This is a genomic window from Bacillus sp. 166amftsu (assembly GCF_900107445.1).
In the GTDB taxonomy this organism is placed as follows: domain Bacteria; phylum Bacillota; class Bacilli; order Bacillales; family Bacillaceae_G; genus Bacillus_A; species Bacillus_A arachidis.
The window spans coordinates 1-56,962 of sequence record NZ_FNQA01000020.1; the positions used below are offsets into that span (position 1 = coordinate 1).

Sequence of the window (56,962 nt, forward strand, 5' to 3'; positions counted from 1 at the left end):
GCTCATAACCCGAAGGTCGCAGGTTCAAATCCTGTCCCCGCAACCAAATGGTCCCGTGGTGTAGTGGTTAACATGCCTGCCTGTCACGCAGGAGATCGCCGGTTCGACCCCGGTCGGGACCGCCATTTACATAAAGGCTCGGTAGCTCAGTCGGTAGAGCAGAGGACTGAAAATCCTCGTGTCGGCGGTTCGATTCCGTCCCGAGCCATCTTTTTTTTTTTTGGAAAGCCGGCTTAGCTCAATTGGTAGAGCAACTGACTTGTAATCAGTAGGTTGGGGGTTCAAGTCCTCTAGCCGGCACCACTTAGGGGCATAGTTTAAAGGTAGAACAGAGGTCTCCAAAACCTCCGGTGTGGGTTCAATTCCTACTGCCCCTGTAGAAAATATGGGCCTATAGCTCAGCTGGTTAGAGCGCACGCCTGATAAGCGTGAGGTCGATGGTTCGAGTCCATTTAGGCCCACCATATTCCGCAGTAGCTCAGTGGTAGAGCTATCGGCTGTTAACCGATCGGTCGTAGGTTCGAGTCCTACCTGCGGAGCCATGGCCCGTTGGTCAAGTGGTTAAGACACCGCCCTTTCACGGCGGTAACACGGGTTCGAATCCCGTACGGGTCATAAAAAAGAGTCAGCAATTAGCTGGCTCTTTTTTCTTGTGAAAAACATCATGTGAGAATTCTGTTCTTTTCTAATATACGATATCATCAATCTAAAATTCCTCTATTTATTATGAAATAAATAAAGGAAATTTGGAAAAGCTATAGTATGTATAAAAAGGAGGGAATAGAGCTACATGACAACAGTTAGAGAATTTATGAGTACTGATATTGTACAATGTACACCACTAGATAATGTATATGAAGCTGCTGTGAAAATGAAAGAAGAAGACATTGGAATGATTCCAGTTGTAGAGAACAATCAAGTGGTTGGTCTTGTCACTGATCGTGATTTAGTTGTTCGTGGAATTGCTGAGAAACATCCTGGTTCTAATAAAATTACAAATATCATGACTACAGGAATCGTGTCCGTTTCTCCTGATGACTCTATTGAAAAGGCTACGGAGTTGATGGCGCAGCATCAAATTAGAAGGCTACCTGTAGTTGAGAATGGCGAGCTTGTTGGGATGTTAGCACTAGGTGATTTAGCAATAGCAGAAAAAGCTGATGATCAGGCAGGGGTAGCTTTAAGTGAGATTTCTGAGCATACAGAATAAAGTGTAGGTGTGGGTTAAAATACAGTGTATTTAGATGCTAGGGAATAGGTAAAATCGGATACGTTTTATTAATAATACGAATAAGACTATATTGTTATTAAAACGTATCCAACATGTTATTCATAGATATATACATTTAACGGAGTATATTTAAATAATGACAAATGTTACGTCCATTTAAAATTTGGTTAATGATGTTCGTTACTAATTTTTGTTATGTTAAAAAATGATATAATAATAAATATAAGTTTCATAAGGGTTTTTGAATATATTAATATATATAGCATTATGATTATCTAGTAAGTCATCGAAGATTTCATATATAAATAGAAATGGAGGGGAAATGATATGAGGGATGTACAGAGCAACCCCAATTGGAATTTGGTTACAGATGTCTATGTGGAACCAAATAATTTTGCGGATTTATTTTCTTTACTTGTACCAAATCATCCAAAAGGCGAAGGAAAAGAGCGGACAATTTTAGCCTGGAAAGAAAAAGAATTTTATAAACAAGAAAATCTGGTTCCGTTTATCTTATATGGAATGGATAAAGTGAAGGACTTACCACAGTTTCATAAGGATGAAATACCAACTTTAGTTCGTATTGTTCATTTATGTCAGAAAATTGGTTGGTATAAGGAAGCTTATACATTTATGATGAATCATAAATTAGATGAATTCGTACATACATCTATGGAATACGAAGTGTGGGACATTTTAACACAGGTTGTGGCTTGGAACTACTTAATTGTAAAGTATCGAATCGGTGAATTAGAAAATGAAGATGTAATGATATGGGAAAGAATTAAATTTAATGAAGAATGTACTGAAAAATGTGAAAAGCTATTGTCTCATAAGGAAGTAATGGAACTTACATTTTTTTGTGTTTGCAAACAGGCAAAATTATTGTCCAAAGAAGAATTAGATCAAGAAATGATGAATTTAGCAATATACTGTAATACATATGTTTATGACTTATACATATATGATTTATTAAAAAAGTATCGTAAGTGTACGGATTTCTTAACATATTATGGACCAAGTCGTGCTGTTGTTGCATGCCAAAGGGCAGTAATTGCCCAAATTTCTGATCGTCTTAATCCGCTAAAGACCACACATGTGGATGACTATCTTTATGTAATGAAGGAAATGATGGAGTACATGTCATTTGAGTTTATGAATCAATACGAGCATTTCATTGGAAAACTATTATCATACGTACCATTTTTTGAAATGATTCAAGTTCCGCAACATGCATATTATTGTGAAGAGTTGATGTATGTTTGTAAGGGAATTGAATATAAAGAAGAAATCTTGCGAAATTATATATTTATACAATTACATGATTGTTTACCGTCATTTATTAAACAATTTCTAAAAAATAAGCGTTATGCAACGATTCACGATATTTTATTTTACTGGTGTGATGATGAACAACGAATGGGTTTAGAGAAGAAGTATAATTTAAGTTTTATTTATGAACGATATGCGTGTGGATAAAGAAACGTTTTTCAAGATAATGAATATATGAAAAAGGGATCTCACTTCAAAGTGAGATCCCTTTTTCAGTCGTAAATGTAGAAGGATGTTCTAAACTTCTTGTTGTTTTTTACGGTGATCAGGAGTGTAAATATATTGGGAAATAATAAGTAGCACTGCGATAAAAAATACAGGGAGTATCGCAGCAATATGAAAACCACTATAAATAATATTTGTTATTAAACCGCCGATAATAATAAATGCAGTATATATATGAGAAATTTGTTTCTTTAGTCGGATTTTGAAGGCTTCCATCAAAGATTCGATAGCAACAAACAAGATAACAATACTCAAAAAAACAATGTTAGTATTGTAAATTACTAAACAACAGATTAAACCCAGAAAAGCCAAATACTCAATTACTAAAGGGATATTACGTGGCATATAATATTACCGAACTAAATAATGCAGTGGATTTACTGCGTTTGTTTTTTCAAAATTCCATTCATCATTATGTAATTCAAAATGGAGATGCTGTTCAAATGAGTGGCCTGTATTTCCCATATGTCTTAATAATTGTTTGGTTTGAAGTTGATCACCAATTTGTACGGAACGGTTTTTCATATGAGCGTAAACGGTTGTATATAGCTTAGTAGATTTAGTAAATGAAATATTTGTTGCTTTTATGGAGTTAGAATTATTTCTTGTATTCATTTTATTATTAGAATAGGGTATTTTTGAATTGAGTTTTATATATTGAGTGTTTTTTGTAGGCAATTGCTGAGATGCTACAGTGCGTGTCTCTACTTGATTTATGGATGGAAGTAGAGATGTGACTGCGACAGTAGTTGCCGTTAAAGCTGTAGCTTTCTGTTTCATCTAATATTAGCCCCCCATAGATGTATTAATATATTTTTTATTATAGTATAAAGATATAATACTTTGTGCATTATTCACATAACTGTAATATGAAACAAGAAAAAATAACCGTTTTTTAATGGAATCGAAATATACTACAAGAATAACAGATAAATAACTATTAGAATATGGATAAAGAGATAGTTGCTATTTTCTGAATCAATATATAAATGTGAATTAAAAAACGAAAGGGAAGTTTTTTAGGTATGGGAGAAAATCTGCTCATATATAGAGGCAGTCAGCGCTTTTTTTTGCCTTATGCCAAGTTAAAATAGAAAGAGAAAATGAGAGTGGGTCTTCTTTTGTTTTCATAGCAGCAACGTATATGTTGAAAAATCGTTTTGTAATTATTATAGGCCGATGGGAATTCATACCTATATAAATATTTATGTTTCATATTTTACATAAATGGAACGTAGAGCCTTGATGTAAAGATTAGACCGCTAATTATGAATGAGATTGTAATAAATGAAAACAGTTGCTGATGACCCATGACAGTGTTATACTGACTATGGTAATTTCATATTGTGCTAGGAGAGCTGGTGTTGCCAGCTGAGAGTAAGACCGTAAGTCTTTGATCCTTTAATCACCTGATCTAGATTATGCTAGCGTAGGGAAGCAACTTGGACATTGACAACAAGTCCCCGTTTCTTTGCGTAAAGAAACGGGGCTTTTTTATTTAACAATTTAATAGTAGAAACCACTAGGGGTGCTTTATGTGCTGAGAGAGGAATAATCCTTAACCCTTACGGACCTGATCTAGGTAATACTAGCGAAGGGAAGTGGAACGACGGATAAATGTATCTTTATTTGCTGTAACCACTTCTTATATAGGAGTGGTTTTTTATTTGGATAAATAGATGTAAAGGAAGGGGAAATATAAATGAAGTTTTGTGAGAGGTTATTTGAGAATGTGCAGCCTGTTTGGGAGAAAAGTCATAATCACCCGTTTGTAACGGGAATGGGGGACGGTACCTTAGAAAAAGATAAATTCCAATATTACATCATACAAGATTATTTATATTTGCTAGATTATGCAAAACTATATGCGATTGGCGTTGTGAAAGCAAATAATCCACAAGTTATGGCAAAGTTTGCAGAACAAATAGATGGCATATTAAATGGGGAAATGACGATTCATAAACAGTATGCAAAACGTCTTGGTATTTCCATTCAAGAGATGGAAGAAGCAAAGCCGTCTGCTAAAAATTTAGCGTATACAAACTATATGATGTCAGTATCTCAAAATGGTACGCTTGCGGAGTTAATTGCGGCGCTTCTTCCATGTATGTGGAGCTATTGGGAAATTGGAAAACGTTTAAATGATATTCAGGGAGCAAGAGATCACGAATTTTTCGGTGAATGGATTCAAGGATATAGCTCAAAAGAGTATGGAAGTCTTTGCACGTGGCTAATAGATTTGTTAAATGAACTAGCTGAAGGAAAGTCTGAACAAGAGTTAGCTCGATTAGAAGAAATTTTCTTATATTCCAGCCGATTTGAGTATTTATTCTGGGATATGGCGTACCGTAAGGAGATGTGGGGTTTTGAGGAGCAAGAGCATACTACGGTTTCATAATGTCTCTTTTCATTATGATGAAAAGCCAATTATAAAGGGCCTAGATGCATCTGTACAAGAAAAAGAGTTTGTTAGCATCATTGGACCGAGTGGCTGTGGCAAAAGTACATTATTTCGTTTAATTACAGGTTTAGAAGATGCGGGGGCTGGAACCATTCAACTGACAGAAACAACGAGTCATCCTGTAGGATATATGCCACAAAAAGATATGCTTCTGCCGTGGAGGACGATTATTGAAAATGCGGCATTGCCATTAGAGTGTCAAGGGATAAAGAAAAAAGAAGCGTATCTTAAGGCAAGCGAACTGTTAGAACAATTTGGTTTACAAGGATACGAGAACAAATATCCGAAAGATTTATCAGGTGGTATGCGGCAGCGAGTATCCTTTATTCGAACTTTATTAACAGGCGGGGACATTTTATTGTTAGATGAACCTTTTAGCGCATTAGATGCATTAACGAAAGCAACGTTGCAAGAATGGTTGTTTGAACAATGGAAACAGTGGCAAAAAACCATTTTATTTATTACACACGATGTAGAGGAAGCGCTGTTTCTTTCCAATCGGATTTTTGTTGTGACAGAGCAGCCTATTACAACTTTAACAGAGCGTATCGTTCCGCTTGAAATTGATCGCTCAAGAAAAGATTTGCATAAACCTGAAATATTAGCTTTAAAAGATGAATTGCTTAGTATGCTACAAAGGCAGGTGCTCGTATGAAACGTGTGATGGAGTTATTACCTGCACTGATTTTGAGTAGCATACTGCTCGTAGCCTGGGAAGTGGGGGCTAGAATTGTAGATGAGGTGTATATTCTACCATCGCCAACTGCAATTCTAGCTAAACTGTGGGCGCTGCGTGACATATTATTCACTGTTCATTTGCCAGCGACTTTATATGTAGTTTTAATCGGAGTTGTTATTTCCGTCGTACTGGGTGTTGGCTTAGCGATGTTAATGAATGCTAGTATATGGGTGGAAAGAGCGTTTTATCCGTTGCTAGTTGCCTCACAAACAATTCCAATTACAGCACTAGCACCGTTATTTGTTTTATGGTTTGGATATTCAATTTGGAGCAAGGTAGTTGTTACGGTTTTGATTACATTTTTCCCGATTGCGGTAAATACGTATGATGGATTGCGCAGCACGAAAAAGGAGTGGGAGGAGCTTTTAGTAACATATGGTGCAACGAAAAAAGACATTTTTCTAAAGTTAAAGTTGCCATCTGCACTTCCGTACTTTTTCTCTGCTTTAAAAATTGCTGTTCCGCTTAGTGTAATTGGAGCGGCAATTGGTGAATGGCTTGGGGCACAAGCTGGTTTAGGATACTTTAGTAAACGAATGATGACGCAGTTAGATGGAGCTGGTGTGTTTGCACCGATTGTACTTTTATCATTACTAGCCATTTTATTTGTATTACTTGTTTCTATATTAGAAAAGAAATTCATTAGTTGGAGGAAACATTCATGAAATTATTTAAACGCATCTTTGTGTTTACATTATTAGTTGCAATGATTGCAGGATGTTCTAGTAATTCAGCATCAGGGAAGAAAAAGACTGAGAAAGAAGTAACGGTTATGCTCGATTGGTATCCAAATGCAGTGCATAGTTTTATTTATGCGGCGATTGAAAAGGGATACTTTAAAGAAGAAGGAGTAAAGGTGAATATTAAATTTCCTTCTAACCCAACAGATCCATTAACATTAGCAGCAGCAGGAAAAGTAACAGTCGGTTTATATTATCAACCAGATGTTGTTATGGCAAAAGCAAATGAACAAATTCCAGTGAAATCAATTGGAGCTGTGGTTCGCTCACCATTAAATCATGTTGTATCGCTAAAATCGGCGGGAATCAATTCACCAAAAGATTTAGAAGGTAAAACAGTTGGTTATTCTGGAACACCTTTAAGTGAAGCATATTTAAAAACGATGATAAAAGAAGCTGGTGGTAATCCTGATACTGTAAAAGTAGTAGACGTCGGATTTGATTTAGTACCAGCGCTAATTACGAAAAAAGTAGATGCTGTTACTGGAGCTTATATTAACCATGAAGTTCCTGTTATGCGTCATCAAGGCCATGAACCAGCGTACTTCAACCCAGCTGAATATGGCGTGCCAAATTATCATGAGCTTGTTTTTGTAACAGGTGATAAAACATTGAAAAAAGATAAAGAAGCATTGCAAGCATTTTCACGTGGTGCGAAAAAAGGATATGACTTCATGAAGAAAAATCCAGATGAAGCACTGGGTATTTTATTAGATCATCAAGAAAAAGAAAATTTCCCACTTGTACCAGAAGTTGAAAAAGAAAGCATGAAAATTTTATTAGAGAAAATGGAAACGAAAGATGAGCCATTTTTATCAGATACGAAAGAATCATGGGAAAAGCAAAATAAATGGCTGAAAGAAAAAGGAATGACAAAAGAAATCGTTCCTGCCAATGAATTATTTGAAAATATTTTAAAGTAGGCGAGTGAATATGACAGACGAACTCCATGTTATCTCAAATGGTAAGATGACATTCGAAGAGTTAGCGAATGCAGCGATGCAAATTGAGAGTGAGATTGATTATTTGCATATTCGTGAGCGGGAAAAAAATACGAAAGAGTTATATGAAGGTGTGGAAAGTCTTTTAAAAAGAGGCTTTCCCGCATCTAAACTTGTGATGAATGATCGAATTGATATTGCGATTCTATTACATATCCCTCGCATACAATTGGGATATCGAAGTGCTGATGTTAGGTTAGTTAAGGAGAGATTTTCTTATTTGCATGTTGGTTATTCTGTGCATTCTTTAGAAGAAGCGATAACAGCTTTCAAAAACGGTGCAGATTCCCTTGTGTATGGTCATGTATTTCCAACAGATTGTAAGAAGGGTGTTCCGGCAAGGGGGCTAGAAGAAATTTCAGATATGGCAAGGCGATTAACGATACCGATTACAGCTATCGGAGGGATCACACCAAAAAATACAGTAGAAGTACTTAGAACTGGTGTGAGTGGTATTGCTGTTATGTCTGGGATTGTAAGCGATCGTAATCCATATGAGAAAGCAAGATTGTATAAGGAAACAATAAGAAAGTGGGCGGAAAATCATGAGTAAGAAGTATGATGTAGCCATTATTGGCGGTGGTGTAATGGGTAGTTCAGTTGCACATTTTCTAGCAGAAAGAGGATACCAAGTTGCAATTATTGAGAAACAAAGGATTGCGTCTGAAGCTTCTAAGGCAGCGGCAGGTTTACTTGGTGTACAGGCGGAATGGGATGCGTACGATCCGCTATTTGAGCTTGCTAGAAAAAGCCGTGCAATATTTCCGCAACTTGCTAAAGCTTTACGTGAAAAAACGGGTATTGATATTGGATATGAAGAGAAAGGGATATACCGTATTGCCCAAAATGAAGATGAGAAGACAAGAATACTAGATATTATGAACTGGCAACAGAAAACAGGTGAAGAATCATATTTTCTGACAGGAGATGAACTGCATGAAAAAGAGCCCTTTCTCTCTTCATCGATCACCTGCGCTGTATATTATCCAAAAGACGGTCATGTTATTGCACAGGAACTTACAAAGGCGTTTGCACACTCTGCAGCCATTTCTAGTGCTGATATATATGAAGAAACAGAAGTATTTGATATCAAAATAGAAAACAACCGAGTAGAAGGAATCATTACGAATGAAGGTATGATTGCATGTGAAAAGGTAGTAATTGCCGGTGGTTCATGGAGTACAAAACTTCTTCATCACTTTGATAAAGAGTGGGGGACATATCCTGTAAAAGGAGAAGTTGTTGCTGTAAAGAGCCGTAAACCATTGTTGCAATCTCCTATTTTCCAAGAGCGGTTTTATATTGCGCCAAAACGTGGTGGACGCTATGTAATTGGAGCAACGATGAAGCCCCATACGTTTAATAAGTCTGTGCGACCAGAAAGTATTACTTCGATATTAGAACGTGCTTATACCATCTTGCCGGCTTTGAAAGAAGCCGAATGGGAAAGTGCATGGGCGGGATTACGCCCGCAATCTAATCATAAGGTTCCTTATATGGGGGCGCATGAAGAAATAAAGGGATTATATGCTTGTACTGGTCATTACCGAAATGGAATTTTATTAAGTCCTGTTTCTGGTCAATATATGGCAGATTTAATAGAAGGAAAGCAAGGGAATCACTTGCTAGACTCATTGCTTTCTAAAACGGTTTAGAAAGGGGATGGAAGTTTGAATTTAAAAATTAATGGTAAGCAAGTAGAGGTGCCAGAAAGTATTAAGACGGTAGCAGAATTGCTTACGCATTTAGGATTAGATACAAAGATTGTTGTAGTAGAACGCAATACAGATATTTTAACAAAAGAAGATCATCAAAGTGCATCTGTTTTTGATGGAGACCAAATTGAGATTGTAACTTTCGTAGGAGGCGGTTGATTATGTTAAACATTGGACCATATACATTCAATTCTAGACTTTTATTAGGAACAGGGAAATTTTCTGATTATGATGTGCAAAGAAAAGCAATTGAAGTATCAGAGGCAGAGATTTTAACGTTTGCGGTACGTCGTATGGATATATTTGATGCACAGCAACCCAATTTATTAGAAAAAATTGATGTGAAAAAGTATACATTACTTCCAAATACAGCAGGGGCAAAAAATGCTGAGGAAGCAGTTCGGATTGCGAAATTAGCAAAAGCTTCAGGGGTCTGTGACATGGTAAAAGTAGAGGTGATTGGTGATGATAGAACGTTATTACCAGATCCAGTGGAGACTTTAAAAGCATCTGAAATGTTGTTAGAAGAAGGATTTATTGTTCTTCCTTATACATCTGATGATGTTGTATTAGCACGTAAATTACAAGAACTTGGCGTTCATGCGATTATGCCTGGTGCATCACCAATTGGTTCAGGACTTGGAATTGTAAATCCATTAAACTTAAGTTTTATTATTGAACAAGCAAAAGTACCGGTTATTGTGGATGCTGGTGTAGGGAGCCCAGCTGATGCAGCATTTGCGATGGAATTAGGAGCGGATGGCGTGCTATTAAATACAGCTGTATCTGGCGCGAAAGATCCTATTAAAATGGCAGAAGCAATGAAGCTAGGTATTCATGCAGGACGTTTAGGGTTTGAAGCAGGACGTATTGCACGTAAACGTTGCGCAACAGCAAGTAGCCCGCTAGAAGGAATGAGCGTAGTTGAATAATCGATATTCTCGCCAAGAGTTATTTTCTCCAATTGGAGAAAAAGGGCAACAGAAGATAGGAGAAAAACATGTATTAATTATCGGCGCGGGAGCACTTGGTAGTACGAACGCAGAGATGCTTGTAAGGGCTGGTGTTGGCCATGTGACAATTGTGGATCGCGATTATATTGATTGGAGCAATTTACAACGTCAGCAGCTGTATTGTGAGGAGGATGTGAAAAATAATCTTCCGAAGGCTATAGCAGCACAAAGGCGCTTGCAAGAGATTAATAGCAATGTAACTGTAGAAGCTTTTGTTCAAGATGTAACAGCAGCAGAATTAGAAGAACTTGTTGCAAATGTCGATGTAATGATTGATGCGACTGATAATTTTGAAACACGTTTTATTGTTAATGATATATCGCAAAAATATTCTATTCCATGGATTTATGGAGCGTGTGTAGGAAGTTATGGCCTTTCTTATACGATTTTACCAGGAAAGACGCCATGTCTATCTTGTTTACTACAATCTATTCCGCTTGGCGGAGCAACATGTGATACAGCAGGTATCATTTCACCTGCTGTATCTCTCGTTGTTTCTCATCAAGTTACAGAGACTCTGAAAATTTTAGTAGAGGATTATGAATCGCTTCGGGATGGGCTTGTATCGTTTGATGTATGGAAAAACGAATATTCATGTATGAAGGTGCAAAAACTTCGAAAACATAATTGTCCATCATGTAGTAAGGAAGCGCTCTATCCATATTTAAATAAAGAGAATACATCGAAAACTGCAGTTTTATGTGGGAGAAATACGGTTCAAATTAGACCGCCTTATAAAGAACAACTAGATTTTGAGCGATATAAAGAGCTATTACGTGATCGCGTAGCAGATTTAATGGTGAATCCATATTTATTGTCATTTTCAGTTGAAGGGAAGAGACTGGTTGCGTTTCAAGACGGCCGTGTTCTCGTACATGGAACGAAAGATATGGTAGAAGCAAAAACAATTTATCATCGTTATTTTGGATAGAAAAAGGGTGAGTGAGATGAAAGTGAATAAAGCATTAACAATTGCTGGATCTGATAGTGGCGGCAGTGCTGGGATTCAAGCAGATTTAAAAACATTTCAGGAGCTTGGTGTATATGGAATGACAGTGATTACTGCTATTACAGCTCAAAACACGCTCGGCGTGCAAGGGGTATATCCTGTTGCAACCGAAGGGATCCGAGAGCAATTAAATTCAATTGGTGCAGATTTAACACCAGATGCTGTTAAGCTTGGTATGCTATTTAGTAGTGAAATTATCAAAGTTGTTGCAGAAAATATTAAAAAGTTTGGCTGGAATAATATTGTACTAGATCCTGTGATGATTGCAAAAGGTGGAGCATCATTGTTACAACAGGAAGCTGTGCAAGCATTAAAGGAATATTTATTGCCCATTGCTACAGTTGTCACTCCGAATGTGCCGGAAGCAGAGGTATTAACAGAGATGGAAATTCACAACATTCAAGATAGTAAAGAAGCTGCAAAAGAATTGCATAGACTAGGAGCGAAATATGTTCTTATGAAAGGCGGGCATGCGGATTATCAAGGTAGCGAAGTGATTGATTTATTATTTGATGGTGAGCGGTTTATTGAATTTAAAAGCGAACGAATTGATTCTAAACAAACACATGGTAGCGGTTGTACATTTGCATCTGCTGTGACGGCAGGGCTTGCAAAAGGATATACAATGGAAGAAGCAGTATGGGAAGCGAAACAGTTTATTAGTATAGCAATTGAAGAGCAATTAAATATTGGAAGCGGTCATGGACCAACGAATCACTTTGCATATAAACGTCAAGAAACTCATGCATAAGCATTCGAAATTTGATGAGGAAGCCAGTTGTATAACTGGCTTTTTTTATTGTTTACTTTTTCCATATTTAGGAGTATTATATCAGCCAGAATCTATTTTTTGTAACGCTGAGTCCGGATAATGGAGCGGAGGAACCAAACCGTGCATAAGCACTAGGGGTGAATCTTTCATGGTGAAAGTAGGGCTACTCTCAAAGTCCGAATCCGACAGCTAACTTCGTAAGCGTGTTGAGAGGGGATGGTGCACGGATGGACACATCGCTTCACCGATCTGATTAGTGTAAAAGAATATTAAATTACTATATTGGAATTCTTTTATATTAAGGGGGATGAAATGCATGGATGAGGAAAAAGAATTAACACTCATTTGTGTAGGAGAAGAGGAAAAGGTAAATAGTTTGCGAGAATTAGTACCTTTTCAAAGTGATATGATTATTTTTACAGTAGATGAACATGTAGCAGATGAAGTACGAGCATGTGGATTTGAATCAACGTATTGCTGTGATAAGGAACTAAATATAACGAGCATTTGTAGCGGAATCAAAAAAGTAATCTTGCTAGGAGATGAACTTCCAACAGTTAGCTTTTTCACTGAACGGATTCGCTTTTTTTTTCAAGCGCCTATTACAGTTGTCACAAGAAATAAAAACTATCCAGTCAGGCTCTATCAAACAATTGGAGCTAAATTTGTAGTGTTTACGAACTGTGATAATATTTCTTTTTTATTTTTTGAATAGGGCGGAGGAAGCGAAGATGAAGGTGTTATTACTTGGAGATATAGCACATCGTTGGGCGGTATCAGTAGAGCGAGTTCAAGAATTGGCTGCGCTAGATCCTAGTTTTCCAAACCCATATATGATATTGCCATCAGAAGAGAGTTTGTATTTGGAAACGGATATTATCGAATATGAGCAGGTACGTGTAGAACTGTCACAAGTTTATATTCGAGGAAGAAGTTTACGTGCATTTTTGCGAAGAGGATAAATTTTGAAAGAAAAAGAGCGAATGATTAAGTGCAATAAGCTAAGCACTTATATGAATTCGCTCTTTTTCTTTCATATTTAAAAGATTATTTTCATGAAAAAGAAAGAAAAGACAAGGAAACAGGTGATAAAATATTAATATTAACCAATGTAAGCGTTTAAACAATTGAATTTTTTCTTATTTTAGGAAATACTCCTCTTTACAAGTTAAATATAGAGGAGTATATTTACATTCATAAATTGTTTATAAAAATTTCCAAAAACAACCTGATATCGCTGAGTCCAAGTATTTGGAGCGGGGGAACCAATTTTGTGCATTGTCACTTGGGGTGAATCTTTCATTAAGAAAGTAGGGCTACTCTTTAGGCCCGAATCCGACAGCTAACCTCGTAAGCGTTTGGAGAGGAGGTTTACTTTTGTGTTGTTCATTTTTGAACACTGAGTAGAGCCTCAGTGTTCTTTTTTTGATGGGTAAATGGTAAAATTTAACATTTTGAAATGGGGGATTGGAATGCTAGATGTAGTGATGATCGGAATCTTTGTTGTATTAGTAGCATCTATGATAGGGCTTGCAAGCTGGTCAGATAAAGTTGTGAAAGAAGGGAAGCAATCATGATGATTGCCTTATCAGTTATTGTCGCAGCGATTACTGTGTATTTAGTTTATGCGCTATTAAATCCGGAAAAGTTTTAATTAGGGGGAATCATTCATTATGATTTGGATTGCAGTTGTCATCACAATGCTATTATTTATTCTTGTAGCAAAGCCAACGGGGATTTATCTAGAAAAAGCTTTTCAAGGTAGTAGAAAACTAGATAAAGTATTTGGACCTTTTGAAAAGCTTATTTTCAAAGTTACGGGTGTTAAGCATTACAACCAAACTTGGAAACAGTATGCATTATCATTAGTTGCACTTAACGGTTTTATGATTGTTGTCGTATATTTCATTTTCAGGTTACAAGGTGTATTGCCGTTAAACCCAGCACATATTGAAGGCATGGAGCCAACGCTTGCTTTTAATACAGCAATCAGCTTTATGGCAGATACAAACTTGCAGCATTATAGCGGTGAAAATGGATTATCTTATTTATCACAATTAATCGGAATTACATTTTTAATGTTTGCTGCACCAGCAACAACATTAGCGCTTGTAATGGCTTTTATAAGAGGATTAGCAGGTAAGGAACTTGGCAATTTTTTCGTAGATTTTACAAGAGCTCTAACAAGGGTCTTTCTTCCAATTGCATTTGTGGCAGCGCTGATTTTTGTTGCGCTTGGTGTACCGCAAACTTTAGACGGAGCGGTTACAGCACACACGATTGAAGGCGTGAAACAAAATATTTTACGCGGGCCTGTAGCTTCATTTGTTTCCATTAAGGAACTTGGTAATAATGGTGGTGGATTCTTCGGGGCAAACTCCACACATCCATTTGAAAACCCAGGACAAATCAGTAACATTTTACAAATGATGCTCATGATGTTATTGCCAACAGCTTTACCATTTACGTATGGAAGAATGGTTGGAAATAAAAAACAAGGACGTATCCTTTTCGTTTCTTTATTTATGGTGTTTTTAATTGGATTTGGAACCATTGTTTCATCAGAATTACACGGAAATCCAGCATTAAATCAAATAGGTATAGAACATGTACAAGGAAGTACAGAAGGCAAAGAAGTACGATTTGGAACAGTTTTTTCTTCACTGTATGCGACTGTAACAACAGCAGCGGAAACAGGTGCAGTTAATACGATGCATGACACGTTAACACCAATTGGTGGATTGGTACCACTTGTAAATATGATGTTAAATACAGTATTTGGCGGCGTTGGGGCAGGTTTCGTTAATATCATTATGTACGCAATTATTGCTGTTTTTATATCTGGATTGATGGTTGGACGGACGCCAGAATTTCTAGGTAAGAAAATTGAAGGTAAGGAAATGAAATTAATTGCAGTAACGATATTATTTCATCCATTGCTTATTTTAGGATTTTCGGCTTTAGCACTTTCAACAAATCTAGGAACAGATGCAATTTCTCATTCAGGTTTCCACGGTTTAACGCAAGTTGTATATGAGTACACATCTTCTGCTGCGAATAACGGATCTGGTTTTGAAGGTTTAGCAGATAATACACCGTTTTGGAATATTACGACTGGTTTAGTTATGTTTTTAGGACGCTATTTCAGCTTAATTACAATGTTAGCTGTTGCAGCTTCATTGAAAGAGAAAACGATAGTACCGGAAACAGTCGGAACATTCCGAACAGATAATAGTTTATTTGGTGGAATTTTCATTGGGACAATTGTAATTGTCGGTGCATTAACATTCTTCCCAATGTTAGTATTAGGTCCAATTGCAGAATTTCTTACATTGAAGTAATGGAGGGTAAATGATGAGACCTGTAGTGGTAAAAGAAAAACAAGTGAATCAATCACGGGTACATGTTGTAGAAGATGAGGTTAGACAAGCGAAAACAATGGATCGTGATATTGTGAAACATGCGATGAAGCAATCTATTGCGAAATTGAATCCGAAAGTAATGGTAAAGAACCCTATTATGTTCGTTGTGGAAATTGGATTTATAATCACTTTGATTTTATCCTTTCTTCCGAATGGTTCTAGTAGTATACCAGGATGGTTTAATATAACAGTTTCTTTCATTCTATTATTTACAGTTTTATTTGCTAACTTTGCAGAAGCATTAGCAGAAGGACGTGGGAAAGCACAGGCTGATTCTCTAAAGCAATCGAAGAAAGATGTATTTGCAAACGTCGTAAAAGAAAATGGGAAAATCGTTCAAGTATCAGCGACTGAACTGAGAAAAGGTGACGTTGTAATTGTAAAACAAGGGGAAATGATCCCGAGTGATGGCGAGGTTATTAAAGGGTTAGCGTCAGTTGATGAATCTGCTATTACGGGGGAATCCGCTCCTGTTATTAAAGAAGCAGGTGGAGACTTTTGTTCAGTAACAGGCGGTACAATGGTTGTTAGTGATGAAATTACGATTTCAATTACAAGTAATCCAGGTGAGTCGTTTATAGATAAAATGATTTCGTTAGTAGAGGGGGCTGCTCGCCAAAAAACACCGAATGAGATAGCTCTGAATACAGTACTGACAAGTTTAACTCTTATTTTCTTAATTGTAGTTGTAACACTACCGATTTTTACAAATTATTTAGGGTTTAAGATTGATACAGCCGTACTTGTTGCACTACTTGTTTGTTTAATTCCAACAACAATTGGTGGTTTATTATCAGCTATTGGGATTGCCGGTATGGACCGAGTAACGAAATTTAACGTGTTAGCAATGTCAGGGAAAGCGGTAGAAGCTGCAGGAGATATTAACACAATTATTCTAGATAAGACAGGTACGATCACGTTTGGGAATCGGATGGCACATACATTACTCCCAGTAGGAAATGAAACGATCGAACAATTGGGAAAATGGGCTGCACTCGGATCGGTGTTAGATGAAACACCAGAAGGTCGCTCTGTAATTGAATATGTAAAATCAAAAGCTCTATCATACAACAGTGAGCTTGCAGAACAAGGTGAATTTGTTCCATTTAAAGCAGAAACAAGAATGAGTGGTGTGGACTTACCTGACGGGACAAAAGTAAGAAAAGGAGCAGTTAATGCAGTTATTGAGTGGGTGCAGGCACAAGGTGGTACGATTCCAAAAGATTTGAATCAAAAAGCAGATTTCATTTCAAAAGAAGGTGGAACGCCACTTGTAGTTGCAGTGGATAGTCGCATTTATGGATTGATCTATTTAAAAGATACTGTAAAACCCGGTATGCGTGAACGCTTTGAACAGCTTCGCCAAATGGGGATCAAAACAGTGATGTGTACAGGTGATAATCCATTAACAGCAGCAACAATTGCGAAAGAAGCAGGAGTAGATGAATTTGTTGCGGAATGTAAGCCAGAAGATAAAATTGCAGTTATTAAAGCAGAACAAGATAAAGGAAAACTTGTGGCAATGACAGGTGATGGTACGAATGACGCGCCAGCGCTAGCACAAGCTGATGTTGGATTAGCGATGAATAGTGGAACGACAGCTGCGAAAGAAGCGGCGAATATGATTGACCTAGATTCCAACCCAACAAAAATTATTGAGGTTGTAGGGATTGGGAAACAGCTATTAATGACGCGTGGTGCATTAACAACATTTAGTATCGCGAACGATATAGCAAAATATTTTGCGATTATCCCAGCGATGTTTACATTAGCAATTCCACAAATGGAAGCACTGAACATAATGAAATTAACTTCACCGCTTTCAGCCATTTTATCAGCATTAATCTTTAACGCAATTATCATTCCACTGCTCATTCCTTTGGCAATGAAGGGGATTGCGTATAAACCGATGAGTTCTAATGCATTACTTGGTCGCAATTTATTGATTTATGGGCTTGGGGGAGTAATTGTTCCTTTCATTGGGATTAAAGTAATTGATCTAATTGTAGGGCTGTTTATATAAGGAAGAGGGGAAAAGAAGATGGCTAAAAAACAAAGTATACTTTCACCAGTCATTCGTGTTACCTTTACATTTCTTGTTCTATGTGGGCTTTTATATCCGCTACTGGTAACTGGAATTGCACAAGCAGTGATGAAGGATAATGCAGATGGAAGTCTTATATATAATGAGAAAAATGAAGTGATTGGTTCAAAATTAATTGGTCAAAACTTTACAGACCCGCGTTATTTTCATGGGCGTGTCTCTAGTATAGAATATAAAGCAGAAGCATCAGGATCAAATAACTATGCACCATCTAATCCTGATTTAGTAAAACGTGTAGAAAAAAGTGTAGCGGATTGGAAAGAGAAAAATGGGGCTGTTCCAGTTACAGAAGTACCGATGGATTTAGTGACAAATTCAGGTTCTGGATTAGACCCTGATATTAGCCCAGAGGCAGCCTACGTACAGGTTGATCGTATTTCAAAATTAACGAATATTCCGAAAGAAAAGCTGAATCAATTAATTAAAGATCAAACAGAAGGTGCTGCACTAGGTTTATTTGGAGAGGATCGTGTAAACGTCTTGAAACTAAATTTGGAGTTACAGAAAATAATGAAATAGTACCGTTGCTACCTCAATCTAATCGATTGGGGTATTGCTGTTTACTAGGAAAGGTTGTGCGCGTAATGTATGCAGATGATTATAAACCAACATTTCAAAGACGAACGCCAGAGGAGTATTTAGCGTATATTCGAGAGCAAAATCGCGGGAAATTAAAGCTGTATGTAGGTGCTGCTCCAGGAGTAGGAAAAAGCTATAAAATGTTGTTTGATGCACAAGAGATGAAAAAAGAGGGGATTGATATTGTAATAGGTTTAATTGAAACACATGGAAGAAAAGAGACAGAAGAAGCAATTTCAGATTTAGAGAAAATCCCTTTAAAAGAAATGAGTTATAAAGGGAGGATATTTTATGAGCTTGATGTAGATAAGATTATAAAACGAGCACCCCAAGTTGTTGTTGTAGATGAATTGGCACATAGTAATATACCTGGATCAAAACATAAAAAGCGTTATATGGATGTAGAAGAGCTATTGGAGGCAGGAATATCAGTATTATCAGCCTTTAATATTCAACATTTAGAGAGTGTTCATGATATTGTGGAGCAGATAACGAATGTAAAAGTACGAGAGCGTATTCCTGATTTTATTTTACAAAAAGCAAATGAGATTCAACTTGTTGATGTGACCCCTGAAGTTTTGAGAAAACGATTGATAGATGGAAAGATATATAAAGAAGAAAAAATTCAGCAAAGCTTGCAAAATTTTTTTACAGTTAATAATTTAGGAGCTTTACGAGAGTTATCTCTTCGTGAAGTTGCAGACGATATGGACGATAAAATGAGTCAGTCGGTGACAGAGCCAATAGGTGTAAAAGAAAAAATCCTCGTTTGTGTGCAATATAGCTCAACAGCAGAGAAATTAATACGGCGTGGTTGGCGTATGGCAGATCGATTAAACGCTGAATTATATGTATTCAACGTTGAAAGAGAAAATATAGAATCCTTATCGGCAAGTAAAAAGCAAACAATTGATGAGTGGAAGTCGTTGACGAATCAATTTCATGCTACTTTCTTGTTAGAAGAAGCGAAAGGAAGAAAGCCTGCAGATGTCATTATTGAAGTAGCGAAACGATTGCAAGTCACACAAATTTTACTTGGCCAATCAGCAAGAACAAGATGGGAAGAAATTCGAAAAGGATCAATTGTCAATGAAATTATGAGGGAAACGAAGCATATTGATATTCATATTGTGGCTGATCAGAGAGGATAAAGTGTTTCTTTGAAATAAAGTTTGATAATGTATTACGCCCATTTACCCCCATTTTGCATCCCCATAATTAGGGAACTGAATAGGATAAAAGGTAAATGAAATCATGAAAGGAGCATGAATATGTACCATAAATCATGGTATCACTATCAATGGCAAAATCCAATGTATAGAAACTGGAGTAACAACAATTGGATTTATAATTGGAATCCTTATTACAGAAGCAACAGATTAACAGATTATGGACCAAAACCATTTGTAGTGAATATTGACCAAGCTACTAAGCAAAACAATACCTACCGCACCGCTTTATGGACAGGGAAAAATTTGCAAGTGACGCTGATGAGTATTAATGTTGGAGATGACATAGGTTTAGAGGTTCACCCGACAACTGATCAATTCATACGTATTGAAGAAGGACAGGGACTTGTTCAAATGGGTGATAGCAAAGATAAATTAGATTTTCAAGAAATGGCCTATGATGGTTATGCGATTATGATACCTGCTGGAACATGGCACAATGTAACCAATATGGGTAATATACCACTTAAAATTTACGCTATTTATGCGCCGCCAGAGCATCCATATGGTACAGTTCATGAAACAAAAGCAATTGCCATGTCTACTGAAGGACACCGCTATTACTAATTAATAATTCATCGATTGCAAATTACGAAAAGGAAAGTCTAGGTATGTATATATCTGAATTCAAAACCGATTTAGCCGAAATATTAAACGAAACGAATGTATTGTTTTTGAATAAAAAATATAGGATTAGATTAACGAGTGGGTATTCAACTCACAGGTGTTAATGCTCGATCAAACGTATCCTAAAACGGCCAAACTTTTCATAAAAAAACTTAAATTTACGGAAGAAGGATCCGTTTCGATCAATCTTTTTTCAAAACGGATTCTTCTTATATGCTTGAAAACATAAGTTTTTGGGGTGTTTTTTTATCAAGCTTTATTCCAAAACTACATAAAGCGAGATTCAAAGGTTAGTAAAGAATGTAGGAACACATTTAGAAAAGGTAGAGGAATAATTTTTTTCTTCCATTGAGCCTTCTGAATATGGATTTTGTAAAGACTCATATATAATAGAAAGAGATACTTAACGATGTGAATAGTTAAAGAGTATATGTATCAAGAGGAGAGGAAACAATGCTTGAAAATACGGGTTTAGTATTAGAAGGCGGCGGTATGCGCGGCGTATATACGGGTGGAATACTGGAATACTTTATGGAGCAGGATTTATATTTTCCATATGTTATTGGTGTTTCAGCAGGAGCGTGCCATGCGGCGTCGTATCTTTCAAGACAAAGAAATCGAAATAAAACAGTGAATATTGATTATGCAACACATCCGAGATATTTATCATACAAGAATCTATGGAAAAAACGTCAATTATTTGATATGGATTTCATTTTTCGTGAAATTCCAGAAAAGCATGTTCCATTTGATTTTGACACATATTTTAATAGTCCAGGACGTTTTCTTGTAGGAACGACAGATTGTGAAACTGGAGAGCCCGTTTACTTTGAAAAGGAAGGTACGAATGAAGAGGCATTGACGTTATTACAGGCTTCTAGCTCATTGCCATTTATCGCACCAGTTGTAAATTACCGTGGTAAACAATTATTGGATGGCGGAATTTCTGATCCAATTCCAGTTCGTAAAGCACAAAAAGATGGCTGTGAAAAATCAGTTGTTATTTTAACGAGAAATCATGGATATTCTAAGAAAAAATCAAAATTTGGATGGATTGCAGCAAAGGCTTATAAGAAATATCCTAATCTTGTCAATACGATGCTATTTCGTTATGAAGTATACAATGAGACACTTCATTATATTGAGAAAGAAGAGCTAGCTGGCAATCTATTTGTCATTCGTCCAGAAGTACCACTTCAAGTGGATCGAATGGAAAAAGACCAAAAAAAACTGCAAAATTTATATGAACAAGGATATAAAGATGCAGAGAGACAATTTGCTGATTTACAGGCGTTTTTACAAAGTTAATAGATGTGAAACCTCTTCAAGAGGTTTTTGTTTTTTGAAATAGATTGAATATAAAATCTATTACGGTTCAATATGTGGTATAATATTGATATATTATTTAAAGGAATGATCCATATGGACAATGTATATAAAGGACTTCGGTATACTGGATATTTGGCAATGATTATTTTTGGTGGAGTATTTCTATTACGCTTTATGATTCATGATGAAGTTTTATTAGATCAACTAATTGGTTTTAGCGCGGGACTGGTGATGTTTATTTCTTCGTTTTTGATTCAGAAGTATAGTAAAGAATTACAAATGAATAAGGAATATTAGAAAAAGCCTTGTTTCACAACTTTTGTGAAACAAGGCTTTTTTATTAATGTGGTATGAAAACCAACTGATAAGCAAACAAAATACCAAATACGTATACAAGCGGATGAACAGCACGGAATTGTCCTTTTGCCATTTTCATAAGTGGATATGAGATGAATCCAAGCGCGATACCTGTTGCGATACTTGATGTAAGTGGCATGCTTAAAATGACTAAAAATGCTGGGAAAGCTTCATCAAATGCATCCCAATCAATGTGACGAACTGCGCCCATCATTAAGCTACCAACAATAATTAATGATGGAGCTGTAATAGCGGAAACACCAGATACCGCACCAACAAGTGGTCCGAAGAATGCAGTTACTGCAAATAATACCGCAACAGTTAATGTTGTTAAGCCTGTACGACCACCAGCCGCAACACCAGCAGAAGATTCAATATAAGCGGTTGTTGGTGTTGTCCCGAACATAGAACCAATCGTTGCTGAAATAGAGTCGGAAAGAAGAGCACGTCCGGAATTTGGAAGCTTGCCATCTTTCATAAGGCCGCCTTGCTGTGCAACTCCAAGTAGTGTACCTGTTGTATCGAATAATGTTACAAGGAAGAGCGAGAAGACAACGCCGTATAATCCGTAGTGAATGACATCAGACACTGCTGTAATTGGATTAGAAACAATTACGCCTTCTGGTAAACCAGGCAGGGAGGTAACGCCGTTTGAAAACGTTAATTGTCCAGTAAAGTAAGCGATAATTCCTGTTAATAACATCCCGATAAATAATGCACCGTTCACGTTTAAAGACATCAGTACTAACGTAATCGCAAGTCCAGCTAATGCAAGTAAAACAGGCGGAGAATGAAGATCTCCAAGCCCAACTAGATTTGAAGGGTGTTTCGTAACAATCCCAGTTAGACGTAAGCCGATAAATGCGATAAATAAACCGACACCAGCTGTAATGGCATGCTTTAAGTTTTCAGGAATAGCTTCCATTAATTTTGTACGGAAAGAAGTTAATGATAGCAAAATTAAAATCATACCTGCTACGAATACAGCAGAGAAAGCAATTGCAAATGTCATACCTTCATGAGTTTTTACAACTGAGTAAGCAAAGTAAGCATTTAATCCCATCCCTGGTGCAACTGCAATTGGTAAATTTGCAAAGAATGCCATACATAATGTTCCGACAACAGCAGCAATAATTGTCGCTGTAAATGCTTGTTCAAATGGAACACCTGCATCACCAAGGATGACTGGGTTTACGACGATAATATATGCCATTGTTAAGAAGGTAATAATACCAGCCATAATTTCTGTTTTAATAGAAGTTTTATGTTTTGAAAGGTTAAACATATAAACATCCTTTCTGTTTACGAATGATTGTCACAACAGTTATATATAATATTCGTTTTTTAAGTGTAATGCAAGAGTTTCGTAAAAAAAGTTTATAACAATCCATATTTTATGTCTTAATTTCGAATGTTAATCAAACCAACACTTTTATGTTTCGGCTTTTCATGTATAAGTACTTTTCAGCATTGTGTACATCATAAGAAAGAGAAATGAAAAGGAGCTGAAATACGTATGTCTGAGCAGAAAAAGTTTTTAACGTTACCACCACAACATCAAAATAGGCAACCAGGAATTGAATCGATGATGAATCCTCTCCCAAAGTACGAAGACCCTAATTATCGTGGAAGTGCAAAGTTAAAAGGGAAAAATGTGCTTATTACAGGGGGAGACAGTGGAATTGGAAGGGCGGTATCGATTGCGTTTGCAAAAGAAGGGGCAAATATCGCTATTGCTTATTTAGATGAAACGGAAGATGCAAATGAGACAGAAAGAATTATTGAGGAGCAAGGAGTGAAATGCATATTGCTTCCAGGAGATTTAAGCGATGAACAACATTGTCAGCAAGTTGTAAAGGAAGCAGCCTCGAAACTGGATGGTCTGAATATTGTTGTGAATAATGTTGCGCAGCAATATCCACAGCAAAGTTTAGAATACATTACGGCGCAGCAACTTGAAAAAACATTTCGTATTAACATTTTTTCTTATTTTCACGTTACTAAAGCAGCACTTGCATATTTAAAGCAGGGAGATGTGATTATAAATACAGCTTCAATCGTTGCGTATGAAGGGAATGAACAGCTCATTGATTATTCGGCAACAAAAGGAGCGATTGTGGCTTTTACACGTTCACTTGCAAAATCTTTAGTTCAAAAAGGAATTCGTGTAAATGGTGTTGCCCCAGGCCCGATTTGGACACCGCTTATTCCAGCGAGTTTCGATAAGAAGAAGGTATCGGAATTTGGAAGTAATGTACCGATGAAAAGGCCAGGACAACCATATGAATTAGCCCCTGCTTATGTATACTTAGCTTCAGAGGACTCCACATATGTTACTGGGCAAATGATTCACATAAATGGTGGGGTGATTGTGAATGGATAAAAATAAGGGGGGAGAGCTTTATATTTTCATTCATAAGAATAGAACTCATAGTAAAAGCTAATTGTACCATCATATATTATGGGCAATTTTAAAGGGGATGCTTGGGGGGATATGAATGAAAAAAGTATGTTTTGTTGTAATACTCTTTTTCTGTCTACCAATCAGTACTTTTGCCAGTAGCGACCATTTAATACTTATTAATCTTACGACAAATCAATTATCTTTTTTTGAAAATGGAAACTATGTAAGAACGTTTCCTGTTACAACTGGAAGGCGTAATACACCAACTCCTGAAGGTACATTTTGTATCATTAATAAATATAAAAATAAAGAATATCATCGTAAAAATATTCCAGGTGGTGCGCCGAATAATCCGCTTGGAACAAGATGGCTCGGTTTAAACGAAAAAGAGTATGCAATTCATGGTACAAATCGAGAAGGGACGATTGGAGGAAGGGAATCAAATGGTTGCATTCGTATGCACGATCGAGATATACAATGGTTATACGATCGGGTATCGTTACAGACAAAAGTAATTATTTCTCGGTTTTACACATCTCCAGAATATGCAGCGCATAAGCTAGGATATCGTGTTATAAGTTGGAATGGACGTATAATAGAAGAAGAACAAATTGGAACATTAACACTTGTGGATCGTATGCATATATATTGGCAAGAACCAAACGGTCAATTTACGAAAGTAAAAACGGTATTGCCGAATGAACGATACGCCGTTTATTCTCGAGGGAAGAATGGAAACTATTATATAGGTAATAATTTGTATATTTTGGATGAAACAGGTGAAAAAGTTCGTTATGATCAAGTGCCTTATTCCATTTTAAGTAATATATATAAGCGAAAGTATAATGTACCGTAAAAGCTATCGTAAATAGACGATAGCTTATTTGTTATATCAATATAAAACCGGTTCGCTTTGGAGGATAGAGGGGGGAGAAGCGGTCAGTGCTTTTTTCGCCCCACCCCCTGCTGTGTTTAAAACAAATCGAGAAAATGAGTGGAATCTCTATTCGTTTTCATAGCCGCGATGTATGCGTTGGAAAATTAAAGAGGCTCTATTAGTTGATACAATCGCAACTATTATGTTCTTGTGAATATAATACAGTACAGATTGGGGGCGGGCGTGTTATGGGGAAAGGGAATAGCCAGTTTGCATTTAAAATCTTTTTATTGACGAATTGTTTATTTATTATTTATTTGTATGTATCATTTATGTTTGATTTTTACATTACTTTTATTGATTTAGTGCTTTTAATTGGTTTTATTTGGTCCTTTGTTGAAGCGAGAGAAGGGGAACCTGGAATATACCGCAGGATAACCATGTTTGGAAGCGTTTTTATATTAATTGTGTATATGATCTTGATGCATGATACTTGGAAATATGGATTTGCTATGATGTAGGGGCATATGATTCATCGTATGCTCCTACACCTAGAGATACATATTATGAAAGAAAAATCCCCACCTCAAAGGAGATGGAGATTTGCGTGTTAATATTTCGGTCTAAATGTTTGGCAGCATGTTTCAACGCTTGTTGACGCAGAGCTTTCAAGTGTTTCACCTGTTAAGGCCGAGTTTGTATAAGACTCATTTGATTGATTCGTGTTTTGATCATCAGGCTGGACAAAGATTGAATTCGCTTGACAAAAGTTCCCTTGTCCCCAAAATGAACAATTGGACACAGAACAGCGTACCTCTGGCATAAAATCCCCTCCTTATACATTAGTGTGGGATTTTACACAGCTTTCATGTATAGAAGGAGTTTCCTTTTCTTCTTATTTTTTGTTTTCTTTAAACCATTGTTCAAAAGCATCTTTTGGTTGCTCACCTTTAATACGATTTACTTCTTGTCCATCTTTAAAATGAATGATTGTTGGTGTTCCTTCAATTTTATAATCATCCCAAGCTTTTTCATCATTAAAAATATTAATTACTTTCATATCAATATTCATGTCTTTAGCCATTGGAACAACGATAGGTGAGACTTTCTCACAATAGTGACAACCTGTTTGATAGAAGTAAACGGTTTGTTCTTTTTTTTCTTCGTTATTTTTACGGATGTCTGAAGAAGTAGTTTTATTTGTGTAGTAATTTTTTTCTTGTTTTTCTTTACTGCCACTTTCCATTTGTGTGACAGCGGCAATAGCTGCAAATAAGACGATAATGATACCGCCGAAGATAAGCATTTTTTTCATAATTTCAGCCCCCTATTTGTTTTTGATTACAATAAAGCTGCAAATTGCAATCGTGATAAATCCGATAAGTGCTAAAAACGGGATTGTGACGAATCCAAACCAGTTTATGTATTCTCCCGTACAAGGTACACGTCCGCAAGCAGCTCCTGCCTCTGAGAATGCGGGAACTTTTTGAATCGCATAATGATAGAGCGAAATACAGGCACCGATACTTGCAATTGGTAAAGAATATGTAGCAATGTGGTAGTCTTTTTTTACAACTGCAATACCGAGCCATAAAACAAATGGATACATAAAGATGCGTTGATACCAACAAAGTACACAAGGCTCAAATTTCATGATCTCGGAAAAATATAGGCTTCCAAGTGTAGCGATAAACGAAGCTCCCCAAGCGGTAAACAAAGCATATTCTTGTTTTTTCTCACGTTTCATGTTTTTACCTCTCTTATAATAGTTACATACTAAATTATAGTATGAAGAGGACAAGAAAATAAAGAGAAAATATTTTTATCAAGGTAAGTTTTATAAGAAGAAAACTTGGGAATAAAAAAAACAAGGTGTATAAACCTTGTTTTTAAGGGCGATTTACGACTTTTGTGACATTAAAAAAGTTTTGAATAGCTTCTTTATTTGTTTCTTGATTTATTTTTAAGACGGAACCAGCATGTTTGGTAAGAGCCGATTCATATGCTTTATCAATGGGAATTCGCATTGTTTCCATTTTATCAATAGGCTTAGACAAAATACTATTTCCAAGTGTAAATAGCGCTCTTATATTTAAATTCGTTTCTATATATGGAGAGAGTTCGTGTGCCATTATCGGTAAATTTAGTACGCCATCTATAGAGTGAACGTTATCAGTAAGGGTTTGTTTCAATGCCTGGAGTACTTCTTGTTGTCGTTTCACACGGCCAAAGTCACTTTCAGTATCATGGCGAAAACGTGCGTATTTTAGTAAATCTTTCCCGTGAAGAGGTTGTAAACCTGGCTTTACATGCAGCCCCATATCATCGATTATGGTTTGTGTAACATTCACTTTAATTCCTTCAGGTGCAATGGTATCCACAATTTTAACAAATGCTTCAAAATCAATCGTAACGTAATGAGAAACATCGATTCCAAAATTATGTTTAATTGTTTTTCGTAATAATTCAGGGCCGCCATAGTAATAGGCAGCGTTGATTTTATTATATTTTTTATCATAAGAGGGAATTTCTACATAGCTATCTCGCATAATTGAAGCAAGCTTTGCTGTATTTTCTTTTTTATTGTACTGGGCAATCATAATGGTATCAGCACGGGCTTGTTTTTCACCTCGTGAATCACTGCCGATAATTAGGATATTCCATATGTCTTTTTCTTGTTTTGCGCTTTGAAATGATTGAGTGTTATTTGTTTTTTCACAGCCGATAAGCAGTATAAACATGTAGAGAAATAAGTACCAGGATTTATGCAAATGATCACGTCCATCCACTATTATTGATATATGTATTATGAGTAAGGATGTGGAAAATTATTCAAAAAACCGCTATTCTCGGGAAGGAGAATAGCGCTTCATTTACATTTGCACTTGATCTATTTCTTCTATATGTGATTTTTGTGAAGCATGGTCGATATATTGAAATAGAAGCTGAAGTTGTTTATCTACTTCGGATAGTTCTTTTCCATATTGGTAAGCATGTAAAAAATGCTCAATTCGTTTAGAAAATAGATGATCATCAGTTTGTACCATTAGAACAAGCAACTTGTCCCAATTACAACAATACGTGTAATAGAGAGCTTTATCATAGTCGTTATATGTGTGCATTGTGTACCCTCCTTACTGAGGAGTTATATATAGTGTATGACAAGAAGAAGGAAATACACTTGAAAGAATTTGCTATGGAAAATGTTGAGTGAAAAATAAAAAACGAGGAATTTCCTCGTTTTTACGATTTTGGCATTGGAGTAGGTGTTGGCTTTGCGTAGCCTTCTTTATATTTATTATCAATGTATTTTCGAATTTCAAGAGTGGATTTTCCTTTTTTCTTCATAGATGCAGATTCGGTTGCAATTTCTAAACAGTTTACACAGGTCGTTGCGTGAGAATCCCAAACAACTTCTCCATTTTTCTTAATTTCACGAATAAAACAGTTTTTGTTGTTTTTATGCCCCACACTTTCTCCGCATCCACAGTAACAAGGAATCCAGTTTAATAATTCGGCATTTTTCCCTGCAACTGCATAGATCTCTTTCATTTGTGGATCTAGTTTGTCCAAAAATGTTGGTAGTGTGTCAATTCCTTTTGTCGTTTCTTGGATGTCACCTTGCTGAGTATGAGAAGCGTGTTCTTCGCTGTGTTCGGAAGATTCTTTGTGCTCGGAGGATTCTTTCTTTTCGGCTGCACCGCATCCAGAAAGTACAAGACTGCTTATTACGAGTAAAGAGAATAGATATTTTTTCATCTGCATTTCTCCTTTGTTTTCGTGATAGTGAAATTGTACCAAATATTCTGGTGATTTCCTATGTAGAAGTTTTGTTTTGTTTATTTTTCAATCGCCAGCGAATAGAGTGCCATAGAAACAGGAGAGGGATATAAACATATAAAATGTACATACCTGTTTGGGATACAAGCATATTTAATGTGTCGATACTTTCTCGATTTGTAAAAAATAAGGAAGCGATGTATACGACAAAAATAAAAAAAGGTAGTGTGATTTTAAATGGGATACGGAATGAACGCTTCATCGACTGACAAGAGGACCATACTGTTAAACAGAGATTTGGTAAAATGATAATAAACCATACAAAAATAATAATATATTCAAACCGCTGAATAAAGGGAACTTTAATAATTTTTAACATCGTTAACGTAGGCCAAATTGTATGTTTCAATAGTCCTTCACTATAGTACATAAAAGAGATAAGCGCTAAAACTACATAAAGAATGGTTGTAAAAGCAGCACCACCATGTGCCCACCTCTTTAAAGATTTTCCTTTTTCAATCAGTGGATAAAAGAAAAGTAGCGCTTCAAATCCTAGAAATTCTAATGTAGAGTCTTTCGCAGATTTTACAATATCTAAAGGTGAATGAGTGAAAATGGGCAGAATATTACGAACATGTGCATATTCCATTGGGAAAATTAAAAAGAACATTACGAATATAGGTAGTACAACTCCCCAAAAACACATTCCTGTTACAGAACGGAACCCACCTTTTATAATATAGTAAGTGACTAATAAAAATATTAAAGTTAGTTGCCATAATTTAATGGTTGGGAATACCCAAACTTGAATTACTTCGATATATGTACGAAGGACGGTGAGACAAAATAATAAAAAATAAATTGTAAAAAGCAAAGAAAATAAGGAGCCGATCCATTTTCCAAAGCATGTTGTATGAATATTGATTAGGTCGTTATCTTTTTCCAACATTTTTAACATACAAAATAATACAAAGTGAGTTGTAATTCCCGCAAGAATAAGGGAAATCCAAGCGTCATAACCGGCATTTTTTACAATAATGCGTTGATAGCCTAAAATTCCGACTCCGACTTGAAGAGAGTGAATTAAAAAAAACATCAAGTAAGGGGAGACAGTTAGTTCTTTACTATTCGTACCCACCTTATCACCTCACTATTCTCCGATACCAGATTGTACAACGTTAACATCGACGTCAATATTAATATCTATAGATGGATACATTGCTTGAATTTGTTGTATGCTCCATTTTCTTGATCGACTTCTAATTTGGTCGCGTATCCCTAAAGGATCTATTTTTTTATGCTGGAATTGTTGAATCAATTTTTGAGACTGATTTTTAATCTTTTGTTCTACTTGATTTTTGACATATTTTATATTCCCCTTTGTTGTTAAATCAATCCAACTAGGGGCATTTTTTATTAATCCATTTAATTTTAAACGGATTGTTACTTTAGGAATATTACCTGTTTGATCAACGTGATAGACGCTTTTTCCTGATAAATTTTGTGTTACGACAAGACCTTCATGATTATCTTTTTTTATTTGTGCTTCATAACGACCATTTTTAGTCGGATTCAGGAGCAACTTTACTAAAAAAGAGTCTTGTTTATCGGTATACATCACTACTTTGTCTCCTTTTAAAAAAGCAAGACCTTTTACGGAAACCGCGTGATCATCAGCGATTTGAATGTAAGGAAGAAATGGATCGCATACAGATGAATAATAATCATATAAAAAAATATTCAAAGCTGTCCGAGGGATATTTTCATTCCGTATATTTTGTTCAAGTAAGTCAACTAGATACAATGAACCGTTTGGTGCGACATATTTTAGAAGTTCTTCGACTGAACCATCTACAAGTGCTAATTGTACATCTCGCCCAATATTAGGATCACGTTGTAAATTACTGATGATTTCACCAATTCCATATGAACCAATAGGCTTTCCAAATAATATGACACGCATTTGTCCTAAAACAACATTGTGAGGTGATTTTGCATCTAAATGAGAAGCAATCGTTTCAAGGGATCTTGCAGTGGTTGACTGAGTTTTGGGTTTTGTTTTTACGCCAAGCGTGTAGTCAGGATATAAGATAGTACCTTGAATTTTTTTATCTTTTGCTATATCGAATCCAGCTACGTGAATGATTCTTTGCGTATCTACTATGGATGTTTGCGTGCAACCAAATTGGGAGCATAAACCAACAATTACTAATAAAAATAGAACGTTTCTCATGTTTCCTCACCATCACGTTTTTGTTTTGCTTTGTTTGGGTTATAGCGCCAATTTGCTTTTGGTCGCAGAAAAGAAGGGCGCTGGGCCGTCTGACTAAATGGCCAGCGAATGAAACCTTCCGCTGAACCGAAACCACGATATGGATATAAAGGTAATAAATAAGGTGATCCAAGTGATTTTAAATGTAGTAGATGTACCAATATAAAAACAAATCCCACAATAAGACCAAGTCCTCCGAAGGCACCCGCTAAAAGGATGAGTGGGAATCGGAGTAAACGAATGGTAGTAGACATTTTTACAGTTGGTGTCGTGAAAGAAGCAAGTGCAGATAAAGCCACAGCGATTAATAGGATTGTACTTGTTAAAGCTGCCTCAACAGAAGCTTGTCCGATTACAATTCCACCAACAATACCGATTGTTTGCCCAACTTTTGTAGGTAAGCGAGCGCCAGCTTCGCGCAATAATTCAATTGTAATTTCTAAAAAAAGTGCTTCTAGGATTGGAGGAAAGGGTACATTTGCTCTAGAAAAAATAATGGGTCCAAGCAAATCTGCTGGAATCATCTGATAATGAAATGTTAATACAGCTGTATAGATTGCTGAGGAAAATAGAGAAAATATAGCCCCAAAAAAGCGAATCAACCTAAAGAATGTGCCGATCGTCCATGGCAAATAGTAATCCTCTGGTGAAATGAAAAAATCTAATAGTGTTGTCGGTCCAGCTAATGCATAGGGAGAACCATCTGTTAAAATTAATACTTCACCATTGATTAAAGCAAATACAGCTCGATCAACTCTCTCTGTTGGTAAGAGTAGTGGAAAAGGTGAATTGCTATTATCGCTAATAAATTGTTCAATCATTGTTGCGTCGAAGGGGACGTCGAAATCAATATCCTTTAGACGTTGTGTAGCAGTATTAATAAATTGTTCGTTTGTGATTCCTTCTATATAGGCCACTACAATTGTTGTTTTGGATATGGATCCTACAACAACTTCTTTAAAAACTAGTTGCTCTGTTACAATAACACGACGTAATAAATGTAGGTTCGTGTCAATATTCTCCACGAAACCAACTTTTGGACCAATTACGCTATATTCATTTTCTGTATCATTATATAAACGCTTACCAAGAACAGTACTTTCTGCTCGAACTAGAGCATATTGTACTGTTTGTGATATATTTTGTAGTTTAACGAGTACATATCCATCCAATAGCTTTTCACGAATATCGTCAATGGAAGGCGAGATAACAATGTCTTCAATGGGGACGATGTTAGTTAAGTCAGTGATACCTTGAATCTGTTCTAATTGGTCTTTGATAGGTGTTAAAATAAATTGTTTAATTATGACTGCTTCTACGACAGATTTATAATAAAAAAGGCATAGTGTATCGTTTTCTGTAATGTTGTAAGAAACAAAATCAGTAGATTCCTTCATCGTATGAATAAATTCTGGAATGGTACAGCTCGTTTTTTTGTTTTTAGCTATAGGATTTTTTCTTGGTAAGCCAAACATGTTTTTCACTCCTTTCCCTTATATGGAATGCTCTTATTAGTTTTTGGGGAAGACAAAATTTTATGCAGGAAACATAAAAAAGCTGTCCAAAAGTTAGACACTGTGTATCTTTTGAACAGCTTTTTGATATTTGTTTATAAAAGTTAAAGGATAATTTTTATTTTGGAACAGGGGTATAAGTGATTCCTCATATTTCTTGAGAAAGTGCAAGCAGTTGCTCGCGGCCTTTAGAAATATGAGGGTGAAATTGGATTGTTGCATTTTCACGTGTTCTTTTCACATCTTGAATCGCGTGCTGTAATAAGGAATCAAGATGTGAATGAGATGGTTGTAGTTCTTTTGCAATGGCAGTTCCAGCAACAGTTCCTTGTGCCATCGCAACTTTCGCGCTTTCAATTCCTGTAATATTACCAGCAACATATAAGCCAGGAAGCTGTGTAGCCATTTTCTCATTATGAAGTGGAACATGCCCGCCAAGTTCTTCAATGTAATGAAACGGACATCCAGCGACAGCTGCTAATTCTGCTAGTGGATAGAGACCGCCAGCAATACAGACAAAATCAACAGCATGTATTTCTTCTGTTCCAGGAATAATCTCCCCATCTGGCGTGATAGTAGCAATTTTCACAGCTTCTACTTGTTTATCACCAATGATTTCAATAGCAGCCTTTCGCAAATGAAGCGGTGTGTTCCAAATTTTCATTCCACGCTTTGGATAAAATTGAATGGCTAATTTCCGCATCGCAGGATGTTTCATAAAACGGCTCCCAATTTTTAATAAAGGCGAGGGAGCGATATGAGCAACATGAAGTAGAGAGTTCAAAACGTGAAGCGGCTGTGCGCTTTGTTTTGTTACTGTATGCTTAGGTGGTAAAACGACGCTGTCAATTTCTAGCCCAGCAAGCTGTAATTCATGCATAATTGCAAATGATAATATATTTGCTCCAATAATCATTCCTTTATTACCGACTTTGACGCGATGTACATTCGTCATAACTTGTGCAGCTCCAATGGACATAACACCAGGCAAGGTCCAGCCGGGAAGCGGCGTTGGGAACTCAGCTGCTCCTGTTGCAAGAAGAACATGCTTTGTTTGGAAGGTACCGATATTCGTATGAACAGCCCATTCATTTCCGTTTTGTTCTAAATCATGTACGGTTACACCACATTCAATAGGGAGTGCTAAATCCTGCAACTGTTTTTGTAATTTCTTTGTTTCTTCTATACCATTCCACCATGTTCCGTTTGGTTCTTGATGAAGTTGGCCAAGAAGGCGACCACCAGGTTTTATAAATTCGTCAAAAACTCTAACAGATAATCCATATGTTTTGCAGGCGATGGCTGCACATAATCCCGCAGGACCAGCGCCGATAATGATGACATCAATCATTTGTGATCCTCCTTTTTTAAAGGAGTAGGTTGTTGCAAGCCGCTTTGTACAACCATTTGATCTTCAACTACAGTCATGCAGGCACGCACATTTTGCTTGCCATTTATTGTGACGCGGCACTCAAAGCAATGGCCAATATTACAATAAATAGAGCGCGGTGCTCCTGTTTCTTCATGAACACGAAACGTTCGAATGTTATTAGCGAATAGGGAAGCAGCGACTGTTTCGCCAGCTATTCCTTCGCACTTCGTTCCGTTAAATGTAAAAGAGACGGTTTTGCTGTCTGATAAGTTACCGAGAATTGGGTGGTAAATGATACGATTACTCATGATCTATCACCTAACAAGTCAAAGGTAACGGGACGAACTGGTGGTTGATGCTTTAATGGCTGACGGTTTTGCTCCTGTGATGATATAAAACTCTCTAGTGCACATCTGCATGTTCGGCCCCCACAAAATCCCATGCCTGCTCGGGTACGTAGCTTCAATTCTCGTGTAGAACAGTTGTATGTGTTCGCTGTATGAAGTAGCTCTTTGTATGTTACTTCTTCACAGCGACAAATGACAAAATCGTTTGCAATGTTCATGACAAAGCCCCCTTGTTAGATTGGTTGTTTGCTAATTTATATGCAAAATACATGCCAATCTATATATCCATTTTGATTTGCAGGCATATAAGTCGCTGCTATACAAATAAAATGGGCTCTTCACTTATTTCTACTTGGCATGGGGCAGGAAGAGGGACTGACCGCTTCTGTGCATGGCGGGTGCTCTCTTCTCACCCAAAAGGAAAGGTGCTATATTGTTTTTCAATTTGTATTTATAGAGAGAAGGATTAAAACGGGATATGTAATTTTTTCATGCGATTATATAAGGTAGCTCGTGTAATTCCAAGACGTTTCGCACATGCGAGTTTATTGCCACTTTCTAATTCCAGTGCATGCTGAATGATATTCCGTTCATATTTGTTTAAAGAGTCATCAAGTAATTCGCCTTCCGTTATATTTATTCTAAGAGGGGCAGGTGGTTGTTCTTGTTGTATTTTTGGAGAGAAGGGAAGGTCTTCTCGTTTTATGATCCCATCTGTCGCAAACACAACGAGACGTTCAATGGCATTGCGTAGTTCGCGAATGTTTCCAGGCCATTTATGTTCTAGCAATTCATACATAACATCTTGCGGTATACTTTGAATTGGACGATTATATTGAATAGAAAATTCATATAAGAAAGAATGAATTAGCTCCACAATATCTTCTTTTCGTTCGCGAAGTGGGGGTATATCAACGCTTACCACATTTAAACGATAAAATAAATCTTCCCGAAATTTTCCTTTCGCAATTTGTTCTTTTAAGTTTCGATTCGTAGCAGCAATAATATTAAAATCGGCATGCAATTCTTTTACCCCACCTACGCGGTAAAACGTTTTATCCTGCAAAACACGAAGCAGTTTTACTTGCATTTCCATCGGCATTTCACCAATTTCATCTAAAAACAATGTTCCGCCTTTTGCTAACTCAATTTTTCCTTTTTTTCCTTTCTGATCAGCTCCGGAAAAAGCTCCTTTTTCATAGCCAAAAAGTTCACTTTCAAATAATGACTCAGGAATCGCGCCGCAGTTAATAGATACAAATGGTGCTTGGTCACTTTCACGTGCTTCATGAATTGCTTTTGCGAATAACTCTTTCCCAACGCCGCTTTCCCCTAAAATGAGAACAGTTGATTTTGTTGTACATACCTTTTTCGTAATTTCAATTGTTTGTTGCAGTGCGGAGCTGCTTCCTTTAATAGCATGAAAAGGATCAACTGGCGGTGTTAATTTAGCAACTTGTTTTTCTAATTGATGCATTTTTGTAGAAACGGAGAAAAGCTCTTGATTAAGTCGAACTTGGCTCGTAATGTCTGTTTCGGATACAACAGCTCCAATAATTTCATTACGCAAGTAAATGGGATTAGAGTTAATCAGTACAATTAAATCTTCTCTTGGTTGATGTTGGTGTTTATGTAGTGATCGACCTTCTTGTAGAGTTTTTAATATTTCTAGCATATCTTCATGAAAAAATGATGTGATGGGTTTTCCTAAAATGTCTTGTCGTCTTACAGAAAAGATCGCTTCTGCCCCGTTTGTCCATACATTGACGTTCTCGTTCTCGTCAATGACAGTGACGGATGCATCTGTTGTTTTGATAACAGTTTCGAAATAAGCTTGTAAATATTCATAAGAATGAAAGATTGTTTCAGCTAGCATAACAGCTGTAATAAAACCAATTGGTTTATGGGAAGCATTCGTAAAAACAACGGCATGATAGTCTTTAAGTTTCTTTAATATATGTGAAATAGAAGGATAGTAGGAAGTTGTATAACAAGGTTGATATGTACCACAAGCAGTAAGCATGTATAGATCATTGTTTCTTTTGACTAGAACGGTTGTATCTTCATGATTTGTATGATTACTTTGTTGTAACTTTTCTAATGATGAAAAGAAGAGAAAATCTTTATTCATAAGTTGGTCTATAGAAGAGAGCTCGATTGTCATGCTAATGCCTCCTTATTGGATTGACTGTAAGTTTTTTATACACTATTTCATTATTTTTACACATTTTTAAAGGAAATGTAAAATGTTTTGTCGGAAAAGTTCAATAATTTCATGTTGGCTATGTGGTAATAATGAGCATCTCGTTTCTCAGTATGGTAAAGATAAAGGGTGGGATGAGAGAAAAAATCCTTGGGAATTACAGTTGCACGTTAAGTTGGCATTTTAATTGCAAGTAAAAGAAAATGTGAACATGAAAAAGTGATAATCTAGCAAAAAAAATTTGTTAGAAGCTTATCTCGATATTCGGTAGTAGTAAGAGATTATTTCAAAATTTAGAGAGAAGCGTGAGCCATCAGTTCCACTTTATAAATAGAAAAGAGGGAGTTTATGATAAAGCATTGTGATGTTCTTATCATTGGCGGAGGTATTATTGGGAGTGCAATTGCTTATTACGTTTCAAAATGCGGGAGAGAAGTAACGTTATTAGAAAGAGGAGAATTAGCGAGCGGTACATCATCGAGATGTGATGGAAACATTTTGGCAATTGATAAAGATCCCGGGTTTGATAGCCAAATGTCTCTTGAAAGTCAAAAGCTTGTTGATCAACTAGCGAAAGAATTACGTCACTCTTTTGAATACCGAGCACCAGGCAGCATTCTCGTATGTGAAAGTGAAGAAGAGATGATCGCTGCGGAAAAATGGGTAAAGCGGCAAAAAGATGCGGGTTTACCATTTCGGATGTTAGACAGACAAGATATTCGGCAGGAGTCACCGTATTTTGCAGATGATTTACTGGGTGGATTAGAATGCGCAACAGATTCGACTGTTAATCCATATTTATTATCATTTTCTTTGCTTGATGAAGCGAAAAAGCAAGGAACAGATGTGTATCTTCATACAGAAGTAACCAGTATTCAAAAAGATATAATGGGTGCGTTTATTGTTGAAACAAATAAGGGGACATTTACAGCGAATAAAGTCGTAAATGCAGCAGGAGTATGGTCACCTGTTATTGGCGAGATGTTGGATGTGAAAATTCCAATTCAGCCGAGAAAAGGTCATATTATTGTTGCTTCAAGACAAGAGCCAGTGGGAACGAGAAAAGTAATGGAGTTTGGCTATTTAATTAGTAAGTTTGGCGGCACACGTCATGTGGATGAGGAAACAGAAAAATATGGAGTTGCTCTCGTATTTGAACCGACAGAAAGTCAAAATTTCTTAATTGGAAGTAGCAGGCAGTTCGTTGGTTTTCAAACGAAGGTGGATACAAGCGTTATAAAGTGTATTGCAAACCGAGCGATTCGTTTTTATCCGAAGATGGCTGATATGTTACTTATTCGAACATATGCAGGTTTGCGTCCGTGGACGGCAGATCATTTGCCAATCATTTCTCATGTCGAAGAAGTACCAGGATTTTATATTGCCGCCGGTCATGAAGGTGATGGGATTAGTTTGGCGGCCATTACAGGAAAGCTTATTGCAGAAATGATTGAGGGACAAGAGACAACCGTACCGATTGAATCACTAAGCCACAATCGATTTCAAGAAAGGATGGAACGAGTGTGAACGTAAAAAAAGTGTTTACGACAGTTGATACGCATACGGGAGGGAATCCAACAAGGACAGTCATAAATGGCCTTCCAAAGCTAGAAGGGAATACAATGTCAGAAAAGATGTTATTTATGAAAGAAAAGTATGATTGGATTCGTACATTTCTTATGTTTGAACCACGCGGTCATGATGTAATGTCTGGTGCTTTATTAACAGAACCGTGTGACCCAGAAGCTGATGTTGGTGTTATTTATATAGAAACAGGCGGGTACTTACCAATGTGTGGTCACGATACAATTGGCGTTTGTACCGCTTTAATTGAAACCGGTATGGTTGAGGTGGAAGAACCGTATACCTATATTAAATTAGATACACCAGCAGGACTTGTCGCAACAAAAGTGTATGTGGAAAATGGGAAGGCAAAAGAAGTAACATTTTGTAACGTGCCTGCTTTTTTATTAAAGTCTGTAGAAGTACATATCGAAAATATAGGGAATGTACAATGTGATATTGCCTACGGTGGTAATTTTTATGCGATTACAGATGCGAGAAAACTAGGGGTGCAGTTAACGCCAGATAACTCTGCGCAAATTATAGAAACAGCTATTCGGATTCGCGATGCCATTAATGCAGCGGTACCCATTTCACATCCGGAATTTTCTTTTATCGAAGGAGTGACGCACGTTGAATTTTTCTGTGATCCAACGGACGAACATGCGGATGTGAAAAATACAGTGATTGTACCACCGGGAGGGATTGATCGTTCGCCATGTGGTACGGGAACATCAGCCAAACTGGCTACATTGTATGCCTACCGTGAAATTGATCTGGAGGAATTATTTGTACACGAAAGTATTGTCGGTTCGCTATTTAAAGGGAAAATTGTTAGAACAACAAATATAGGGGACATAGAAGCTGTGATTACAGAAATTACTGGATCAGCATGGATTATGGGAATGCACCAGTTTTTATATCATGAGGAAGATATTCTGAAAGATGGATTTATTCTCATTCCACCAATGGAAGGGCATTGATTCTGAGTTAGAGTAGTTATGTTTATATGAGTTAAATAACAAGAGAGATGGAAGACGTTTTTATAAATTGGTAAGGGGAGATTGTATGAAGTTCGTAAAAGCAATTACAACAGTTGATGCACATATAGCTGGAGAGCCACTGCGCCTAATTATGAACGGCGTACCTCTATTAAAGGGACATACTTTACAAGAGAAACAAAAAGAACTAGTTGAAAACTATCAAGCATTTCGAAGAATTATCATGCAAGAACCACGTGGTCATGCAGCAATGAACGGTTGTATGATTGTACCACCTTGTTCAGAAAAAGCAGATTTTGCGGCGTTGTTTATGGATGCAAATGAATTTATTTCTAGTACAGAAGAGTTTGTGATGATAGCTGCTGCTGTTATGGTTGAAATGGGAAATGTGCAAATGAAAAATGATGTAGTAGCGGTGGAAACAATCGATAGAATTTTTCCTGTAAAAATCTGTATAGAAGATGGAGAGATACACTCTGTTTCATTACAGAAAGATTGTCACTACGAACTTCAATATAATGCCTCTCAGTCGGCCATTTCATTTGGACCAAATGAATCTTATGTGATCAGTCATACAAAGCATTTAGGCGTTAAATTAGACATGGATGAATTCATAGAATTAAAGAGCTGGGCACATACGACAAGAACCTCATTATCGTCCGAATGTAGTAGTATTTTAATAGATGCCAAGCAGATTGAGGAGAAACGATTCAAAACGATGGTGCAGAAGAAGAATGGACTTGTAAGCCGTTCTCCATATGTTAGGGCAACATGTGCATGTTTGGCACTTTTTAGAGAGGAAGGTATGTTACAAGAAGGAGAAAGTGTCCAGCATGAAAATATTACAGGCGGAACATATGAAGCAAAACTGATGAAATACACACAAAATGAAATGACGGTACAAATTACAGGGAGGGTCTTTATTACGGGAATGCATCAATTTTTATTAGACCCATCTGATCCGCTAGCGGACGGCTTTATTATTGTAGGTTCATAAAGAAAAGGAAGAGTTGTCTCTTCCTTTTCTTTATGTTTAGTTTGTCTTTTTTTCTTTTACAGACTGCATTAATTTCATCATTTCGGCTCTTACATCTTCTTTCTTCACATTTAATTTTTCGGCGATTTGTTTGACATGCATACCATCTTTTTTCATTTTTAATACATCATTAAACGGCGTATTACTTTTTTGTGCAATGATGGTTAAAACTGCGAGATGATGCAGGTGAATATGGTTATCTTCCATTATTTTCTTCATTTGTTCTGGTGTTGATTTTTGCATTTCAGCTACTTTTTGCAATAAAGCTTCTTTCATTTCTTTACTCATATGATGTTTATGCATTTTCTTTGGATCCACACCGAAATGTTTCGCCGTTTCTTTCCAAGATTTAGTTTGTTTATAGTACGATAAAACATCATTGATATCTTTTTTACTTATTTTCGCAATGTGTGCAGCCTTCCAAATTTCATGTTTTTTATAACCTAGTTTTTCTAAAGATTGTATTTGTTCATCTGAGATTAGTTTGTGATGATGCGCCGTGAATTCTTTTTGTGAGGCCGCAGAAGCAGGGAAGACTGCCATTCCACATAAAAGTCCTGTTGCTAAAATGCTTGCTATTAATTTTCTGTACATACCATTGATTCCTCCTAATTGAATAAAATGGAAAACTGTATCTATAGAGTTTCCCGAAGTTGTGGAGAAGTTGTGAAGAACTTGTGAACATTGCAAGTTTTTTTCGCGATGTAATAAAAAAAATTTTTGTTAGTTTCACAACACAAAACATTGATTAATGGTAGAAAACTGCGTTATAATCGAAATTGAAAATCAATATCAATTATAAGGTGTATACATATAGATGAAAATAAGGGAGAGAAACATATGATCACATATACTTCCATTGCAAATATCATTAAAGAAAGACGATCCATTCGTACATTTACAGATAAAGCAGTAGAAAAAGAATTGTTAATTGAATTATTAAATGACGCAACGTGGGCACCAAACCATCAGCATCGTGAGCCATGGAAATGTAAATTATTTATTGGAGAAGGTCGTAAAACATTAGTAGATGCTGTATTACATTCTTTCACAGAAGAAGAACGAGCAAAAAGAGGTAAAATTTTATCCGATCGTTTTCTAAGTACACCAGCTCAAATCGTTGTATATATGGATGAAGATCCACGTCAAGTGCAACGTGATGAAGACTACGCGGCAGTGTGTGCATTTATGCAGAACTTCCAGTTATTAGCTTGGGAACGTGGACTAGGTTGTGTTTGGAAATCAGGTGGATTGAATTATAATCCTTTATTTATAGAAGGAATTGGATTAACAAAAGGACAACGTATTGTTGGAATCCTTCATATTGGTTATTTCGATAAGAAACCAGAAGGAAAAGAGCGTACGCCGATTACGAAGAAGATGGAAGTTATTGAAGGGTAATAGCTGAAGATGAGAAGCTGGATGCAAATGATTTAAAGTTTGTGTTCAGCTTTTTTGTTTTTTGGAGTTTTTTATATCTTAGTAATCTTATGATGAAGATTACTGATAAAAGAGAATAACAGAGTATCTATTTTTCATCATTTCTCATGAAAGCTTGTTTCCTCTCATACACTGTCTTAAGGGAAAGTGTAAGGAGGGAAAATAATGAGAGCTAGTGATGATAAAGCACTACAATATGCAATTGCCGAAATTACTGAAATTGCAACTGGGTTTGGACTGGATTTTTATCCGATGCGCTATGAAGTATGTCCAGCAGAAATTATTTATACATTTGGTGCATATGGAATGCCGACTCGGTTTTCACATTGGAGTTTTGGAAAACAGTTCTTCAAAATGAAGCTGCATTACGATTTGGGACTTAGTAAAATATATGAACTTGTCATCAACTCTGACCCATGTTATGCATTTTTACTTGATACCAATTCATTGATTCAAAATAAATTGATTGTAGCACACGTATTAGCACACTGTGATTTCTTTAAAAATAATATTCGTTTCTCAAACACGAAGCGTGATATGGTTGAAAGCATGGCAGCGACAGCAGAACGAGTTAAAGCGTATGAACATAAATATGGAAAAGCAGAAGTAGAAGAATTTTTAGATGCTGTTTTGGCTATTCAAGAACATATTGATCCATCGCTTATGCGGCCGAAGCTTGCTTGGAGTATTGATGATTTAGAAGAGGAAGAAGAAAAGAAACGAGTATCTCAGTACGATGACTTGTGGGATTTAGATGATAGAAATAAAAAAAGAGAACGTTCGAATATACGGAAGAAAAAGAAAATCCCGCCGCAACCAGAGAAAGATCTACTTCTATTTATTGAGCAATATAGTAGAGAACTAGATGAGTGGCAACGCGATATTTTAACGATGATGCGAGAAGAAATGTTATATTTCTGGCCGCAATTAGAAACGAAAATCATGAACGAAGGCTGGGCTTCGTACTGGCATCAACGCATCCTTCGTGAAATGGACTTAACATCCGATGAAGCAATCGAATTTGCGAAGTTAAATGCAGGAGTCGTTCAGCCGTCCAAAACAAGTATTAATCCATATTACCTCGGTATAAAGGTGTTTGAAGATATTGAAGAACGTTATAATAACCCAACTGAAGAGATGAAAAGGCGCGGTGTGAAGCCAGGATCGGGCCGTGACAAAATCTTTGAAGTGCGAGAAATTGAATGGGACGTATCGTTCCTTAGAAACTATTTAAATAAAGAGCTTGTAATGAGAGAAGATATGTACTTATTTCAGCGCCAAGGAAAAGAATATAAAATAATTGATAAAGAGTGGGAACACGTTCGTGATCAGCTCGTTAATATGAGGACAAATGGTGGATTCCCATATTTAGTGGTGGAAGATGGAGATTATTTAAAGAACGGTGAATTGTACATTAAACATTGTTATGAAGGAATTGAGCTTGATTTAAAATATTTAGAGAAAGTATTACCATACATTCATCAGTTATGGGGAAGGACGGTGCATATGGAATCTAATGTAGAGAATAAAGGTGTTGTCTTTTCCTATGATGGGAAGATGGTGCATCGGAAGTATGTGTGAAGTTACTGTTTAACAGTAGCTTCTTTTTTTATGGATATGATTTACAAATAAAAAAGGGAAGAAGATATAATCCTTTGTTTAATAAGAATAGTTAAATGTTAAAGGATGTATAGAAAAAGAGAAAAGCAGTAGGATTTTATTATGAAGGGGCGGAAGGTAGTAAGGGGAAAATAGTTGGTGAGATTAGAATTTGAAAATGAACAAGAATCAAAAAATAGTGAATTAATTTCTTTGTTTCTTGGAAGTGATGTACAACCGTCTATCGGCTCTGTTAAGGATACAATTAGAGAATTGGATTCTGTGTTTAATGGAAAAAAAGAAAAATTTGAATGTAGTTATAATGGGAGTTGCATTGAAGCGTATAAACATCAGGAAATAATTGAAGAATTATTTCCTGATGATGATAATCCTTTAACGTGTCAAATTGAAACCATTGAATTAAGAAAATTAATATTAACGTGGTATCGAGCTGTTGTAATATATCAAAATAAACAAGGAGTAATAGAAGAGAAAGAAGAAGTATTAGATTGGATAGAAGAAAAACAAAAAATTGGTGAAGGGCTAGAAAAGAATTTGAAAAGATAAATTACTTAAACAGAAACGGAACAGAATAGAGATAGAAATGCAAAGTGAAAAATGGGAAAAGAAATCATGCGATTAAAATACCAATATCATTTTACTAAGTTGGAACGATTTAATGATGTAAAGATTGAGTTAGAAGAAAATAAAACATTAAATAATCCATATTTAATAACGATTTTTTTTAGTAGTGATATTTAAAGAGCGTATTCATCTGTAAAAGAAGCGATTGAAGAATTCGATAAGGTTTTAAGTGGAGTAGAAGAAAAATTTGAATGTAGTTATAATGCAACGGACATTGAGATGCATCGATATAAAACAGTAATAGAAGAGCTGTACCCTGATGATGAAGATTATCCATTACAGTGTGAAATTGAAACAATAGAATTAAGAAAATTACTCTTAGTATGGTTTGAAGAGTTGACACAGTATAGATATACACGAGGGGAAATTAAAAAAGAACAAAAAGAAATAATATTAAACTGGATTGAAGAGCAACAAAAGATCGGTGATAAGTTAGAAGAGAATTTGAAAAGATAAATAAAATTAATAGTACCTTAGCAATACAAAGGTTAGACTACGTTCTGGCATCAACGCATACTTGGTGAAATGAATGTAACGTCTGCTGAAGCAATTGAATTTGCCAAGTTGAAAGCAAGCGTAGTATGTTCTCATGATAGAAATATGTGTAAAGTCGCTGGAATAAATCAGCGGCTTTTTTCATACCAAGTATGTTTCAATTTAGTGAACAAGTATAAAGTTCGAGCTTTATATATTGTCATTATATTTTTTTACGGTTATTATATACCTATACGGGTATATGTAATTTTAATTTTGTATATATCTGTAGCAGTAAGAAAAAATAGTTGTGGAGGTTAGGGAAATATGAGTAAAAAAATCGTCGTAGTCGGTGGAGTTGCCGGCGGAGCATCAGTAGCAGCGCGTCTTCGTCGTTTAAGTGAAGAGGATGAAATTATTATGTTTGAGCGAGGCGAATATATTTCGTTTGCGAACTGCGGATTGCCGTATTACATTGGCGGTGTGATTCAAGAGAGACAGAAGTTGTTAGTGCAAACAGTTGAGAAGATGTCAAAGCGATTTCATTTAGATATACGTGTATTAAGTGAAGTGATAAAAATTAATAAAGAAGAAAAAACAATTATTGTGAAAAATGTAATGACAAATGAAACATACGAAGAATCTTATGATGTTTTAATTCTTTCACCAGGATCTAAGCCAATTGTGCCACCTATTTCAGGAATTGAAACCGCAAAGGCGTTGTTTACATTACGGAATGTACCAGATACAGATCGCATTAAAGGGTATATTGATGAGGAGAAACCACGCCATGCGACTGTTATTGGTGGAGGATTTATTGGGGTTGAAATGGCAGAAAACTTGAGAGAAAAAGGAATAGATGTGACGCTTGTTGAGATGAATAATCAAGTAATGCCACCAATCGATTATGAAATGGCAGCATATGTACATGAACACATGGAGAAGCATGGCGTTCAGCTCATTTTGAAAGATGGAGTAGAGGCTTTTGAAGAAGATGGTAAAGTTGTTCGTTTAAAAAGTGGTTCAAAAATCAATACAGATATGATTATTCTTTCTATCGGTGTTCAGCCAGAGAGTAGTTTGGCAAAAGAAGCAGGATTAGCACTTGGAGTAAGAGGAACAATTAAAGTAAATGAAAAACTACAAACTTCGGATTCGTCTATTTATGCGATTGGTGATGCGATTGAGGTAAAAGATTTTGTAACGGAAACAGAAACAATGATTCCGTTAGCATGGCCAGCAAATCGACAAGGTCGTCTATTAGCGGATATCATTCATGGGCATACAGAATCGGTATACAAAGGAACGATGGGAACATCAATTGCAAAAGTATTTGAATTGACAGTTGCTTCAACAGGAGTAAATGAAAAGGTATTGCAGCATTTGAATATACCCTATGAGGTAGCACATGTACAGGCAAATTCTCATGCGGGTTATTATCCGAATGCATATCCTATTTTATTAAAATTAATTTTTAATAAAGAGTCAGGCGAAATTTATGGTGCACAAGCTGTTGGACGTGACGGTGTAGATAAACGAATTGATGTCATTGCAACGGCAATGAAAGCGAAGCTAAAGGTAATGGATTTACCAGATTTAGAATTAGCATACGCACCGCCGTATTCTTCTGCAAAAGATCCAGTAAACATGGTGGGGTATGCTGCAAGTAATATAATCGAAGGGCTTGTAGATACTGTGCAATGGCATGAGATTGACCATATTGTCCAAAACGGTGGATATTTGATTGACGTTCGTGAACCAAATGAGTTGAAACAAGGAATGATTAAGGGATCGGTTAATATTCCATTAGACGAATTGCGTGAAAGATTGGATGAAATTCCAGTAAATGAAGAAATATATATTACATGTCAGCTCGGTATGAGGGGCTATGTTGCTGCACGTATGTTAATGGAAAAAGGATATAAGGTGAAAAATGTAGATGGTGGTTTTAAATTGTATGCAACTGCTTTGCCAGACCAGATTGTCTATAAAGAGGTTTAAAGTAAATCCCTATTCATTATGATAAAGCTAACTAAAATAGTGCTTTACAAAATACCCTTAAGGGTATAAGATGGTTTGTAAATGCAAATCAAAATCTTACTACAGTAAGTATTTCTTTCAATAAAGCATATTTTAGAAAGTATTGAGGTGATCGGGCATTGGAATATAATCAAGATATTAAAAATAGGCTGAAGCGAATTGAAGGACAAATTCGTGGTGTTCTTCGAATGATTGAGGAAGAGAAGGATTGTAAAGAGGTAATTACACAATTAACAGCGTCACGTTCTGCTATGGATCGCGCAATCGGATTAATTGTCGGGACAAACTTGGAGAAATGTTTGCGAGACCAATTTGAAAAAGGCGATACATCAAATGAAGATTTGATTAAAGAGGCTGTACAATTACTTGTGAAAAGTAGATAATCTGTCAAACGAATGTGTTGACAGATTTTTAAAACACCACTTCATACCCCTATAGGTATATAAGATGTTAAATTTTTTTAAACGGAAATATACCATAGGGGGTAAGGTAGCGATTGACTTATCATTACAAACAATAGATGTGCTGAGAAAGTTATATTCATGTAGATGTTCGTAGTAAAGCAAATGATATGGATTGAAAAATAGAAGAAAAAGATGGAGGTATAGAATATGAATGCAAAACAAGTATTAGATGTGAAAGGCTTAGCATGCCCAATGCCAATCGTAAAAACAAAAAAAACTATGGAAGCTTTACAGTCTGGAGAAGTGCTAGAGATTCACTTAACAGATAAAGGCGCGATAAAGGATATTCCAGCGTGGTCAAAAACAGGTGGGCATGAAGTACTAGATCATACGGAAGAAAACGGTGTACTAAAATTCTGGATTAAAAAAGCGTAAAAATGACTGTTCTACGGATACGAATCGTATAGAGAAAGATTAGAGGAGAGTGTGTATGGGGGCAAATACAGTATTCAATATCATTTTAACTATACTTGTTGCTTCGTTTATCATTTCTCGCTTTTTACCGGTTAAGGGTGTTAAAAATATAAGTGGGAAAGAGCTAAGAGGTTTACTTCATAAAAAGAACAAACAATTGATTGATGTTCGCACACAAGGTGAATTTAGGGGGAATCACATTCAAGGATTCCAAAATATCCCCTTAAATGAGTTTGCACAAAAAGCGAGTCATTTAGATAAAAACAAAGAAGTAATTGTTATTTGTCAAAGTGGAATGAGAAGTAAACAAGCAGCAAAAATGCTAAAAAAATTAGGCTTTCAACATATTACGAATGTCTCAGGTGGTATGAATGCTTGGAATTAAGGAGGAAATAAAAAATGAAAGAAATGACAGCAAAAGAATTAGAAAATAAATTGATGAACCACGAAGTATTAAATATAATCGATGTTCGTGAAGTAGAAGAGGTAAAGGAAGGGAAAATTCCAGGAACTCTTCATATTCCACTTGGTTTATTGGAATTTCGTATGCATGAATTAGATAAAAACAAAGAATATATTATGGTATGTCTCTCTGGAGGAAGAAGCTCACGGGCTGCTCAGTTTTTAGAAAGCAATGGTTTTAAGGTTATAAATATGACTGGTGGCATGTTAGAGTGGAAAGGTAAAACAGAATAATGCTGTATACAAGGCAGTGTTTTTTATAAATAAAGGGTTTCGTATATTTTTTGTAATACCCATATAGGTATATAGAGGTGGAGAGTTAACATGGAGAATAAGAAGAAAACAACGATCGTTTTGTTTAGTGGAGATTACGATAAGGCGATGGCGGCATATATTATTGCGAATGGTGCAGCGGCATATGATCAGGAAGTGACGATTTTTCATACGTTTTGGGGGCTAAATGCACTTCGGAAAGATGGACATGTGAAGGTAAAGAAAAACTTTTTGGAGAAAATGTTTGGAAAGATGATGCCTCAAGGTGCAGATAAGATGGGATTATCCAAAATGAACTTTGCGGGGATGGGTCCTAAAATGATTAAGCATGTTATGAAAAAGCATAACGCTATGCCACTTCCAGACTTAATTGATATGGCAAAAGAACAAGGTATTAAGCTTGTAGCCTGTCAAATGACAGTTGATTTATTAGGGTTAAAAGAAGAAGAGATCATGGAAGATGCCGAGTTTGCTGGTGTGGCAGCTTATTTAGCAGATGCTTCTGATGGAAATGTGAATCTATTTATTTGATAAGTAAATAGATTCCTTAAGAAAAAACGATGAACGCCATTGGAGAACTAGTGGCGTTCATTGATTAAGCCCAAATAACTTTCATTAATCTTCCATATTCATCATCTGCAGCTTTATATAATAGTCTTGTATGTTCAAATACAAGGGCAGGATTAAAGTATGGTTCTGTAAATACAAGGGAAGTCGAAATGTCGATAGAATCGCTGTTACTAATTGTGAATTTTGCGAATCGATATGCTGTATTTAGTTCGTTGATTACATGCAATAATTCACTTTTTTTAGTTGAATCATGAACTTGAGCGACATTGAAGCAATATATATCGACCGTAGGATGCTCGCTATTAAAGGCAGCAATAAGTCGAACTTTTGCGCCACTCTCTGTATCTAAGTTCACTGAAAAAAATACAGAGCCATCATTTTCATCTATGTTTTCTTCCATATATATTTCATTGGATTTTAGATAATCTTTAAAGTCTGAAACGTTATGTTTTACCGCAGCTTTCATATGTTTTACCTCCTGTTAATTGGAATATACACCTATCCTTTATTATAATTTAAAGATATGGAAATTGATAGATGAAAAGTTAGAATTTTTAAAATGTTATTGTGTATGAACAGACAGGAACCATCTGATTTGGAAAAACAAAGAATATCTCACCGATAGAAGTCACATCTTATAGCGGAATTAAAAGTATAAAAAACCCAGCTCTACCTTCATAGAGCTGGGTTTTTTATTAATTCTCATTCGATGTTGTTTCTGTATCTTCATCGTTATTGTTATTTTTTTTGGTAGTAGAATTTTGGTGATTATCGCTATCGTTATTTGTATCTTTTGTTTTCTCAGAGTTTGTTTTTTTCTTGTCTTCTTTATTATCAGAATCAACCTTCTTATACTCAGATAGTCCAAGATGAGTACGAAGTTGTTTTGTTAAATTGTCTAAATCTTCTTCTACGGGAACATAATAATACGTACCACCGTCACTTGCGCGACCACATTCTTTATCACCAGCTGACATATAACAATCTTTACCATTAATCTGTAAATTTTCAATTGAAGAATCTACACCGTATTTATAGAATGATAACATATCATCAAATGTTAAGTTTGTAACAAATTGTCCATCAATGTGATCAATAATATCGCCTACTTTTGTTACAGAATCAACGCTTGCTAGCTTTTTCAGAATGGCTTCAATAACAAGCTGTTGGCGTTGACCACGCATTGCATCACTATCAATATGACGTGTTCTTGCAAGAGCAAGAGCTTCTTCACCGTTTAATTTTTGAACGCCTTTTTTCAAGTGGATTGCACCTGCGTTATCGTTACTATCTTGTTCAGTAAATTCAACAGGAACATCTACTTCAATACCACCTAAATCATCCACAATTTTTATAAATGATTTAAAGTTGAATTTTACAAAGTAATCAACAGGAACATTGAGTAATTTTTCTACTGCATCAATACTAGCCTGCGGGCCACCATTTTTCCCGTTTTTAGCAGAACCATATGCATGTGCATGTGTAATTTTATCCATTTTCTTTTCTATTGGGATATAAGTATATGTGTCTCGTGGAATACTCAAAAGTTTTACAGTTTTACTATCTTTATTAAAAGTTGCAAGTAACATTGCATCTGTTCTGATAGCAGCACCGTATTCTTTGCCACGTGTATCGCTTTCATCAACGCCCATGATTAATACAGATACATTATTAGAAATAGGTTTCACTGCTTTATCACGTAAATCTGATTTATCCCCCCGTGCTAAACCGTGAGCAGCATTTCGAACAGCAGAGGATGCTTTATTTACTAAAAACCAAGTATAACTGCCTCCTATTATTAAAAATACTAAAAGAGCACTTATAACGATTTTTGTTTTTTTCCTTCCTTTTTTCGTATTATTTCGTATATTTTTTTGCCAAGATGGGATTTGATCCATTTCATATACTCCTTCATTTGGATTAAAATACGACACTCATATCACCTAATTATAATGAAATTTGGTGGAAAAGAACATTACAAATCATTTACATTTCACAAAAATTCGGTTTATTTTGCGAAAAGTCAGATTTTTTTGGGGGTTACGAACCAAATTTTAGGAGAATAAGCAATAGAGAAGTAAGATTTGTTGAAAGGTTTTGTTGCAAAGTTTGAAAAAAGTATAAACAGGTTGATAAATGAAGAGAAATGTTTAGAAAGAGGCTAGTAATTGTTGAAGTTGATTGTACGTCGAAAAGGCGGAGTCTATTTGAAGATTTCGCCTTTCTTTCTCTACAGCTAGCTATTTATAAGAGCACATCTTATTTAAGCCTTTATTTGGATATGTAATTTTGCATATCTAAATAAGGGGGATTAATATGCAGAGTGTGATTAAATTATATTAAACAATAATTAAATGTTGTTTGAAAATTAAAATGGTTATTTTTCAATGGGATATATCAAGTTGTAACTATTGTAATTACTTAAATAATACTGAAAAATAATTTTATAAGTATAATATTTCCACTCGCATTAATATTCAACAACTAAATTATTGAATATAGTCGACAAAATTCTACTATTTACGCATTAAAAATTTAATGTTTTAATAAAGGTGTAATTGGTATGACCACTAAGGAGAGGAGAGGGTTGTACTAATAAAAGTGCAATAAAGTTTCAAGTAACACTATGCTAAAAATAATTTTTTGAATACTCAGTTTATTAGGTTTGGTAATAATTTAGAATCAAAAAAGTGTCGCATTTGTAAAAATGGAATTTTAAGTCTCTACAAAGCAAAAATAATCTTATTTTATTCCGAGGTGAAAGTATAAGCAATGTACAGTATAATTTCATCTTTTGTAATCTTGTAGGGCTCTTGTCGACAAAACTGGGAGAGATATTATGAAATTATTATCAAAAAAGTCATGGCAGGATTAGCTGTAGGAGCAATGGGTTTATCTATCTGGGCTTCTGTAAGTCAAACAGCAACTCCAGAGAAAAATAAATATTATACTATTCATTTGGCAGCTACTTCAAATTAGGTGATGAAATTTTATTGTTTACTTGTGAAAAACATAGTATTTAAATGAGGGGAAGTAAGGTCCTTACATTCTATGAGAAACGAGAGTTTAGCACTCTATCCAAAAGAATTCTCTTTCCTCAAGCATGTGCAAGAAGAGAGCCTAGCGCTAGGGCGTTCAAGATGTATGAATAAAATTGTAAAAGACAATAGTAAAGAGGTGTACTGAATGAAACATAAAATACTTACAGGGTTTTTAATAACATCCATTGTTACTGGAGTGAATATTCCTATTAATACTCTCGCAACACCAATCGTTCAAGCAGAAACGCAACAGGAAAACATGGATATTTCCTCATCATTACGAAAATTAGGTGCACAATCTAAATTAATTCAAACATATATAGATAAAGCTTTAATGAGCCCTAATGTACAACTAGAGGAAGTTCCATCTTTAAATACGAACCAATCCCTAATCAAACAAGATATGAACGAATGGTCATCGGAACTTTATCCAAAATTAATTCTATTAAATTCAAAAAGTAAAGGATTTGTAACGCAATTTAATAGCTATTACCCAGCATTAAAACAGTTTGTAGACAATAAAGAAGATAAAGAAGGGTTCTTGGATAGACTTGAAGTTCTCCAAGATAAAGCTACGACAAACCAAGAAAACGTACAACGTCAGATTAATGAATTAACAGATCTTAAATTACAGCTTGATACAAAGCTTAAAGATCTCGATACTGACGTGACAAAAGCACAGGGTGTACTAAGTTCAGAGGGAACAGGGAAAATAGACCAGCTAAAAAATGAATTACTAAATACCCAAAAATCAATTCAAGATGATTTACAACAGATAGCATTATTACCAGGAGCTTTAAATGAACAAGGACTTAAGATATTCCAAGAGATCTATAGTCTTGCAAAAGATATTATTGAACCGGCTGCTCAAACGGCGGTGGCAGCGTATAACAAAGGAAAAGAAATTAACAACTCTATTTTAGAAGCAGAGAAAAAAGCAGAGCAAGAAGCGAAAGAACAGGGTAAATCTGCTCTAGAGATTGAATCGGCTAAAAAAGCAGCTCGTGAAGCAATTGAAAAAAGCAAACAAGGTGAAATAGCAGCAGCAGCAGCTGCACAAACGAAAGAGTATGACCTTACGAAAGTTATTGACCCTGAAAAAATTAAGAGCACATATAGTGCCTTCGCTGAAGTAAATAAACTAACAGCCGAGCAGCGAGCACATTTAGATGATTTAGAGACACAAAACCAAAAATTTTATGATTTAACAAAGAACCTAACAGTAGCGGATTTACAAAAATCAATGCTTCTTATTATGCAAAATGATTTACATACATTTGCAAATCAAGTGGATGTAGAACTTGACCTACTAAAACGCTATAAAGAAGATTTGAATCTAATCAAAAATAGTATTACAAAATTATCTACTAATGTTGATACAACTGATCAACAGTCTCAAAAAGATACATTAAGACAATTAAAAAATGTAACAAGTTACCTTGAAGAGCAAGCTAATAAGTTTTAATATTATGAATTCAATGAAAATAATTTAAAGATTATAAGAATCTATCAAAAAACTGAGAAGGAGAATAGTTATGAAAAAACTTCCATTTAAAGTGTTAGCTGTAGCCACTCTAGCAACACTTATAACTACTACTAACGGTAACACTATTCATGTACTTGCACAAGAACAGACCGCTCAAGAACAAAAAGTAGGGAATTATGAATTAGGACCTGAAGGGCTGAAGAAAGCATTAGCTGAAACAGGATCTCATATTCTTGTAATGGATTTGTACGCAAAAACAATGATTAAACAACCAAATATAAATTTATCCAATATTGATTTGGGTTCAGAAGGAGCAGAATTAATTAAAAATATTCACCTTAATCAGGAACTGTCACGAATCAATGCAAATTATTGGTTAGATACAGCGAAGCCGAAGATTCAAAAAACAGCACGTAATATTGTAAATTACGATGAACAATTTAAAAATTATTACGATATATTGGAAGCTGCTGTACAAAAGAAAGATAAAGCAGAGTTAAAAGAGGGTTTGAATGATTTAATCACTACAATTAATACAAATTCAAAAGAAGTTACAGAAGTAATTAAGATGTTACAAGACTTCAAAACAAAACTGTATGACAATTCTACAGGGTTTAAAAATAATGTTGGTGGCCCAGATGGACAAGGTGGATTAACGGCACTATTAGCTGGAAATAATGCCCTGATTCCACAACTTCAAGCTGAAATTGAGAAGCTACGTTCTACTCAGACAGAGCATTTTAACAATGTATTAGCATGGTCAATTGGTGGTGGATTGGGAGCATTCATTTTAGTTGCTGCAGCCATCGCAGGAGGAGTAGTAATTGTTGTGACTGGCGGTACAGCAACACCAGCTGTTGTTGGTGGCCTTGCAGCTCTCGGTGCAGCTGGTATCGGTTTAGGAACAGCATCTGGTGTCACGGCGTCTAATCATATGAACTCCTATAACGAAATTTCTAAAAAAATCGGTGAACTAAGTACGAAAGCCGATCTTGCTGGCCAAGCAGTTATTTCGCTTACTAACGCGAAAGCAACTTTGACAGATTTATATCAAACAGTGGATCAAGCGATAATGTCTCTAACAAATATCCAACAACAATGGAATAAAATGGGGGCTAATTATACAGATTTACATGATAATATCGACTCTATGCAAGAACATAAATTCTCTTTAATACTTGATGATTTAAAAGCTGCTAAACAAAGTTGGAGTGATATTCATAAAGATGCAGAATTCATTTCGAAAGACATCGCTTTTACACAAGAAGCAAAGAATTAAAAATCAAAACCTATATAGGAGGAATATGAAATGATGAAAAAAATCCCTTACAAATTAATCGTTGCATCGGCGCTTTTAACTATGACAACAACTTCTGTAGTCTCACCAGTAGCAACTTATGCAAGTGAAATTGAACAAACGAACAATGGAGATACGTCTCTTTCAGCAAATGAAGTGAAGATGAAAGAAACCTTGCAAAAGGCTGGGTTATTTGCAAAATCTATGAATGCCTATTCTTATATGTTAATTAAGAATCCAGATGTGAACTTTGAAGGAATTACGATTAATGGGTATGAAGATTTACCTAGTAAAATTGTGCAAGATCAAAAGAATGCAAGAGCACATGCTGTTACATGGGATACGCAAGTAAAAAAACAGCTTTTAGATACATTGACAGGCATTGTTGAATACGATACAACATTTGATAATTATTACGACACAATAGTAGAGGCGATTAATACAGGGGATGGAGATACTTTAAAAGAAGGGATTACAGATTTACGAGGTGAAATTCAACAAAACCAAAAGGGTGCACAAAATTTAATAGCAGAATTAACTAAGTTAAGAGACGCTATTGGAGAAGATGTTAGAGCATTTGGAAGCCATAAAGAGACTTTACAATCGATTTTAAAAAACCAAGGTGCTGATGTTGAGGCTGATGAAAAGCGCTTAAATGAAGTTTTAGGCTCAGTAAACTATTATAAAAAATTAGAGTCTGATGGATTTAATGTAATGAAAGGTGCCATTTTAGGCCTACCGATAATTGGTGGTATCATAGTCGGTGTAGCAAGAGATAATTTAGGCAAATTAGAGCCTTTATTAGCTGAATTACGTAAGACTGTAGATAATAAAACAACATTAAATCGTGTAGTTGGAGTTGCGCATAATAATATTAATGAGATGCATAGTGCGCTTGATGATGCTATTAATGCTCTTACTTATATGTCCACGCAATGGCATGATTTAGATTCTCAATATTCGGGAGTACTGGGACATATTGAGACTGCATCTCAAAAAGCGGATCAAAATAAATTTAAATTCTTAAAACCTAACTTGAATGCTGCTAAAGACAGTTGGAAAACATTAAGAACGGATGCTGTCACATTAAAAGAAGGGATTAAAGAATTAAAAGTAGAACCTGTTACTCCGCAACAATAGGGAAAGATCGGCTCTATTATAAAATCGCCTAAAAAAACATAGAAAATCTAGGGATAAATCGTTAAATAGTAATTTAACAATTTGTAATACACCGAAAAGGCGGAGTCTGATTAAGGGCTTCGCCTTTCACTATAAATTCTCTTTGAATGATATTCATAAAGATGCAGAACTCATTTTATTTTTAAAGAGGAATAGAACCTATAATCAAAACCTACATAGGGGGAATATGAAATGATAAAAAAAATTCCTTACAAAATACTCGCTGTATCGACGTTTTTAACTATTACAACAACTTATGCAGTTACACCAGTAGCAACTTTTGCAAGTGAAATTGAACAAACGAACAATGGAGATATATCTCTTTCAGCAAATGAAGAGCAGATGAAAAAAGCTTTGCAAGATGCTGGGTTATTTGCAAAATCTATGAATGAATATTCTTATTTGTTAATTAATAATCCAGATGTGAGTTTTGAAGGAATTACTATTAATGGGTATGCAGATTTACCTATTAAAATTGCACAAGATCAAAAGAACGCTAGAGAACATGCTGTTACATGGAATACGCAAGTAAAAAAACAGCTTTTAGATACATTAACAGGCATTATTGAATACGATACAACATTTGAAAATTATTATGGAACATTAGTAGAAGCGATTAATACAGGGAATGGAGATACTTTAAAAAAAGGGATTACAGATTTATGGGGGGGAATTCAACAAAACCAAAAGTCTGCAAAAGCATTAATAGAAGAATTAACTAAATTAAAAGACGCTATTGGAGAAGATGTTAGAGCATTTGGAAGCCATAAAGAGACTTTACAATCGATTTTAAAAAACCAAGGTGCTGATGTGGAGACTGACCAAAAGCGTTTAGATGAAGTTTTAGCGGATATAAACTATCAGAAAGGCATAGAATCTAAAGGATTGACAATGGTGAAAATCCCCTTTTTCCCCACGATGATTGCTGGTGGTATAATGATAGGTGATGCAAGAAGTAAGTTATCAAGTTTAGAGCCTTTATTATCACAATTACGTCAGACTGTAGATTATAAAATAACATTAAATCGTGTAGTTGGAGTTGCGTTTCATAATATTAGTGATATGCATAGTGCAATTGATAAAGCCATTACTTCTCTTACTTATATGTCCGCGCAATGGCATGATTTAGATTCTAAATATTCAGGAGTGCTGGAACATATTGATAAGGCATCTGAAAAAGCGGATCAAAATAAATTTAAATTCTTGAAACCTAACTTGGATGCAGCTAAAGAGAGCTGGAAAACATTAAAAACAGATGTTGTCACATTACAAGAAGGAATGAAAATTGCAGAGAAAAAAGAACAGGATCTTATGAATCAGCTTC

General features: G+C 35.8%; 62 protein-coding genes, 7 tRNA genes, 1 pseudogene and 4 riboswitches (1 of these 74 cut by a window edge). Of the genes and pseudogenes, 51 read left to right on the top strand and 19 right to left on the bottom strand.

All coding sequences use genetic code 11. The features are described from left to right. The first annotated feature begins 49 nt into the window (after positions 1–49). The 9 genes from BLV40_RS23795 (at position 50) to BLV40_RS23835 (ending at position 2,710) form a co-directional block, all read left to right on the top strand. Positions 50–125 (top strand) — tRNA-Asp (locus BLV40_RS23795). 10 nt (positions 126–135) lie between these two features. Continuing rightward, positions 136–208, top strand: a tRNA-Phe gene (locus BLV40_RS23800). 19 nt (positions 209–227) lie between these two features. Further along, positions 228–303, top strand: a tRNA-Thr gene (locus BLV40_RS23805). A gap of 3 nt (positions 304–306) precedes the next feature. Next, a tRNA-Trp gene (locus BLV40_RS23810) sits at positions 307–377 on the top strand. A gap of 10 nt (positions 378–387) precedes the next feature. Next, a tRNA-Ile gene (locus BLV40_RS23815) sits at positions 388–464 on the top strand. Between the two features lie 3 nt (positions 465–467). Then, positions 468–542, top strand: a tRNA-Asn gene (locus BLV40_RS23820). 1 nt (position 543) lies between these two features. Continuing rightward, positions 544–615: transfer RNA gene (locus tag BLV40_RS23825), tRNA-Glu, on the top strand. Between the two features lie 175 nt (positions 616–790). Continuing rightward, positions 791–1,210 carry a CBS domain-containing protein gene (locus tag BLV40_RS23830; protein WP_026592847.1) on the top strand — a complete coding sequence of 140 codons (420 nt, stop codon included), beginning with the start codon at positions 791–793 and terminating at the stop codon, positions 1,208–1,210. A gap of 348 nt (positions 1,211–1,558) precedes the next feature. After that, the gene (locus tag BLV40_RS23835; RefSeq protein WP_026592846.1) at positions 1,559–2,710 is read left to right on the top strand and encodes a DUF3965 domain-containing protein; all 1,152 of its coding nucleotides are present in this window, start codon (positions 1,559–1,561) and stop codon (positions 2,708–2,710) included. A 90-nt stretch (positions 2,711–2,800) separates the two neighbouring features. Here BLV40_RS23835 and BLV40_RS23840 read toward each other — a convergent pair whose 3' ends face one another. Together BLV40_RS23840 and BLV40_RS29480 are read right to left on the bottom strand one after the other, a co-directional pair. Next, positions 2,801–3,133, bottom strand: a complete 333-nt coding sequence (locus BLV40_RS23840; protein WP_090694453.1) for a hypothetical protein — start codon at positions 3,131–3,133, stop codon at positions 2,801–2,803. 6 nt (positions 3,134–3,139) lie between these two features. Beyond that, positions 3,140–3,346: pseudogene (locus tag BLV40_RS29480) on the bottom strand (M23 family metallopeptidase); the annotation flags it as partial. A 783-nt stretch (positions 3,347–4,129) separates the two neighbouring features. Continuing rightward, positions 4,130–4,241, top strand: a riboswitch (TPP riboswitch). Positions 4,242–4,302: 61 nt separating this feature from the next. After that, a riboswitch (TPP riboswitch) is annotated at positions 4,303–4,405 on the top strand. Between the two features lie 85 nt (positions 4,406–4,490). On the opposite strand from BLV40_RS29480, the gene tenA reads away from it, so the two are divergent. The 21 genes from tenA to BLV40_RS23955 all read left to right on the top strand — a co-directional run bounded on the left by tenA (position 4,491) and on the right by BLV40_RS23955 (position 21,825). Continuing rightward, positions 4,491–5,186, top strand: coding sequence for a thiaminase II (gene tenA / locus BLV40_RS23850; RefSeq protein WP_090694460.1), 696 nt, complete (start codon positions 4,491–4,493; stop codon positions 5,184–5,186). After that, positions 5,155–5,904, top strand: coding sequence for an ABC transporter ATP-binding protein (locus tag BLV40_RS23855; protein WP_090694481.1), 750 nt, complete (start codon positions 5,155–5,157; stop codon positions 5,902–5,904). Before tenA ends, BLV40_RS23855 begins: the two co-directional genes overlap by 32 nt. After that, positions 5,901–6,653: an ABC transporter permease gene (locus BLV40_RS23860; RefSeq protein WP_090694485.1), complete on the top strand. Its 753-nt coding sequence runs from the start codon at positions 5,901–5,903 to the stop codon at positions 6,651–6,653. Before BLV40_RS23855 ends, BLV40_RS23860 begins: the two co-directional genes overlap by 4 nt. Continuing rightward, positions 6,650–7,651, top strand: coding sequence for an ABC transporter substrate-binding protein (locus BLV40_RS23865; protein ID WP_090694488.1), 1,002 nt, complete (start codon positions 6,650–6,652; stop codon positions 7,649–7,651). The genes BLV40_RS23860 and BLV40_RS23865 overlap by 4 nt, the downstream gene beginning before the upstream one ends. A gap of 10 nt (positions 7,652–7,661) precedes the next feature. Then, positions 7,662–8,282, top strand: coding sequence for a thiazole tautomerase TenI (gene tenI, locus BLV40_RS23870; protein WP_090694492.1), 621 nt, complete (start codon positions 7,662–7,664; stop codon positions 8,280–8,282). Next, positions 8,275–9,384 carry a glycine oxidase ThiO gene (gene thiO / locus BLV40_RS23875; RefSeq protein WP_090694496.1) on the top strand — a complete coding sequence of 370 codons (1,110 nt, stop codon included), beginning with the start codon at positions 8,275–8,277 and terminating at the stop codon, positions 9,382–9,384. The genes tenI and thiO overlap by 8 nt, the downstream gene beginning before the upstream one ends. Before the next feature lie 15 nt (positions 9,385–9,399). Then, entirely contained in the window at positions 9,400–9,603 is a 204-nt protein-coding gene (gene thiS, locus BLV40_RS23880; protein ID WP_026592837.1) for a sulfur carrier protein ThiS, read from the top strand. A gap of 2 nt (positions 9,604–9,605) precedes the next feature. Next, positions 9,606–10,376: a thiazole synthase gene (locus BLV40_RS23885; protein ID WP_090694499.1), complete on the top strand. Its 771-nt coding sequence runs from the start codon at positions 9,606–9,608 to the stop codon at positions 10,374–10,376. After that, on the top strand, positions 10,369–11,388 hold the full coding sequence (locus BLV40_RS23890; RefSeq protein ID WP_090694502.1) for a thiazole biosynthesis adenylyltransferase ThiF: 1,020 nt from the start codon (positions 10,369–10,371) through the stop codon (positions 11,386–11,388). Before BLV40_RS23885 ends, BLV40_RS23890 begins: the two co-directional genes overlap by 8 nt. 16 nt (positions 11,389–11,404) lie before the next feature. Beyond that, complete coding sequence (gene thiD / locus BLV40_RS23895) at positions 11,405–12,217, top strand: bifunctional hydroxymethylpyrimidine kinase/phosphomethylpyrimidine kinase (protein WP_090694508.1); 813 nt, start codon at positions 11,405–11,407, stop codon at positions 12,215–12,217. 95 nt (positions 12,218–12,312) lie between these two features. Then, a riboswitch (cyclic di-AMP (ydaO/yuaA leader) is annotated at positions 12,313–12,458 on the top strand. Positions 12,459–12,554: 96 nt separating this feature from the next. Beyond that, a complete protein-coding gene (locus tag BLV40_RS23900; protein ID WP_090694512.1) occupies positions 12,555–12,953 on the top strand; it encodes a hypothetical protein in 399 nt (132 codons plus the stop codon). Positions 12,954–12,969: 16 nt separating this feature from the next. Then, the gene (locus BLV40_RS23905) at positions 12,970–13,200 is read left to right on the top strand and encodes a hypothetical protein (RefSeq protein WP_139265605.1); all 231 of its coding nucleotides are present in this window, start codon (positions 12,970–12,972) and stop codon (positions 13,198–13,200) included. Positions 13,201–13,463: 263 nt separating this feature from the next. Continuing rightward, positions 13,464–13,609, top strand: a riboswitch (cyclic di-AMP (ydaO/yuaA leader). Positions 13,610–13,710: 101 nt separating this feature from the next. Continuing rightward, a complete protein-coding gene (locus BLV40_RS23915) occupies positions 13,711–13,815 on the top strand; it encodes a hypothetical protein (RefSeq protein ID WP_026592831.1) in 105 nt (34 codons plus the stop codon). Next, positions 13,812–13,892 (top strand): K(+)-transporting ATPase subunit F, encoded by an 81-nt coding sequence (kdpF, locus tag BLV40_RS23920; RefSeq protein WP_000972378.1) that lies wholly within the window; start codon positions 13,812–13,814, stop codon positions 13,890–13,892. The genes BLV40_RS23915 and kdpF overlap by 4 nt, the downstream gene beginning before the upstream one ends. 19 nt (positions 13,893–13,911) lie before the next feature. Continuing rightward, positions 13,912–15,579 (top strand): potassium-transporting ATPase subunit KdpA, encoded by a 1,668-nt coding sequence (gene kdpA / locus BLV40_RS23925; RefSeq protein WP_090694518.1) that lies wholly within the window; start codon positions 13,912–13,914, stop codon positions 15,577–15,579. A gap of 13 nt (positions 15,580–15,592) precedes the next feature. Continuing rightward, positions 15,593–17,683 (top strand): potassium-transporting ATPase subunit KdpB, encoded by a 2,091-nt coding sequence (kdpB, locus tag BLV40_RS23930; protein WP_139265607.1) that lies wholly within the window; start codon positions 15,593–15,595, stop codon positions 17,681–17,683. 18 nt (positions 17,684–17,701) lie between these two features. Further along, complete coding sequence (kdpC, locus tag BLV40_RS23935; RefSeq protein ID WP_090694524.1) at positions 17,702–18,283, top strand: K(+)-transporting ATPase subunit C; 582 nt, start codon at positions 17,702–17,704, stop codon at positions 18,281–18,283. Between the two features lie 56 nt (positions 18,284–18,339). Then, positions 18,340–19,494 (top strand): KdpD-like non-kinase potassium sensor, encoded by a 1,155-nt coding sequence (gene kdpDN, locus BLV40_RS23940; protein WP_170833698.1) that lies wholly within the window; start codon positions 18,340–18,342, stop codon positions 19,492–19,494. 120 nt (positions 19,495–19,614) lie between these two features. Beyond that, positions 19,615–20,139, top strand: coding sequence for a cupin domain-containing protein (locus tag BLV40_RS23945; protein WP_026592826.1), 525 nt, complete (start codon positions 19,615–19,617; stop codon positions 20,137–20,139). Between the two features lie 513 nt (positions 20,140–20,652). After that, a complete protein-coding gene (locus BLV40_RS23950) occupies positions 20,653–21,507 on the top strand; it encodes a patatin-like phospholipase family protein (RefSeq protein WP_090694528.1) in 855 nt (284 codons plus the stop codon). Between the two features lie 114 nt (positions 21,508–21,621). Beyond that, positions 21,622–21,825, top strand: coding sequence for a hypothetical protein (locus tag BLV40_RS23955; protein ID WP_026592822.1), 204 nt, complete (start codon positions 21,622–21,624; stop codon positions 21,823–21,825). Positions 21,826–21,868: 43 nt separating this feature from the next. On the opposite strand, the gene BLV40_RS23960 is transcribed toward BLV40_RS23955, so the two are convergent. Beyond that, positions 21,869–23,170: an NCS2 family permease gene (locus BLV40_RS23960; protein ID WP_090694532.1), complete on the bottom strand. Its 1,302-nt coding sequence runs from the start codon at positions 23,168–23,170 to the stop codon at positions 21,869–21,871. Between the two features lie 231 nt (positions 23,171–23,401). Between BLV40_RS23960 and BLV40_RS23965 the strand changes: the two genes are divergently transcribed. From BLV40_RS23965 to BLV40_RS23975, 3 genes are all read left to right on the top strand, one after another. Beyond that, a complete protein-coding gene (locus tag BLV40_RS23965; RefSeq protein WP_090694536.1) occupies positions 23,402–24,268 on the top strand; it encodes an SDR family oxidoreductase in 867 nt (288 codons plus the stop codon). A gap of 115 nt (positions 24,269–24,383) precedes the next feature. Continuing rightward, on the top strand, positions 24,384–25,145 hold the full coding sequence (locus tag BLV40_RS23970) for a L,D-transpeptidase (protein WP_026592819.1): 762 nt from the start codon (positions 24,384–24,386) through the stop codon (positions 25,143–25,145). 269 nt (positions 25,146–25,414) lie between these two features. Beyond that, complete coding sequence (locus tag BLV40_RS23975; RefSeq protein ID WP_026592818.1) at positions 25,415–25,687, top strand: hypothetical protein; 273 nt, start codon at positions 25,415–25,417, stop codon at positions 25,685–25,687. Positions 25,688–25,776: 89 nt separating this feature from the next. Here the strand turns inward: BLV40_RS23975 and BLV40_RS23980 are convergent, their stop codons facing one another. The 13 genes from BLV40_RS23980 to BLV40_RS24040 form a co-directional block, all read right to left on the bottom strand. Beyond that, positions 25,777–25,989 (bottom strand): DUF1540 domain-containing protein, encoded by a 213-nt coding sequence (locus tag BLV40_RS23980; protein WP_018782370.1) that lies wholly within the window; start codon positions 25,987–25,989, stop codon positions 25,777–25,779. Positions 25,990–26,061: 72 nt separating this feature from the next. Beyond that, entirely contained in the window at positions 26,062–26,481 is a 420-nt protein-coding gene (locus BLV40_RS23985) for a thioredoxin family protein (RefSeq protein WP_026592817.1), read from the bottom strand. 12 nt (positions 26,482–26,493) lie between these two features. Next, positions 26,494–26,913: a disulfide formation protein C gene (locus BLV40_RS23990; RefSeq protein ID WP_026592816.1), complete on the bottom strand. Its 420-nt coding sequence runs from the start codon at positions 26,911–26,913 to the stop codon at positions 26,494–26,496. 142 nt (positions 26,914–27,055) lie between these two features. Next, a complete protein-coding gene (locus BLV40_RS23995) occupies positions 27,056–27,907 on the bottom strand; it encodes an LCP family protein (protein WP_170833699.1) in 852 nt (283 codons plus the stop codon). 132 nt (positions 27,908–28,039) lie between these two features. Then, positions 28,040–28,288: a YhdB family protein gene (locus BLV40_RS24000; protein ID WP_090694542.1), complete on the bottom strand. Its 249-nt coding sequence runs from the start codon at positions 28,286–28,288 to the stop codon at positions 28,040–28,042. 121 nt (positions 28,289–28,409) lie between these two features. Next, on the bottom strand, positions 28,410–28,925 hold the full coding sequence (locus BLV40_RS24005) for a PCYCGC motif-containing (lipo)protein (RefSeq protein ID WP_026592813.1): 516 nt from the start codon (positions 28,923–28,925) through the stop codon (positions 28,410–28,412). A gap of 58 nt (positions 28,926–28,983) precedes the next feature. Further along, entirely contained in the window at positions 28,984–30,084 is a 1,101-nt protein-coding gene (locus BLV40_RS24010) for a GerAB/ArcD/ProY family transporter (protein WP_026592812.1), read from the bottom strand. A 12-nt stretch (positions 30,085–30,096) separates the two neighbouring features. Beyond that, positions 30,097–31,179 (bottom strand): Ger(x)C family spore germination protein, encoded by a 1,083-nt coding sequence (locus tag BLV40_RS24015; RefSeq protein WP_090694546.1) that lies wholly within the window; start codon positions 31,177–31,179, stop codon positions 30,097–30,099. Next, positions 31,176–32,693 (bottom strand): spore germination protein, encoded by a 1,518-nt coding sequence (locus BLV40_RS24020; RefSeq protein ID WP_090694549.1) that lies wholly within the window; start codon positions 32,691–32,693, stop codon positions 31,176–31,178. The genes BLV40_RS24015 and BLV40_RS24020 overlap by 4 nt, the downstream gene beginning before the upstream one ends. A gap of 187 nt (positions 32,694–32,880) precedes the next feature. After that, the gene (locus tag BLV40_RS24025; RefSeq protein ID WP_090694556.1) at positions 32,881–34,083 is read right to left on the bottom strand and encodes an NAD(P)/FAD-dependent oxidoreductase; all 1,203 of its coding nucleotides are present in this window, start codon (positions 34,081–34,083) and stop codon (positions 32,881–32,883) included. Beyond that, a complete protein-coding gene (locus BLV40_RS24030; protein WP_090694560.1) occupies positions 34,080–34,412 on the bottom strand; it encodes a (2Fe-2S)-binding protein in 333 nt (110 codons plus the stop codon). Before BLV40_RS24030 ends, BLV40_RS24025 begins: the two co-directional genes overlap by 4 nt. After that, positions 34,409–34,669, bottom strand: a complete 261-nt coding sequence (locus BLV40_RS24035; RefSeq protein WP_026592807.1) for a (2Fe-2S)-binding protein — start codon at positions 34,667–34,669, stop codon at positions 34,409–34,411. Before BLV40_RS24035 ends, BLV40_RS24030 begins: the two co-directional genes overlap by 4 nt. 248 nt (positions 34,670–34,917) lie before the next feature. Next, entirely contained in the window at positions 34,918–36,615 is a 1,698-nt protein-coding gene (locus tag BLV40_RS24040; protein WP_090694564.1) for a sigma-54 interaction domain-containing protein, read from the bottom strand. 390 nt (positions 36,616–37,005) lie between these two features. Between BLV40_RS24040 and BLV40_RS24045 the strand changes: the two genes are divergently transcribed. The 3 genes from BLV40_RS24045 (at position 37,006) to BLV40_RS24055 (ending at position 40,215) form a co-directional block, all read left to right on the top strand. Further along, a complete protein-coding gene (locus BLV40_RS24045) occupies positions 37,006–38,181 on the top strand; it encodes an NAD(P)/FAD-dependent oxidoreductase (protein ID WP_090694598.1) in 1,176 nt (391 codons plus the stop codon). Continuing rightward, complete coding sequence (locus BLV40_RS24050; RefSeq protein ID WP_090694568.1) at positions 38,178–39,200, top strand: proline racemase family protein; 1,023 nt, start codon at positions 38,178–38,180, stop codon at positions 39,198–39,200. Before BLV40_RS24045 ends, BLV40_RS24050 begins: the two co-directional genes overlap by 4 nt. A gap of 85 nt (positions 39,201–39,285) precedes the next feature. Then, a complete protein-coding gene (locus BLV40_RS24055) occupies positions 39,286–40,215 on the top strand; it encodes a proline racemase family protein (RefSeq protein ID WP_090694572.1) in 930 nt (309 codons plus the stop codon). Positions 40,216–40,251: 36 nt separating this feature from the next. On the opposite strand, the gene BLV40_RS24060 is transcribed toward BLV40_RS24055, so the two are convergent. Then, complete coding sequence (locus BLV40_RS24060; RefSeq protein ID WP_090694574.1) at positions 40,252–40,848, bottom strand: hypothetical protein; 597 nt, start codon at positions 40,846–40,848, stop codon at positions 40,252–40,254. Positions 40,849–41,094: 246 nt separating this feature from the next. On the opposite strand from BLV40_RS24060, the gene BLV40_RS24065 reads away from it, so the two are divergent. The 11 genes from BLV40_RS24065 to BLV40_RS24110 all read left to right on the top strand — a co-directional run bounded on the left by BLV40_RS24065 (position 41,095) and on the right by BLV40_RS24110 (position 48,596). Further along, entirely contained in the window at positions 41,095–41,655 is a 561-nt protein-coding gene (locus BLV40_RS24065) for a nitroreductase family protein (protein WP_026592801.1), read from the top strand. A 204-nt stretch (positions 41,656–41,859) separates the two neighbouring features. Then, positions 41,860–43,275, top strand: a complete 1,416-nt coding sequence (gene spoVR / locus BLV40_RS24070) for a stage V sporulation protein SpoVR (protein WP_026592800.1) — start codon at positions 41,860–41,862, stop codon at positions 43,273–43,275. 177 nt (positions 43,276–43,452) lie between these two features. Continuing rightward, entirely contained in the window at positions 43,453–43,860 is a 408-nt protein-coding gene (locus tag BLV40_RS24075) for a hypothetical protein (protein WP_090694576.1), read from the top strand. A gap of 66 nt (positions 43,861–43,926) precedes the next feature. Then, the gene (locus tag BLV40_RS29670; RefSeq protein ID WP_280138956.1) at positions 43,927–44,055 is read left to right on the top strand and encodes a hypothetical protein; all 129 of its coding nucleotides are present in this window, start codon (positions 43,927–43,929) and stop codon (positions 44,053–44,055) included. 102 nt (positions 44,056–44,157) lie between these two features. Next, a complete protein-coding gene (locus BLV40_RS24080; RefSeq protein ID WP_090694579.1) occupies positions 44,158–44,394 on the top strand; it encodes a hypothetical protein in 237 nt (78 codons plus the stop codon). A 345-nt stretch (positions 44,395–44,739) separates the two neighbouring features. After that, positions 44,740–46,413, top strand: coding sequence for a CoA-disulfide reductase (cdr, locus tag BLV40_RS24085; RefSeq protein ID WP_090694583.1), 1,674 nt, complete (start codon positions 44,740–44,742; stop codon positions 46,411–46,413). 158 nt (positions 46,414–46,571) lie between these two features. Continuing rightward, positions 46,572–46,835: a metal-sensitive transcriptional regulator gene (locus BLV40_RS24090; protein WP_026592798.1), complete on the top strand. Its 264-nt coding sequence runs from the start codon at positions 46,572–46,574 to the stop codon at positions 46,833–46,835. A 228-nt stretch (positions 46,836–47,063) separates the two neighbouring features. Next, on the top strand, positions 47,064–47,291 hold the full coding sequence (locus BLV40_RS24095; protein ID WP_026592797.1) for a sulfurtransferase TusA family protein: 228 nt from the start codon (positions 47,064–47,066) through the stop codon (positions 47,289–47,291). A 55-nt stretch (positions 47,292–47,346) separates the two neighbouring features. Further along, the gene (locus BLV40_RS24100) at positions 47,347–47,715 is read left to right on the top strand and encodes a rhodanese-like domain-containing protein (protein ID WP_090694587.1); all 369 of its coding nucleotides are present in this window, start codon (positions 47,347–47,349) and stop codon (positions 47,713–47,715) included. 14 nt (positions 47,716–47,729) lie between these two features. Next, entirely contained in the window at positions 47,730–48,026 is a 297-nt protein-coding gene (locus BLV40_RS24105; RefSeq protein ID WP_026592795.1) for a rhodanese-like domain-containing protein, read from the top strand. Positions 48,027–48,116: 90 nt separating this feature from the next. Beyond that, the gene (locus tag BLV40_RS24110; RefSeq protein ID WP_026592794.1) at positions 48,117–48,596 is read left to right on the top strand and encodes a DsrE/DsrF/DrsH-like family protein; all 480 of its coding nucleotides are present in this window, start codon (positions 48,117–48,119) and stop codon (positions 48,594–48,596) included. A 64-nt stretch (positions 48,597–48,660) separates the two neighbouring features. Here the strand turns inward: BLV40_RS24110 and BLV40_RS24115 are convergent, their stop codons facing one another. Continuing rightward, positions 48,661–49,101: a hypothetical protein gene (locus BLV40_RS24115; RefSeq protein ID WP_026592793.1), complete on the bottom strand. Its 441-nt coding sequence runs from the start codon at positions 49,099–49,101 to the stop codon at positions 48,661–48,663. 229 nt (positions 49,102–49,330) lie between these two features. Further along, on the bottom strand, positions 49,331–50,533 hold the full coding sequence (locus BLV40_RS24120) for an LCP family protein (RefSeq protein ID WP_026592792.1): 1,203 nt from the start codon (positions 50,531–50,533) through the stop codon (positions 49,331–49,333). Between the two features lie 1,288 nt (positions 50,534–51,821). On the opposite strand from BLV40_RS24120, the gene BLV40_RS24125 reads away from it, so the two are divergent. The 4 genes from BLV40_RS24125 to BLV40_RS24140 form a co-directional block, all read left to right on the top strand. After that, positions 51,822–53,141: a hemolysin BL lytic component L2 gene (locus tag BLV40_RS24125; protein ID WP_026592791.1), complete on the top strand. Its 1,320-nt coding sequence runs from the start codon at positions 51,822–51,824 to the stop codon at positions 53,139–53,141. 70 nt (positions 53,142–53,211) lie between these two features. Then, on the top strand, positions 53,212–54,441 hold the full coding sequence (locus BLV40_RS24130) for a hemolysin BL lytic component L1 (RefSeq protein ID WP_090694590.1): 1,230 nt from the start codon (positions 53,212–53,214) through the stop codon (positions 54,439–54,441). 30 nt (positions 54,442–54,471) lie between these two features. Then, positions 54,472–55,599 (top strand): hemolysin BL binding component B, encoded by a 1,128-nt coding sequence (locus BLV40_RS24135; protein WP_090694593.1) that lies wholly within the window; start codon positions 54,472–54,474, stop codon positions 55,597–55,599. Positions 55,600–55,830: 231 nt separating this feature from the next. Then, positions 55,831–56,962, top strand: partial view of a hemolysin BL regulatory component HblB gene (locus tag BLV40_RS24140; protein ID WP_090694596.1) — the 5' portion only. 269 nt of this gene lie beyond the right edge of the window; the window shows 1,132 of its 1,401 coding nt (coding positions 1–1,132); it begins with the start codon at positions 55,831–55,833; its stop codon lies beyond the right edge, outside the window.

Excerpts from the sequence above, each read along its gene's own strand:
- kdpA (WP_090694518.1), top strand. The coding sequence starts at position 13,912 with ATGATTTGGATTGCAGTTGTCATCACAATGCTATTATTTATTCTTGTA.
- BLV40_RS24005 (WP_026592813.1), bottom strand. The coding sequence starts at position 28,925 with ATGAAAAAATATCTATTCTCTTTACTCGTAATAAGCAGTCTTGTACTT.
- BLV40_RS23885 (WP_090694499.1), top strand. The coding sequence starts at position 9,606 with ATGTTAAACATTGGACCATATACATTCAATTCTAGACTTTTATTAGGA.
- kdpB (WP_139265607.1), top strand. The coding sequence starts at position 15,593 with ATGAGACCTGTAGTGGTAAAAGAAAAACAAGTGAATCAATCACGGGTA.
- BLV40_RS24030 (WP_090694560.1), bottom strand. The coding sequence starts at position 34,412 with ATGAGTAATCGTATCATTTACCACCCAATTCTCGGTAACTTATCAGAC.
- tenA (WP_090694460.1), top strand. The coding sequence starts at position 4,491 with ATGAAGTTTTGTGAGAGGTTATTTGAGAATGTGCAGCCTGTTTGGGAG.
- BLV40_RS24135 (WP_090694593.1), top strand. The coding sequence starts at position 54,472 with ATGATGAAAAAAATCCCTTACAAATTAATCGTTGCATCGGCGCTTTTA.
- BLV40_RS23970 (WP_026592819.1), top strand. The coding sequence starts at position 24,384 with ATGAAAAAAGTATGTTTTGTTGTAATACTCTTTTTCTGTCTACCAATC.
- kdpC (WP_090694524.1), top strand. The coding sequence starts at position 17,702 with ATGGCTAAAAAACAAAGTATACTTTCACCAGTCATTCGTGTTACCTTT.
- BLV40_RS23900 (WP_090694512.1), top strand. The coding sequence starts at position 12,555 with ATGGATGAGGAAAAAGAATTAACACTCATTTGTGTAGGAGAAGAGGAA.
- thiD (WP_090694508.1), top strand. The coding sequence starts at position 11,405 with ATGAAAGTGAATAAAGCATTAACAATTGCTGGATCTGATAGTGGCGGC.
- BLV40_RS24035 (WP_026592807.1), bottom strand. The coding sequence starts at position 34,669 with ATGAACATTGCAAACGATTTTGTCATTTGTCGCTGTGAAGAAGTAACA.
- BLV40_RS23905 (WP_139265605.1), top strand. The coding sequence starts at position 12,970 with ATGAAGGTGTTATTACTTGGAGATATAGCACATCGTTGGGCGGTATCA.
- BLV40_RS23965 (WP_090694536.1), top strand. The coding sequence starts at position 23,402 with ATGTCTGAGCAGAAAAAGTTTTTAACGTTACCACCACAACATCAAAAT.
- cdr (WP_090694583.1), top strand. The coding sequence starts at position 44,740 with ATGAGTAAAAAAATCGTCGTAGTCGGTGGAGTTGCCGGCGGAGCATCA.
- BLV40_RS24105 (WP_026592795.1), top strand. The coding sequence starts at position 47,730 with ATGAAAGAAATGACAGCAAAAGAATTAGAAAATAAATTGATGAACCAC.
- BLV40_RS23840 (WP_090694453.1), bottom strand. The coding sequence starts at position 3,133 with ATGCCACGTAATATCCCTTTAGTAATTGAGTATTTGGCTTTTCTGGGT.
- BLV40_RS23835 (WP_026592846.1), top strand. The coding sequence starts at position 1,559 with ATGAGGGATGTACAGAGCAACCCCAATTGGAATTTGGTTACAGATGTC.
- BLV40_RS24125 (WP_026592791.1), top strand. The coding sequence starts at position 51,822 with ATGAAACATAAAATACTTACAGGGTTTTTAATAACATCCATTGTTACT.
- BLV40_RS23980 (WP_018782370.1), bottom strand. The coding sequence starts at position 25,989 with ATGCCAGAGGTACGCTGTTCTGTGTCCAATTGTTCATTTTGGGGACAA.
- BLV40_RS24055 (WP_090694572.1), top strand. The coding sequence starts at position 39,286 with ATGAAGTTCGTAAAAGCAATTACAACAGTTGATGCACATATAGCTGGA.
- BLV40_RS23960 (WP_090694532.1), bottom strand. The coding sequence starts at position 23,170 with ATGTTTAACCTTTCAAAACATAAAACTTCTATTAAAACAGAAATTATG.
- BLV40_RS23950 (WP_090694528.1), top strand. The coding sequence starts at position 20,653 with ATGCTTGAAAATACGGGTTTAGTATTAGAAGGCGGCGGTATGCGCGGC.
- BLV40_RS24120 (WP_026592792.1), bottom strand. The coding sequence starts at position 50,533 with ATGGATCAAATCCCATCTTGGCAAAAAAATATACGAAATAATACGAAA.
- BLV40_RS24130 (WP_090694590.1), top strand. The coding sequence starts at position 53,212 with ATGAAAAAACTTCCATTTAAAGTGTTAGCTGTAGCCACTCTAGCAACA.
- BLV40_RS23945 (WP_026592826.1), top strand. The coding sequence starts at position 19,615 with ATGTACCATAAATCATGGTATCACTATCAATGGCAAAATCCAATGTAT.
- BLV40_RS24020 (WP_090694549.1), bottom strand. The coding sequence starts at position 32,693 with ATGTTTGGCTTACCAAGAAAAAATCCTATAGCTAAAAACAAAAAAACG.
- tenI (WP_090694492.1), top strand. The coding sequence starts at position 7,662 with ATGACAGACGAACTCCATGTTATCTCAAATGGTAAGATGACATTCGAA.
- BLV40_RS24065 (WP_026592801.1), top strand. The coding sequence starts at position 41,095 with ATGATCACATATACTTCCATTGCAAATATCATTAAAGAAAGACGATCC.
- kdpF (WP_000972378.1), top strand. The coding sequence starts at position 13,812 with ATGATGATTGCCTTATCAGTTATTGTCGCAGCGATTACTGTGTATTTA.
- BLV40_RS24000 (WP_090694542.1), bottom strand. The coding sequence starts at position 28,288 with ATGCACACATATAACGACTATGATAAAGCTCTCTATTACACGTATTGT.
- thiO (WP_090694496.1), top strand. The coding sequence starts at position 8,275 with ATGAGTAAGAAGTATGATGTAGCCATTATTGGCGGTGGTGTAATGGGT.
- BLV40_RS23865 (WP_090694488.1), top strand. The coding sequence starts at position 6,650 with ATGAAATTATTTAAACGCATCTTTGTGTTTACATTATTAGTTGCAATG.
- BLV40_RS23995 (WP_170833699.1), bottom strand. The coding sequence starts at position 27,907 with ATGTTTATACTGCTTATCGGCTGTGAAAAAACAAATAACACTCAATCA.
- BLV40_RS24060 (WP_090694574.1), bottom strand. The coding sequence starts at position 40,848 with ATGTACAGAAAATTAATAGCAAGCATTTTAGCAACAGGACTTTTATGT.
- BLV40_RS24040 (WP_090694564.1), bottom strand. The coding sequence starts at position 36,615 with ATGACAATCGAGCTCTCTTCTATAGACCAACTTATGAATAAAGATTTT.
- BLV40_RS24110 (WP_026592794.1), top strand. The coding sequence starts at position 48,117 with ATGGAGAATAAGAAGAAAACAACGATCGTTTTGTTTAGTGGAGATTAC.
- BLV40_RS23990 (WP_026592816.1), bottom strand. The coding sequence starts at position 26,913 with ATGAAACGTGAGAAAAAACAAGAATATGCTTTGTTTACCGCTTGGGGA.
- BLV40_RS29670 (WP_280138956.1), top strand. The coding sequence starts at position 43,927 with ATGCGATTAAAATACCAATATCATTTTACTAAGTTGGAACGATTTAAT.
- BLV40_RS24095 (WP_026592797.1), top strand. The coding sequence starts at position 47,064 with ATGAATGCAAAACAAGTATTAGATGTGAAAGGCTTAGCATGCCCAATG.
- BLV40_RS24015 (WP_090694546.1), bottom strand. The coding sequence starts at position 31,179 with ATGAGAAACGTTCTATTTTTATTAGTAATTGTTGGTTTATGCTCCCAA.
- BLV40_RS24025 (WP_090694556.1), bottom strand. The coding sequence starts at position 34,083 with ATGATTGATGTCATCATTATCGGCGCTGGTCCTGCGGGATTATGTGCA.
- BLV40_RS23955 (WP_026592822.1), top strand. The coding sequence starts at position 21,622 with ATGGACAATGTATATAAAGGACTTCGGTATACTGGATATTTGGCAATG.
- BLV40_RS24100 (WP_090694587.1), top strand. The coding sequence starts at position 47,347 with ATGGGGGCAAATACAGTATTCAATATCATTTTAACTATACTTGTTGCT.
- spoVR (WP_026592800.1), top strand. The coding sequence starts at position 41,860 with ATGAGAGCTAGTGATGATAAAGCACTACAATATGCAATTGCCGAAATT.
- BLV40_RS24115 (WP_026592793.1), bottom strand. The coding sequence starts at position 49,101 with ATGAAAGCTGCGGTAAAACATAACGTTTCAGACTTTAAAGATTATCTA.
- BLV40_RS23985 (WP_026592817.1), bottom strand. The coding sequence starts at position 26,481 with ATGAAAAAAATGCTTATCTTCGGCGGTATCATTATCGTCTTATTTGCA.
- BLV40_RS23830 (WP_026592847.1), top strand. The coding sequence starts at position 791 with ATGACAACAGTTAGAGAATTTATGAGTACTGATATTGTACAATGTACA.
- BLV40_RS23915 (WP_026592831.1), top strand. The coding sequence starts at position 13,711 with ATGCTAGATGTAGTGATGATCGGAATCTTTGTTGTATTAGTAGCATCT.
- BLV40_RS23860 (WP_090694485.1), top strand. The coding sequence starts at position 5,901 with ATGAAACGTGTGATGGAGTTATTACCTGCACTGATTTTGAGTAGCATA.
- BLV40_RS24080 (WP_090694579.1), top strand. The coding sequence starts at position 44,158 with ATGCATCGATATAAAACAGTAATAGAAGAGCTGTACCCTGATGATGAA.
- BLV40_RS23975 (WP_026592818.1), top strand. The coding sequence starts at position 25,415 with ATGGGGAAAGGGAATAGCCAGTTTGCATTTAAAATCTTTTTATTGACG.